This is a genomic window from Cellulosilyticum sp. I15G10I2, from assembly GCF_900095725.1.
Lineage (GTDB): Bacteria > Bacillota > Clostridia > Lachnospirales > Cellulosilyticaceae > FMMP01.
Window position 1 is genome coordinate 576,714 of the sequence record NZ_FMMP01000009.1, and the last position, 57,671, is coordinate 634,384.

44 protein-coding genes (2 of these 44 cut by a window edge) are annotated in these 57,671 nt (G+C 36.1%); 8 read left to right on the plus strand and 36 right to left on the minus strand.

All coding sequences use genetic code 11. The features are described from left to right. The 3 genes from BN3326_RS11220 to BN3326_RS11230 all read right to left on the minus strand — a co-directional run. Positions 1-1,306, minus strand: the 5' portion of a protein-coding gene (locus BN3326_RS11220) for a TRAP transporter large permease (protein WP_069999318.1). 2 nt of this gene lie to the left of the window's left edge; only the first 1,306 of its 1,308 coding nucleotides appear in the window; its start codon is at positions 1,304-1,306; its stop codon straddles the left edge of the window (only 1 of its three bases is visible, at position 1). 34 nt (positions 1,307-1,340) lie between these two features. After that, positions 1,341-1,886: a TRAP transporter small permease gene (locus BN3326_RS11225; RefSeq protein WP_069999319.1), complete on the minus strand. Its 546-nt coding sequence runs from the start codon at positions 1,884-1,886 to the stop codon at positions 1,341-1,343. Between the two features lie 85 nt (positions 1,887-1,971). Further along, positions 1,972-3,060: a TRAP transporter substrate-binding protein gene (locus tag BN3326_RS11230; RefSeq protein ID WP_069999320.1), complete on the minus strand. Its 1,089-nt coding sequence runs from the start codon at positions 3,058-3,060 to the stop codon at positions 1,972-1,974. Positions 3,061-3,410: 350 nt separating this feature from the next. On the opposite strand from BN3326_RS11230, the gene BN3326_RS11235 reads away from it, so the two are divergent. Continuing rightward, the gene (locus BN3326_RS11235) at positions 3,411-4,127 is read left to right on the plus strand and encodes a response regulator transcription factor (protein WP_083258651.1); all 717 of its coding nucleotides are present in this window, start codon (positions 3,411-3,413) and stop codon (positions 4,125-4,127) included. Continuing rightward, the gene (locus BN3326_RS11240) at positions 4,124-5,629 is read left to right on the plus strand and encodes a sensor histidine kinase (protein ID WP_069999321.1); all 1,506 of its coding nucleotides are present in this window, start codon (positions 4,124-4,126) and stop codon (positions 5,627-5,629) included. Before BN3326_RS11235 ends, BN3326_RS11240 begins: the two co-directional genes overlap by 4 nt. Before the next feature lie 227 nt (positions 5,630-5,856). On the opposite strand, the gene BN3326_RS11245 is transcribed toward BN3326_RS11240, so the two are convergent. The 7 genes from BN3326_RS11245 to spoIIR all read right to left on the minus strand — a co-directional run bounded on the left by BN3326_RS11245 (position 5,857) and on the right by spoIIR (position 13,766). Further along, on the minus strand, positions 5,857-7,383 hold the full coding sequence (locus tag BN3326_RS11245) for an S-layer homology domain-containing protein (RefSeq protein WP_069999322.1): 1,527 nt from the start codon (positions 7,381-7,383) through the stop codon (positions 5,857-5,859). A 10-nt stretch (positions 7,384-7,393) separates the two neighbouring features. Next, positions 7,394-9,136 carry a hypothetical protein gene (locus BN3326_RS11250; RefSeq protein ID WP_069999323.1) on the minus strand — a complete coding sequence of 581 codons (1,743 nt, stop codon included), beginning with the start codon at positions 9,134-9,136 and terminating at the stop codon, positions 7,394-7,396. 435 nt (positions 9,137-9,571) lie between these two features. Beyond that, positions 9,572-10,444: a UTP--glucose-1-phosphate uridylyltransferase GalU gene (gene galU, locus BN3326_RS11255; RefSeq protein ID WP_069999324.1), complete on the minus strand. Its 873-nt coding sequence runs from the start codon at positions 10,442-10,444 to the stop codon at positions 9,572-9,574. Positions 10,445-10,490: 46 nt separating this feature from the next. After that, the gene (locus BN3326_RS11260; protein WP_069999325.1) at positions 10,491-10,889 is read right to left on the minus strand and encodes a YwiB family protein; all 399 of its coding nucleotides are present in this window, start codon (positions 10,887-10,889) and stop codon (positions 10,491-10,493) included. A 140-nt stretch (positions 10,890-11,029) separates the two neighbouring features. Further along, positions 11,030-11,836: a glutamate racemase gene (gene murI / locus BN3326_RS11265; RefSeq protein ID WP_069999326.1), complete on the minus strand. Its 807-nt coding sequence runs from the start codon at positions 11,834-11,836 to the stop codon at positions 11,030-11,032. Between the two features lie 11 nt (positions 11,837-11,847). Further along, entirely contained in the window at positions 11,848-12,900 is a 1,053-nt protein-coding gene (locus tag BN3326_RS11270; RefSeq protein ID WP_083258652.1) for a D-alanine--D-alanine ligase family protein, read from the minus strand. Between the two features lie 158 nt (positions 12,901-13,058). After that, positions 13,059-13,766, minus strand: a complete 708-nt coding sequence (spoIIR, locus tag BN3326_RS11275; protein ID WP_069999328.1) for a stage II sporulation protein R — start codon at positions 13,764-13,766, stop codon at positions 13,059-13,061. 204 nt (positions 13,767-13,970) lie between these two features. Between spoIIR and BN3326_RS11280 the strand changes: the two genes are divergently transcribed. Further along, positions 13,971-16,310: an ATP-dependent DNA helicase gene (locus BN3326_RS11280; protein WP_069999329.1), complete on the plus strand. Its 2,340-nt coding sequence runs from the start codon at positions 13,971-13,973 to the stop codon at positions 16,308-16,310. A 335-nt stretch (positions 16,311-16,645) separates the two neighbouring features. Here the strand turns inward: BN3326_RS11280 and BN3326_RS11285 are convergent, their stop codons facing one another. The 5 genes from BN3326_RS11285 to BN3326_RS11305 form a co-directional block, all read right to left on the minus strand. Continuing rightward, the gene (locus BN3326_RS11285; RefSeq protein WP_069999330.1) at positions 16,646-17,551 is read right to left on the minus strand and encodes a transposase; all 906 of its coding nucleotides are present in this window, start codon (positions 17,549-17,551) and stop codon (positions 16,646-16,648) included. Positions 17,552-17,767: 216 nt separating this feature from the next. Continuing rightward, the gene (locus BN3326_RS11290) at positions 17,768-18,919 is read right to left on the minus strand and encodes a Ger(x)C family spore germination protein (RefSeq protein ID WP_069999331.1); all 1,152 of its coding nucleotides are present in this window, start codon (positions 18,917-18,919) and stop codon (positions 17,768-17,770) included. After that, positions 18,912-20,012 carry a GerAB/ArcD/ProY family transporter gene (locus BN3326_RS11295; protein WP_069999332.1) on the minus strand — a complete coding sequence of 367 codons (1,101 nt, stop codon included), beginning with the start codon at positions 20,010-20,012 and terminating at the stop codon, positions 18,912-18,914. The genes BN3326_RS11290 and BN3326_RS11295 overlap by 8 nt, the downstream gene beginning before the upstream one ends. Next, a complete protein-coding gene (locus BN3326_RS11300; protein ID WP_069999333.1) occupies positions 20,013-21,650 on the minus strand; it encodes a spore germination protein in 1,638 nt (545 codons plus the stop codon). Positions 21,651-21,676: 26 nt separating this feature from the next. Next, positions 21,677-21,871: a CLC_0170 family protein gene (locus BN3326_RS11305; RefSeq protein ID WP_069999334.1), complete on the minus strand. Its 195-nt coding sequence runs from the start codon at positions 21,869-21,871 to the stop codon at positions 21,677-21,679. 335 nt (positions 21,872-22,206) lie between these two features. On the opposite strand from BN3326_RS11305, the gene BN3326_RS11310 reads away from it, so the two are divergent. Beyond that, positions 22,207-25,659, plus strand: a complete 3,453-nt coding sequence (locus BN3326_RS11310; protein ID WP_069999335.1) for an S-layer homology domain-containing protein — start codon at positions 22,207-22,209, stop codon at positions 25,657-25,659. Positions 25,660-26,004: 345 nt separating this feature from the next. On the opposite strand, the gene malQ (BN3326_RS11315) is transcribed toward BN3326_RS11310, so the two are convergent. The 8 genes from malQ (BN3326_RS11315) to malQ (BN3326_RS11345) all read right to left on the minus strand — a co-directional run bounded on the left by malQ (BN3326_RS11315) (position 26,005) and on the right by malQ (BN3326_RS11345) (position 36,697). Next, entirely contained in the window at positions 26,005-27,492 is a 1,488-nt protein-coding gene (gene malQ, locus BN3326_RS11315) for a 4-alpha-glucanotransferase (RefSeq protein ID WP_069999336.1), read from the minus strand. 51 nt (positions 27,493-27,543) lie between these two features. Continuing rightward, on the minus strand, positions 27,544-28,548 hold the full coding sequence (locus BN3326_RS11320; protein ID WP_069999337.1) for a LacI family DNA-binding transcriptional regulator: 1,005 nt from the start codon (positions 28,546-28,548) through the stop codon (positions 27,544-27,546). A gap of 511 nt (positions 28,549-29,059) precedes the next feature. After that, complete coding sequence (locus tag BN3326_RS11325) at positions 29,060-29,884, minus strand: carbohydrate ABC transporter permease (protein WP_069999338.1); 825 nt, start codon at positions 29,882-29,884, stop codon at positions 29,060-29,062. After that, positions 29,884-30,750, minus strand: a complete 867-nt coding sequence (locus BN3326_RS11330) for a carbohydrate ABC transporter permease (protein ID WP_069999339.1) — start codon at positions 30,748-30,750, stop codon at positions 29,884-29,886. The genes BN3326_RS11325 and BN3326_RS11330 overlap by 1 nt, the downstream gene beginning before the upstream one ends. 77 nt (positions 30,751-30,827) lie before the next feature. Continuing rightward, positions 30,828-32,195: an ABC transporter substrate-binding protein gene (locus tag BN3326_RS11335; protein ID WP_069999340.1), complete on the minus strand. Its 1,368-nt coding sequence runs from the start codon at positions 32,193-32,195 to the stop codon at positions 30,828-30,830. A gap of 488 nt (positions 32,196-32,683) precedes the next feature. Next, positions 32,684-32,827, minus strand: coding sequence for a hypothetical protein (locus BN3326_RS22005; protein WP_207646336.1), 144 nt, complete (start codon positions 32,825-32,827; stop codon positions 32,684-32,686). Positions 32,828-32,847: 20 nt separating this feature from the next. Next, the gene (locus BN3326_RS11340) at positions 32,848-35,211 is read right to left on the minus strand and encodes a glycogen/starch/alpha-glucan phosphorylase (RefSeq protein WP_141722899.1); all 2,364 of its coding nucleotides are present in this window, start codon (positions 35,209-35,211) and stop codon (positions 32,848-32,850) included. Further along, complete coding sequence (malQ, locus tag BN3326_RS11345) at positions 35,201-36,697, minus strand: 4-alpha-glucanotransferase (protein ID WP_069999341.1); 1,497 nt, start codon at positions 36,695-36,697, stop codon at positions 35,201-35,203. The genes BN3326_RS11340 and malQ (BN3326_RS11345) overlap by 11 nt, the downstream gene beginning before the upstream one ends. Positions 36,698-36,990: 293 nt before the next feature. Here malQ (BN3326_RS11345) and pfkB point away from each other — a divergent pair, with 293 nt between their 5' ends. Together pfkB and argC are read left to right on the plus strand one after the other, a co-directional pair. Beyond that, positions 36,991-37,902, plus strand: a complete 912-nt coding sequence (pfkB, locus tag BN3326_RS11350; protein WP_069999342.1) for a 1-phosphofructokinase — start codon at positions 36,991-36,993, stop codon at positions 37,900-37,902. A gap of 158 nt (positions 37,903-38,060) precedes the next feature. Beyond that, complete coding sequence (gene argC, locus BN3326_RS11355; RefSeq protein WP_069999343.1) at positions 38,061-39,029, plus strand: N-acetyl-gamma-glutamyl-phosphate reductase; 969 nt, start codon at positions 38,061-38,063, stop codon at positions 39,027-39,029. Between the two features lie 127 nt (positions 39,030-39,156). On the opposite strand, the gene BN3326_RS11360 is transcribed toward argC, so the two are convergent. Beyond that, positions 39,157-39,462, minus strand: coding sequence for a hypothetical protein (locus tag BN3326_RS11360; protein WP_069999344.1), 306 nt, complete (start codon positions 39,460-39,462; stop codon positions 39,157-39,159). Between the two features lie 306 nt (positions 39,463-39,768). Between BN3326_RS11360 and BN3326_RS11365 the strand changes: the two genes are divergently transcribed. Then, positions 39,769-41,037: an HD-GYP domain-containing protein gene (locus tag BN3326_RS11365; RefSeq protein WP_069999345.1), complete on the plus strand. Its 1,269-nt coding sequence runs from the start codon at positions 39,769-39,771 to the stop codon at positions 41,035-41,037. 39 nt (positions 41,038-41,076) lie between these two features. Here BN3326_RS11365 and BN3326_RS11370 read toward each other — a convergent pair whose 3' ends face one another. From BN3326_RS11370 to BN3326_RS11385, 4 genes are all read right to left on the minus strand, one after another. Further along, the gene (locus BN3326_RS11370) at positions 41,077-41,352 is read right to left on the minus strand and encodes a DUF1294 domain-containing protein (protein ID WP_330389708.1); all 276 of its coding nucleotides are present in this window, start codon (positions 41,350-41,352) and stop codon (positions 41,077-41,079) included. 252 nt (positions 41,353-41,604) lie between these two features. Further along, positions 41,605-42,546: a sugar kinase gene (locus BN3326_RS11375; protein WP_069999346.1), complete on the minus strand. Its 942-nt coding sequence runs from the start codon at positions 42,544-42,546 to the stop codon at positions 41,605-41,607. 188 nt (positions 42,547-42,734) lie between these two features. Continuing rightward, on the minus strand, positions 42,735-43,757 hold the full coding sequence (locus tag BN3326_RS11380; RefSeq protein WP_069999347.1) for a PfkB family carbohydrate kinase: 1,023 nt from the start codon (positions 43,755-43,757) through the stop codon (positions 42,735-42,737). 11 nt (positions 43,758-43,768) lie between these two features. After that, positions 43,769-44,734: a bifunctional 4-hydroxy-2-oxoglutarate aldolase/2-dehydro-3-deoxy-phosphogluconate aldolase gene (locus BN3326_RS11385; RefSeq protein ID WP_069999348.1), complete on the minus strand. Its 966-nt coding sequence runs from the start codon at positions 44,732-44,734 to the stop codon at positions 43,769-43,771. A 284-nt stretch (positions 44,735-45,018) separates the two neighbouring features. On the opposite strand from BN3326_RS11385, the gene BN3326_RS11390 reads away from it, so the two are divergent. Next, a complete protein-coding gene (locus BN3326_RS11390; protein WP_069999349.1) occupies positions 45,019-45,660 on the plus strand; it encodes a helix-turn-helix transcriptional regulator in 642 nt (213 codons plus the stop codon). A gap of 229 nt (positions 45,661-45,889) precedes the next feature. On the opposite strand, the gene BN3326_RS11395 is transcribed toward BN3326_RS11390, so the two are convergent. The 8 genes from BN3326_RS11395 to BN3326_RS11430 form a co-directional block, all read right to left on the minus strand. Further along, positions 45,890-48,616, minus strand: coding sequence for a GH36-type glycosyl hydrolase domain-containing protein (locus BN3326_RS11395; protein WP_069999350.1), 2,727 nt, complete (start codon positions 48,614-48,616; stop codon positions 45,890-45,892). 16 nt (positions 48,617-48,632) lie between these two features. Further along, positions 48,633-49,955 (minus strand): FAD-dependent oxidoreductase, encoded by a 1,323-nt coding sequence (locus tag BN3326_RS11400; protein ID WP_069999351.1) that lies wholly within the window; start codon positions 49,953-49,955, stop codon positions 48,633-48,635. Positions 49,956-50,000: 45 nt separating this feature from the next. Then, complete coding sequence (locus BN3326_RS11405; protein ID WP_069999352.1) at positions 50,001-50,828, minus strand: carbohydrate ABC transporter permease; 828 nt, start codon at positions 50,826-50,828, stop codon at positions 50,001-50,003. A 1-nt stretch (position 50,829) separates the two neighbouring features. After that, complete coding sequence (locus BN3326_RS11410) at positions 50,830-51,729, minus strand: carbohydrate ABC transporter permease (protein ID WP_069999353.1); 900 nt, start codon at positions 51,727-51,729, stop codon at positions 50,830-50,832. Between the two features lie 60 nt (positions 51,730-51,789). Further along, complete coding sequence (locus BN3326_RS11415; protein ID WP_069999354.1) at positions 51,790-53,097, minus strand: ABC transporter substrate-binding protein; 1,308 nt, start codon at positions 53,095-53,097, stop codon at positions 51,790-51,792. Positions 53,098-53,261: 164 nt separating this feature from the next. After that, complete coding sequence (locus BN3326_RS11420) at positions 53,262-54,485, minus strand: response regulator transcription factor (protein WP_069999355.1); 1,224 nt, start codon at positions 54,483-54,485, stop codon at positions 53,262-53,264. Then, positions 54,457-56,199, minus strand: a complete 1,743-nt coding sequence (locus tag BN3326_RS11425) for a sensor histidine kinase (protein WP_069999356.1) — start codon at positions 56,197-56,199, stop codon at positions 54,457-54,459. The genes BN3326_RS11420 and BN3326_RS11425 overlap by 29 nt, the downstream gene beginning before the upstream one ends. Before the next feature lie 238 nt (positions 56,200-56,437). Further along, positions 56,438-57,671, minus strand: the 3' portion of a protein-coding gene (locus BN3326_RS11430) for an InlB B-repeat-containing protein (RefSeq protein WP_069999357.1). Its footprint extends 1,172 nt past the window's final position; 1,234 of the gene's 2,406 nt are visible here — the last part of the coding sequence; its start codon lies off the right edge, out of view; it ends in the stop codon at positions 56,438-56,440.

Consider the following 57,671-nt stretch of genomic DNA (forward strand, 5'->3'; position numbering starts at 1 on the left):
AAGGCACCATATTTGGTACAAGCAGTCTTGGCAGGAATAACGCCACATCTGGGAAGTATGCCAGGATTAAAACAAGCGCAAGCATCGTACCAAACATTGGAATTAAAGGTTTGATTGCATCTGTAAGCTTTACTTTACCAATTGCACAGCTGATCAGTGTACATAGTCCATAAGGCGGTGTTAAAAGACCAAGTGCTATTGTAAGACATACTATAAGACCAAGGTGTACAGGGTGAAAACCAGCAATCTGTCCAAGCTTTTGGGTAATAGGAAGCATAACGATAATCGCTGGCGTCCCATCCATAAATGTCCCGATCACTAAGAAAGAGATAATGATAAAGGTCATAATCACATTTGGATTCGTTGTAAATGCAGCAACTGCATCGCCTACCATATCTGGTACTTTGTAGTAAGCTAATAAGTAACCGTAGATCCCTGCACAAGAGAGACAGAAAAGAGGTATTGCAGAGGCCAGTGCATTTTCTTTAACGATATCGATAAGATCTCTTGGCTTAAGTGTTTTGTAGATAAATAAGATAATAATAAGTGTATAGACAACTGTTACGATAGAAGCTTCTGTAGGGGTAAATATCCCGGCTACCATCCCGCCGATCAGAAGAACGGGTACACCTAAAGGCCAAATTCCTTTTTTAACAGCTTCAAACATTTCTCTTGGCTTTGCGATATGCTCCATTTCTTTTGGGTAATCATACTTTTTAGCATAATAAGCAGATATCGCAATAAGGCTGAGTCCGATTAATGTCCCTGGCAGAATGCCAGCTATAAACAGTGCAACAACCGAAACATTTCCAAAAGAACCATATATAATCATGAAGGTGCTTGGTGGAATAATGATCCCTATAACGGATGCACATGCTACAAGTACAACTGCGAATGCCTTGTCATAACCTTTTTTAACAAGGTTTGGTATAAAAATAGAGCCGATAGCTGCTGACTCAGCAGCTGAACTACCTGTTGTTCCTGCAAAGATCATTGCTACGATTACTGTGAAGTAAGCAAGCGCACCTCGTATCCATCCTACAAAAACGAGGCAGACACGTATGAGATATTCGGACACCCGCCCCCGGTTCATCAAGTCTCCGGCAACGAAAAATATAGGGATTGCAAGTATTGGGAAGGAATCGATTCCTTTTTGCATCTGCTGCATAATAAGTACCGAAGGCAGATCACTTGCTACGATCATTGCGAGTGCAGAGGATAAAAAGAGTGAATAAGCAAGTGGTATGCCCATGATAACGAGTATTACAAAGCTTACAAACAGCCAGATTAAAAATGATGTTTGCATACTACACCTCCTGAATAGATTTTTTTAAGTTTATTTAAGCCTGCACATCATTACCAAGGTCTAGGTCTTGGTTTCTAAGTTCTTCTTCAAAACTTATGTCATGTGAATAATCCTCAAATACAATATTGTATACGGCAAACAGCAGCATAAAAACACCGGTGATTGGAATGGATATAAATACGCCTGTCATAGGAATCAAAAAGGTAGGTGATACCCTTGTTGTACCATAGTTGATTGCAAAGTCCCATCCGTAAAATAGGATAAATAGTGCACATGCCGCTATAATCAGGTTAACAGCGTATTTCATATAGATATCTCTGGCCTTGCCTTTTAATCTATCCGTAAAAAGTGTCATGCCAAAGTGAGAACTTTTTCTTACCCCTACTGCTGCACCGAACATCGCCATATACATAAAGGAGTACCTTGCCACTTCCTCTGTCCAGATGGATGGTGCTTTTACAACAAATCTTGTAAATACCTGCCACGCGATTGACATCATCATGATGAACGCACATAACCCCGTAAGATGCTCAAGTATGTTTACAATCTTATTAATAAGTCTCGTCATGCTTCCTTTCATCAATATCCCTCCTTTTATAAGATTTCCGAGAACCTTAGGGCCGCTGATCTATGCCGCCATCTAAGATTCTCGGATTTTAAAAGTTTTAGTAGTCTTTGCCTATTTCTCTTATTTTTGCTAAGTCATCTTTCATCTGAATTCTTTCAGCATTTTCATTTTGGGCTGCATTACAAAGTTCAAGTGCTCTTTCGTGGTCTTCTTTTGTCATTTCAACAATAGTAACACCATGTTCTTTGACTAATGTTTCCTGAGCTTTTTTGTCACTTTCTATTGCCCAACTGATTTGCTCTTTACAAGTATCCATACCTGCTTGAATAACAACGTCTCTAAGATCTGCTGGTATCTTTTCTACAGCCTTTGCACTGATAAAGAAAGGAAGTGTTAAGTAGTTGTGCTGTGTTCTATAAACATATTTACAGCTTTCATAGAATTTCATGTTAAGAATAGCTGCCATTGAGTTCTCAGCCCCGTCAACAACACCACTTTCAAGTGCTGCATAAAGTTCTGTATACGCTAGTGGTGTTGGATTTGCGCCAAGTGCTTTCCATGAGTTTGTTTCATTAGGACCAGTCATTGTTCTTAACTTTAGTCCTTTAATATCATCGAGGTTATTAACAGGTTTTTTAGTAAATACATTACGTACACCATCTGTGAAAACCCCAAGATAAATATCGCCGCGTCTTTCTTTAACTGCTTTTGCAATCTTGTCATTAACATCACTGTCTACAACGGCCAGCATGTGATCCCAGCTTTTAAAAGTATATGGCGGACTGTAGATATCCATTTCCGGAACGAAGTTTGCATATTTAGCAGAGGCCGCCATCATAACGTCTACTGTACCCATCTGCATCCCTTCTGCCATTTGTTCTTCATCGCCAAGTACTGCATCACTATAGAGTTCAACCTGTACTACCCCGTCAGTTCTTTCTTCAACGAGTGCTTTAAAAATCTCAAGCCCTTTGTAATGTCCGCTTGTTTTTGGATTATTTGTTGCAGCATTTAATACGACAGTTTTTACGGCTTTCGTCTCTGATTTTGCTTCAGATTTGGTTTCAGCCTTTGTTTCAGTTTGCGCAGATTTTGTTTCTGCTGTTTTTTGTGGTGCTGCGCTGCAACCTGCTAGAATTGAGCTTCCCGTTACTAGAATAGATAAAATCAATGCTAATTTTTTCATTCTATACCCTCCCAAATTTTAATGTTTTTGTGCAATTTGTTATGTTTTAATTATAATACTGGCCCTTCTATTGTGTAAGGTGTGTTTTTTATAAGCCCTTACATAAGTCCAACTGTCTTATGTATCTGTTGCTAAAATTATCTACCCCATAGACCTTAGCCTCATTAATGGTACTCTATAGTAAATATGACTAATCTCACAGCGACTAGATTTTCTCCACCCTTTGTACATTTTGATGCTATATATTGTATTTTATAAGCTATATTTATACTAGTTGACAATAAATTTTATCTAGAGTAGGATAATCTTATAAGTTTAAAATAAATTTAATTTATTTTGGGGTGATTATTTTGGCAGATACTAAAACGCGCATCAAAGTCCTAGTAGTCGATGATATGGAATCTTTTCGTGCAAGATTTCGAAATGTCTTGTCCAAAGATGAAAATATTGAGCTGATCGGACTCGCCAAGAACGGTTATGAAGCTATCGTTGTTACTGCACTCCAAAAGCCGGATGTGATTATTATGGATGTCCGTATGGAGCATGACACTGCAGGTATTGAGGCTTCTAAAGAAATTATTAAAATGCTGCCAGATACAAAGATTATCATATCTTCTGTTATTGACGATGATGAAGTGATCTTTAAGGCGTACGAAACAGGAGTCGCAGACTATATTATCAAAAAAAATGCTAAGGCTTCAGATGTTTTAGAGGCAGTCTACGCAGCATATAACAATCAATCTCCCATTCGACCAGAAATAGCGGAAAAGCTCCGCAAAGAGTTTCAAAAGATGCGTACGTCTAAGGATAGTATGCTCATGACCTTACATATCCTCTCTAAGCTTACGCCTGTTGAAGTAGATATTTTAATCCTTCTTAGTGAGGGTTATTCAAGAGAACAAATTTCCAAGATGCGCTACAGCGCCTTTTCTACGACCAAAACACATATAAATAATATCCTTGGCAAATTCAATAAAGAGTCCTCTAAGGAACTTATACAAATGCTGACTGAAACTAATATTATAGAAATGCTTGTCCAAATCAAGTCAGGTCAGGTGAGTCTATGATTTATGCTATTATTTCAATGCTTATATTTGGCATTTTAATTATTGTAAAAGAAAAAGGTACGACAAGGTACTTTCTTTTCTTAATGATACTAGGCTGGGCTGCTTCTATCTTAGGCTTCACCTCTTATTTACTTTATCTTCAAGAAAGAGAACTCTACCTTTTTATGTTTGCAAAAGTATTTAGTCCTGCTCTTTTACTTTGGGGGAATCTTGACTTTCTGCATATCGATGTAATCCCCGCTATCTCTCAAATGAGTTTTGGTACACTGTGTTTTATCTATGCTTCTTTATGTTTTGCGATCTCTATTACCAATTTAAATAAATATGGTTATAAACTCTATCTGGCACTTGCCATTTTACCAGTATTACAATTTATTATTTACAATCCCTATACGTATTCAGCTTTCTATAATTGGTATTTTGGAGATAAGAGTCTTGATTCCCCTCATTTTCAAGCTTTACTAAATATAGAGCCTCATATTTATCATATTACACTTACGATTAACTACATCTATCTTGTGGCCTCTATTGCACTTATTGTGTATTACTATGTCAAGACACCCGCAATGAAATACTTCAATACTTATATTTTGACTATTCTTATAGGTTTCTCTACCACTATCATCACCTTTGCAACAGCGTTTTGGTGGGCGCCTAAGCGGCTTATTAGTGTATCAGTTTTTACAGGCTATACCCATGTTTTGCCTGTTTCCCTTTTTTGGGAGGGTAAAATTCTTTTTATTTTTCCTTATGTCTCTTTTATTTCTTGCGTAATACTGCTCATTGCATTATTTAAGTATAATAAGGATCATTTGACGATGAAGCAAACAAGCCGCCTTATTGTTACAGGGTTTGAAACTGCTGGGCTTGGAACCCGGATGATCTCACATAACTTTAAAAATTATATTATGGCGACACTCCTTGATGCTGAATTCCTAGAGGAAAAGTATGCGGATGATGCTGAATCTATGGAATATATTAATCGCATTTTATCTTTAAATAACGAGCTTATGGAGAGTCTCAACTATCTGAATAATAAATTCAAAACCTTGTCTCTTTACATAGAGCCTTTTGATCTAAAAGTGGTCCTTCACAATGTGCTTAAAAAATATAACCTGTCTGAGGTAGAACTGGAAGTTTACGAACCACCCGTGCCTGTACTGGCCCTTATAGATCCCAGCCAGATCACTGAAGTTCTATGTAATATTATTAAAAACGCCGTGGAGGCCATGCAGCAGAGTGATGAGAAAAACTTATCTATCGAGCTGTTTACTGAAAATAACTGGGCCATTATCACGCTGTCTGATTCTGGATGCGGGATGAATGATGAACAGCTGGAAAAGTTATTCACACCTTTTTATAGCACTAAGTCAAGTATCAAAAACTGGGGCATAGGCCTTAACTACTGCTATAAGATCATTCATTTGCATAAGGGTAAGATTATGGTGGACAGCAAACCCGATATGGGAACATCTTTTAAAATATTATTGCCTAGAGCATAAGTTATACTTATGTTCTAGGCAATATGACTTCTTGGGGACATCTTTTGGGGAGCATCTTTTGGGGACCAACTTTTGGGGACAGTTCTCTAATATTGAGGTCATACCTCTTGGGGGACGCTTCTCCAAAACTTTGGGGACAGTTATTCAATATTGAGGGTTTGAGCATATGACTGAGAAAATAAAAACCGTCCAGTTCAATCTTGGACAGTTTTTATTTTCTCGTATTTTTAGTTCATAAGCATCTTTTCAGTGTAGTCTTTTTGCAGATCATATCTTAAGTAGTCAATAAGCTGGCCAAAGAAAGCTGCTGCTTCGGCTTTAGTTACAACTTTCTTTGGAAATACATAGCCGTTACTTGGTGTAATTATGCCTAATTTACTGGATGCATAAATAGCCCCTTTAGCAGAGTTTGCAATCTGCTTATCATCTATAAATGGTGTGTAGACACCACCTGTCCCTATCCCTAATCTTTCAAGACCTATAGCTCTCATATTAAGTACATACATCTCTTCCCTTGTAAGGTTTCTCTTGGGGCTAATCGTACCTCCACCAATGAGTCCTGCATTATAAGCTGCCCTCGCATAAGGATAAAAAGCATTGGTAGTGCTGACATCATTAAAGGGGGACGTTTCTCCATTATTGGCGTTTGCGCCGCCAAAGGCTGTATTAGTCTTCTTAGGCGGATCCGGTAGTGGCATCTGAAGTGCGCGCACAAGCATTTCTACATACTCTTGTCTGGTAACTGCTTGACCTGGTGAAAAGGTGGCTGCAGATTCTGTAAAAATTTTCATGCTGTACATTTTTTTGATATCGCTTTCTGCTGGATGCCCTTTGAGTTTTGGTAAACTTGGGATAGAAAGCTGTTCTATTCTTGGTGAATCAGTAATGTTCAGCGTTCCTGTGAGTTCATCATCATAAAGTTCCGGACTTCCAATAAGTATATTATACCCCAGCACCCCTTCACTTCTTATAAGTTCTTTATAATTGCCTTCAAGGCTAAAAGCATCTGGCTCGTTGGCGCCGTACTGTATATCTTTATGTACTGTAAAGGTTGGTGTTTCCTCTATATAGTATTGATCTCCACCTAGATCAATGGCAATACTTCTTCGTTGTGTCTCTGTTTTAGCAAAGGCCTGTTCATAACCATATATAGGACCATGTACTGAAACGGTGATAGGGATACCATTTTGTGCTGTTATTTGATTATAAACTGCATCATATTGAATATCTCCTCTATAGTAAGTTACTCCCGGAGTATAGTCCTCTAGGATACTTTTGGTATATCTTGACTGCTTGGAGTCGAGCTGATAGGTTTGTCCTGCTGCCACGACTATTTCAGTCCACTTTGTAACTTTTGAGGTTTTGGTCGTCTGTCTTCTTGATGCTTCATATATATATTGCGTTTCAAAAGTAATATTTCTTGTAACTTTGGTCGTGCCATCTGCACTTTCAGCTTTAATCGTGTAGACCTCGTTGTATTTACCGCTACCTTTAGTTTTATCTATCCCTTTTCCGGGTCTGATTTCTATGGTGCCTTCAACTGTTTCTGGCTTGCCTGCGAGATAGACGTTTTCTTTGTAGGGTAATGTATATCTTGTTGTTGCACTTGCTTTTTTAGCTTGAGATAATTCTACGATAGTCGGAAGCTTTACCCCTGTACTGATGCCGCCAAAATACCCCATTTCTCCCTCTAGTGCACTGAGTGAACTAACTGCTAGTATAAAACTTATGCCTATAGTAAGTATTTTTTTCATGCTAAGCCTCCTATCCTTCTACTATGATGATGTAACTTTCTGCGCTGCCATCTGTCTCTTTTAAGTTAACTTCAAGCATAGCTTTAACTTTATCGCCTTTTTCAAGACTTGTGGCAGGTATTACTTTACCATTTTTTATAATCACTGTATTTGGTGTAACCGTAAGCGTTGCACCAGTATTTCTGCGGCTATACTCCATCCATTTCTTTTGACTGATATGATAATAATAAACATCCTTCACTTTAATGCTATCGGCACTCACTTCATAAACTTCACCTTTAAGGGATTCTCTTGTATACGGCATATTTATAACAGCATAGGCTTTCTCACCCACTGCAACTACTGTATAGACTTCTCCTACTTGAGAATTCTCGCCGTAGCTTAGGAATGTTTCTATCCCTCCAGCCACAAAGCCTTCTGCTGTGTAGAACTTGGTTTGTTTATCAATACTAAATGTTTGAGGCGTTGGGTGGAAATACCATGTATTGCCCTCGAGTTTAGAGAAGCTTTCAACTTCAAAATCTTCACGGTCATTGATTTTCTTAATACGTCCTCTGAATATTTGTAACGAACCTGTTGTGAGATCAGTTGTAATACTTGCGATAGCTAACTTATTTTCACCTGTTATGACAGCCTGCATCACATCGCCGACCATGATATTATGGGATTCTATAAGTCTCTTGTCTCTTACTATAATCGCATCTTTTGCTATATGAATCGTCTCCCCTGAAAGCAGTCTGACCACGCCTGGTGAGGAATAAGTTACAGTTGTAGGAGGAAGTGTTCTTTGGAGTTTGCTTTGAAAATTTAATTTCACAGCATTCTCTTTGCCCATATGGTTTTCTGCTGCCACATAAACATAGTTGTCTCCGTTTCTTAAATATCTCGCAACATAGTCTAGTGAAACAGGATTTCCAATTAAGTAAGATTCTGCTTTTTTAGGATCTACACTTATTGCTTTAAGAGAAGTATAAGCACTCCATCCAGCTTTAACGAACGTACGTGTATCTTTGAGATTAAGCAGGTTTTTGAAGGTATTGATCCCAGCTATTTGACCTCTGTAGATATTAGATATGTATCTTGAATCATTATCTATTACAATTTCTTTGAGCTCTTCGTCAACAACACCTTCACCCAATATTTTTTGAGCTACAAGCACTTTAATCCAGTCTCCAGGTCTTATTTTGCTTATCGTATATAGGGTACCGCCTTTTGTCACAGGGGTATTAAGCTGCACATCATAAGAATATATCCGTCCTTTATCGTCTTCTAACAAAAGATTTGCTGTTTCTGCAGTATTAAAAGTAAAGGCGTTTACCTTGCCATAGCGCATAATATAGTCGTTGTAAGCACTGATATAGGTTACATAATCATCTTTATTCGTTCTAATATAGATATTATCTCCTGCTTTTATAGCGTCGATCGTTGTATCTCTTGGATCAAATCTAAAGTTTGGAAAGAGCTCATCTAAGTAGCCAAGTCTATCTTCAGATTCATAATAAGGTTGTTTTTCTACTGTTATTTCTTCTCTGAAGTAGTTTTTTGTAACCGTTCGACCGCTGTTATTTTTGTACACGATATAACCTAACTGCGGGTCATTTTCTACGACAATCCCTTGATCTTCATTAAAATTATCTCTTAGTATATCATTATACTCGTCTTCATTAAGATACGGGGATAAGTTAGCAAAAGTAGTAGTACCTAAGCTTAATGATAAACAGATGATGCCGGCAATTTTATATAGTCTCTTCACTGTATCTGTCCTCCTTAATATTTTTTCGTTATACTTTATATCGGCTTAATTTACCAATCCATTTAGAACTTTTTGGTATTTACTGCAGAAAACCTAAGAAATCCACCTGGTAAATTATGGATTTAAGATTCCACAATTAGACAAAGATTGATGACCATAGATTGGGGACAGTTATTTAAAATTACTTGACCATAGTTGGGGACGTTTCTCCAATATTGCTGGTTTAGTCTGTTCTAAACCTCATTATTTGAGAAACGTCCCCATCAGCTTACATCTGCTTAAAAGGTTTGTAGAACTTTTTAGGGACGCTTCTCCAATGTTACTGGTTTAGTTTGTTCTAAACCTCAACTTTGGAGAAGCGTCCCTCTATCTTTTTGCCCTTCTAAACCTCAACTTTGGAGAAGTGTCCCCATCGGCTTACCCATCGGCTTATGCTTAAAAGGTTTGTGTAATATTTATTAGATATTCTTTGAATTCTTCTCTTAGTTCATCTCGTTTGAGCGCAAATTCTACTGTGGCTTGCAAAAATCCCATTTTATTCCCTACGTCATAGCGTTTGCCTATAAAATCGTAAGCATACATTGGTTCTTCTTTTGCAAGTTTATTGAGTGCATCTGTAAGCTGTATCTCTCCGCCTGCACCTATTTCTTGTTTTTCCAGGTATTTAAAAATTGCTGGTGTAATAATGTATCTGCCAAGAACAGCTACATTTGAAGGTGCTTTGTCAACTGGTGGTTTTTCAACCATGTCATTAACTTTATATACCTTATCTTCTATTTGTATGCCGTCTACAATACCATATTTGTTGACATCTTTTTTATCTACAGTTTGAACACCGAGTACAGATGCATTGTATTTTTCATAGACCTCTATCATTTGTTTAAGTGCAGGTTTTTCAGAATCAATAACGTCATCTCCAAGAAGCACTGCAAAAGGTTCTTCTCCTATAAAGGTCTTTGCAGTAAGCACTGCATGTCCAAGGCCTTTGGGCTCTTTTTGTCTTATGTAGTAGATATTGGCTATTTGCGAAACAGACTTCGCTATTTCAAGGAGTTCTTTGTCCTGTTTTTTCTCAAGTTCCATCTCAAGTTCTACTGATTTGTCAAAGTGATCTTCGATCGCTTTTTTTGTACGTCCTGTAACGATAATAATATCTTGTATCCCTGAGGCCACTGCTTCTTCTACTATATATTGAATAGTCGGTTTGTCTACAATAGGCAACATCTCTTTGGGTTGCGCTTTGGTTGCAGGCAAAAACCTCGTACCTAAGCCTGCTGCTGGTATTATTGCTTTTTTAATAGTACTCATAACATGCCCCCTTAATTTATCTGTATGATCTACTCCTAGGTTGTTGTTAATTTGCAACAATCATATATATATTATCACTTATAAGCTTTCCTTGCATTAAAATTTTATACTCGATGTATATTTTTATGCCTTTTTCCAAAATATACACTTCACACTTTTTAGTAATAATCTGTATTTCCATTTCACCATAAGGCGTGTAATAGATAGTTGTATGCGGTTTTTCAGTATCAAATTCCAAGTTGCCTTTTAAAGCCCCTTGTCTCTTAACAGAAACGATGCCATTTTTTGTTTTAATAATTGTAGAAACGCTCATTTCATCATCTTTATAAGTAATATAGACACTTTCATTTCTAAAAGCTAATTGCCCCTGAAATTCAGTTTCTTTAGTATCATCATGAGTTTCATACGTTTGTTTATCATATACTTTAATGTTTATATCTTTCATTTGATTCTCCTTATAGAACAAGTTAGGAACATCACTTCTTTTCACAAGCCTTGCAAGCAAGACGAACTTTCCTATTTCAAAATAAAAGGGTAGGCCTAAAAAACCTACCACGCTCTTATTATGTTTTACATAGTTATCTTTTAATATTCTTCTATTGGAACTGTAGCTATATGCTCTATAGGTTTATTTAAAAATATTTGTGCCATTTTTTTAAACTGCTCTTCTGAGTCGCTGACATAGAATTTATATTCTGGGTTTATGCTGTTTGACGACATATTATTTTTACTCAGTATATCCCCCATTTGTTTTGCAGCTTCTTCTGCTGGGTTAATGAGTTCTACTTGAGTGCCTACAATCTCTTTAATGGTATGTGTAAGCATCGGATAATGTGTACAACCTAGAATAAGCGAATCTATATTCTTTTCAAGCAGAGGTTTTAAATACTCTTTTACCACTTGATACGCTACATCATGGTCTGCCCATCCATCTTCAACGAGTGGTACAAAAAGCGGACAAGCCTTGCCGTATACTTTTAAAGCTGCATCCTGGGCAAGCAGCAACTCCGGGTATTTATTACTCGCTATAGTCGCCTGAGTCCCAACTACCCCTATTACGCCTGTTTTGGTTGTATGCAGTGCCATGTGCACTCCCGGCCCTACCACCTCTACAATAGGGATATTAGGAAACATATCTCTTAATTCTTCAATACTGTTTGAGCTGACTGTGTTACACGCTATTATGATAGCTTTTACATCTTGTGTGAGAAGGAATCTTATGATTTGGGCAGAAAATTTGGTTACTGTTTGTTTTGATTTGCTCCCATAAGGAACTCTTGCAGTGTCTCCAAAATAGACAACGGATTCTCCTACAAGACTATGCATCACTTCTTTAACAACAGTAAGCCCCCCAACACCCGAATCAAAAATTCCTATTGGTCTAGAGTCCATATACTTTCTCCTTATAATGCAGCAAGTTCTATTAATTTTGTGATAAGCTCTTGAATAGGAGTACCTGCTGCGTCAAATAACATCGGATACATGCTAATAGACGTAAAGCCTGGCAAAGTATTTATTTCATTAAATATAATACTCCCGTCTTCTTTAACAAAAAAGTCTACTCTTGATAACCCTTTACCTTCTACAGCGTCGAATACTTCTCTTGCATAGGCTCTGATTTTTTCCTTTGTAGATTGCGGCAAATCTGCATCTACTACAGTTTTAGATTCTGCATTGTTATATTTAGCATCAAAGTCATAAAACTCTGCTGCTGCCAGAATCTCACCAACACCTGATACCTCTACCTCTTCGTTACCAAGTACAGCAGTCTCAACTTCTCGGCCAACAATGGTTTCTTCTACTAATATCCTTGAATCATGTTTGGCCGCTTCATTCAAGCCTGCTATAAGCTCTTCTTTATTTTTAGCCTTAGAGATTCCTACCGAAGAACCCGCATTGGCTGGTTTAATAAAATAAGGATATGCAAAAGCTTCTTCTATTTTGTTCACAACTTGATCCATCTGCTTAAGTTCTCTTTCTTTTACAAGAACAAACTTAGCTTGCGGAACCCCTTTTGCCTCAACAACTATTTTTGTGAAACCTTTGTCCATAGCTACTGCTGATGCTAAAACACCACAACCAACGTATGGTATTTGTGCAAGCTTACATAGACCTTGTATCGTTCCGTCCTCTCCATTTTTGCCGTGCAGAACTGGAAATACGATATCTATGTTTACATAGATCGGTTCTTGTCCTTCTCCTCTAAGGATACAGAGTCCTTTATGTGTAGGATCTGGACTTAATATAGCCGGAATACCACTTGTCACCCAGTTATTTGTCGAAAGATCAAAATCATTGCCTTTATATAACAACCATCTACCTTCTTTTGTGATACCAACTAAGTGTACCTCATATTTTGATTTATCGATATTGTTTATGATTGTAGTCGCCGATTTGAGTGACACTTCATGTTCTGATGAACATCCACCAAATAACAATAATATATCTTGTTTCATTATGTTCCTCCTATTTACAGAACCTACATTTATATTCTATTCTTAATCATACTTGATGCTTACTATATTTTATTACTTTATTTAATAATATTCAACTACAAAAAGGGAAGATCGGAGACAATTCCCCTATTTTCCCTTTATTTGAAGCAATTGGCTAATTATTTCTTTTTTGGAATTTGGTTATAATTAGGCTTATCTAGGTATGAATTGATTGTATCAACTATTTTAAATCTTACTTGATAAGGACTTCCTTTTTTATGAGCAATAAGATTATATTGTTCTTCATTGAGTTCTTTTTTAAGCTGATCCTTGCCTTCTAGGGGAACTACACCGCTTGCTGCATCAATATAGCATAGGGGCGGAAACATAACACACCACCAATTTTGTCCTTTTCCTTCTCCAATAATAATTCTGCAAGCCTCATATTCTCCTGCCGGCAGCACCACATCGCCATAAGCTTTTGTAGGAAAATTAGCATAATCAAGTGCCACATAAACTTTATATTGTTTGTCCCACTTTTTAACTACCTTCTTCGCAATCTCTTCTATATTGAATAAATTTTTCTTAACAAGCATTCTTGTCTCATCTATACTTGTTGACTCCTTAAGCATAGGCTCCATGTACGCAATAACTTCATCTCTTACTTGTTGCTTAAGCAGTTGATCTGCTGTTGTATCACTATTTGCAACCACATGAAATCTAATGACCTTATCAGAAATAGCCTCTGTAACCGAATGTGTATATGTACCTATAGTGACTTTACAAATAGTGAGTAAACATACTACAATGAATACAATGTATAAAAACTTTTTATAATTTTTTGTTTGAAATACTTGAAACAAATACTGTCTGATAATATTTTTCATAAGATGTCCCCCATATTAATTAACGTTTAGTGTAATTATTGACTCATATTTATTTTTTATACACCTTCCTCAAAATTTTTTCGAACATATTTCGGGGACGCTTCTTTAATCTTCCTTTTTGGCGGTACGTCTTTTAGAACTGCTCTTTGGGGACAGTTATTTAATTTTGATGTTTATAAATTTCTTGTTTGTGTGGTGAATAGCATGCGTATAAATAATAATACTGTTTCTGTTTCCGTTCGTGATTTAATTGAATTTATATTAAAACATGGTAATTTAGACGCTTCAACTATTGTCAGTTCTTCAAGAGCAGTATTGGGCACTAGAGCTCATAAGAAGATCCAGAAATCTATGGGAGATAATTATACGAGCGAGGTCATTTTAAAACATACTTGTACCTATGATGATATAAGCTTTATAATAGAAGGCCGCGCCGATGGGATTATAGAGAATATAGATGTTTTGATTATAGATGAGATTAAGTCAACTACCGTTTCGCTTGATATGATAGAAGAAGACTATAACCCCCTTCACTTAGCGCAGGTTAAATGTTATGCCTTTATGTACGCTGCTGATAAGAACCTGTCTAAAATAGGTGGGCAATTAACCTATTATAACTTAGATACAAAGGAAACTAAGCGCTTTTTAAAATTTTATAATTATGCTGAACTCAAAACATTTTTTGAGGATCTGACAGATCAATATATCATTTGGATTAGATTTTATATCAACTGGTGTGCTTTAAGGGACGCTTCTTTAAAACTGCTGGTTTTCCCCTTTGAAAAATATAGGGCCGGTCAGAGAGAACTTGCAGTTCATGTCTATAAAAGCATTGTTAACTCTTCTAAGCTTTTTGTTAACGCACCAACAGGCATTGGAAAAACTATTTCTACCCTATTTCCTTCTTTAAAAGCTATGGGCGAGGGACAGATCTCCAAAATTTTCTATATCACAGCGAAAACCATTACCAGATCAGTTGCAGAAAGTGCTCTAAATATTATTCAACTTGGAGGGACACGCGTTAAAAGTATTACGCTTACTGCTAAAGATAAAATTTGTTTTTGTGAAACAACACATTGTACACCTTCTCATTGTATGTATGCCGAGGGACACTTTGATAGAGTAAATACTGCTATTTGGGATGCCCTAAATACTAGTGATTTATTTACGCGAGATGTTATTGAAACACTTGCTAAGAAGCATCGTGTATGCCCTTTTGAACTAAGTCTTGACCTTGCACTCTGGATGGATGTCATTATCTGTGACTATAATTATATTTTTGATCCAACCGTTGCGCTTAAACGTTTTTTGGATGCCCGTGATTATGTACTTTTAATAGATGAAGCACATAATTTAGTAGATAGAGCACGCGATATGTTTTCAGCCAGCCTTTCTAAGAAAAACATATTATCTGCAAAAAAAGTTCTTCCCAAATCTTATAATTCTATAAAAACAGCTCTTTCAAAAATTAACACTTACCTTTTAGATATAAAAAAGGATTATTTTGCACAAGGCTTGCCTTTTATAAAAAAAGAAGCACCAAATAGTATTTATCCTCTCCTTCGGCAATTTATTAACTTATGCGATAAACAGTTTCAAAAGTCCTCTAGATCTTCTCTTGAGAGTTCTTTGATAGATATGTATTTTGAAATATATAATTTTCTCAAGCTATTTGAGCTCTATGATGATAAATATATTACTTATGCGAGTAGTGAAAATGGGGATATTACGCTTAAACTATTTTGTATCGATCCCTCTTTTTTATTAGGTGAAACAATGGCCAAATTTAAGAGTATTATTTTATTCTCTGCAACATTTTTGCCTATAGATTATTATAAATATTTACTTTGTGGTGAAGATGATACAGCGATCAGGTTGGCTTCTCCTTTTGACTCATCCAAATACCTTCGGCTCATTGCTACAGATATATCCACAAGGTATCAAGATAGAGCGCATAGTTATGCACATATTTGCAGTTACATTAAACAAATTGTTGATAACAAGGCGGGAAACTATTTTGTTTTTTTTCCTTCATATAAGTATCTTATTGATGTTTATAATGCTTTTTCAACAATATACGGTTCGTCTTATACCCTCCATGTTCAATCTTCTAATATGAGTGAGGTTGAAAGAGAATCTTTTTTAGAGCAGTTTAAAGCAAACCCTGTTGATACTCATATTGGCTTTTGTGTTCTAGGAGGAATCTATTCCGAAGGTATTGATTTAAAATACGATAGATTAATTGGTGTAATCATAGTGGGGGTAGGCCTTCCTCAACTCTGCTTAGAACGTACACTTATCGAGAATTATTTTAATGAAAATGGCAAAAATGGTTATCACTATGCCTATACTTACCCTGGCATAAATAAAGTCTTTCAAGCAGCTGGGCGCCTTATACGAACTGAAGAAGATAGCGGCATAATACTTTTAATAGATGATAGATTTACGAGTTCTCTCTATAGAGCACTATTTCCGCCCGAATGGTCACCTTACTATCCCGTTACATTAAGTTCTATCTCCGATTACTTAACTTTTAAGAAATGAGTAATTGCGAGTAATTGGGGACGTTTCTTTATTTTTCCTGGCGACGGATAGTTGGGGACGTTTCTTTATTCTTCCGGTTTAGATTGCCGATATTTGGATGTTTGGGGATATTGTGACGATATTTGGGGACAGTCTTTTATTTATCTTTTATTTATCTTGTTTACAATACTTTTATACGCATGAAAAGGCAACGTAATAGTTTAACTACGTTGCCTTTATGTATTTGTCTTCTATTTCATTTTCCACTTACTAACTTCTTTATGATTCGCTCCTTAAATAAAAATATATTTACACAACACAAATAAGCCTTTAATCTATAAGTATTATTAAAGACTTTATGCTATTTGTTTTAATACCTTATTTACTTCTTCTTGAATACTCTGGTCTTCTATCATTAAGTTAATAGCTCTTTTTATGCTTTCTCCAATAGCTGGTGGTTTTACATAAAATATTTCTGCTAGTTGTTTATAAGTCATTTTTCCTATAAGCGCCATAATATATATCGAAAGATCTCTTTGCTTCTGATGAATTTTATTATTTCTTTTTAACAATTGTAGTTTGTGGACATTAAAATGCTTTGATACTACGGCCAGAATCTGGTCTTCATTCATTTCTTTAGACGCTCCTGTAGCAGCTACTTCAGCCCTTATCCCTTTATGTCCCGATTCAATGGCCACAGCCACTTCTTCCTCAATCTCCTTATTATACATATACTCAGCATACAACTTCATACTGCCTTTATAATCTTTTGAAAAGTATGCTAGTATACGCCTATTATCTATTATTTCATAAGAATCACGCTCTCCCAAGTACATTTTCAAACTGCTCCACTTGTAATCTTCTGGTGCTCCAACCATACCTGCTTCCGCTGGATTTAAATGTATATATTTAGATACTTCAATAAAATAAGAATCTCTCTTAACCATGACACTATTAAATCTCCCTTGAAACAAATGCCCGCAACGATTATATCTTTTATTAAAGTATCTGACATAGCTTAGGTTAAGACCTTTCATTACCTTTGAAATATCTTGTCCATTATCATATATAAGAAGATGTACATGATTTGTCATAAGACAGTATGCATATACTTCTATCTTAAACTTTTCTTTATATCTTTTTAGTCTCTTCAAATATTGAATTCTATCTTCTTCATCTTCGAAAATATCTTGTTTGTTGTTACCCCTAACCATAATATGATACGTACTATACTCACACTTTTCTCTAGGTCCTCTTGGCATATATTCATTCACCCTTTTTATTTTAGAGCATAGCCAAAAACATATTTTTAATACAGTTTGCCTTTATTTTTTTACCTTTTGAAGAAATTTCAACTTCATCTACCCACTATTTTAAAGAACTGTCCCCAAATTCACAAATTCAAAGAACTGTTCCCAATTCAGTGCATTGCTAGTGCAACTGGAAAATTGGAGAAACGTCCCCTCTCGTTACCCTCGTTATTGCAATACACCTGTGTTTTGGATATTCACTGTAGCGCTTACGTGTATCGGTAGATTTTTATATGCTCCTTTATCCCATGTATCTTTGTAGTTTTTCCACTGCTTTGGATGTTTGCGGTACATTTCTAGGCCTATCTCAAGAAAATCTACTTCTAATTCTTTAGATTTATTGACTGCTACATTGACTTGTTTTTCTATTTCTTGTTTAAGAATCTCTGTTATCTTTGATATACTTTGCTCATTAAGTATATTTTTATCATCAGTTGATACATATTCTTTTATATCTCCAGTCGTTGTTATATTAATATAACATTCCCATGAGCCATTATTTTCTTTAAAAGCAATTTTGCTTTCTTGTTCCTTAATCATATAGGTTAAATACTGATTTTCATAATCAACAACTACTGGTGCTCTTCGCACTTCTCCTTCAACAAACAGTTCGCCTCTTACTTCTTCTTCATCTAGCCACGTTACTAGTTCATAATCCTTAATAAGTGCAGCCCCACGTATGTGAATAATCCCTTCTTCATTGCTACTTATGATAGGAATAGTGGCTACCCCTGTATCATCTATCTCTTTTATAAAATTTCCTAACAGCTGCTCTTTTGCACGACTTGCGCCTCGCTCTCTATTATTATAATACTCCATGACATACATCCCTATAATAGGATTTTGAGGGTTTTCGGCTCGCGCAAAATCTCCCGCAAGACCTTTTACAGCAAGAAGTGTAACACTTCTTCCCATTTTCATGTCCCTAAGGAGTGCATCTATAGCCGCTCTTAATAAACCCTTATCTTTTAAGAGCTCTTCTCCAATAATCAGTGCCTTTGTATGATTAAGTGTCACTGTATCTTGTGTCTTTTTTTCAACCTCATCTATACTTGTTGTTATTGAAACACTATTTGTTGTTATATTGGTTTTTACCTTTTCTGCAAGACTCTCTTTACCTGATAATAGCCCTATGTCTGGTACACCATATGTTATGCGATAGGATTGCTGCTCATTAATAGGCTGGCTTAAATCCAGGTCAGGATTTTTATCTAATGCAATATCCAATATGATATGTCTTTCATCCAGTTCTACACTATCCCAGCATCCAGTTAATACAAGAGGGAATATGAGTAGAAATAACCATTTAAACTTATTCATTTGTATTCCCTGCCTTTCTCATCTTAGCTATACCAAGAAGAATTATTGGAATCGGAAATAAGAACCATATACCAAAACGGTATTGGAACATAATGTAATATTTATAGGCATCTACTAAGCTTTTAGGAAATATAGCTATAAAATAAACAACAGGGATAATAGGCAGCAGAAATATATTTTCTCTCTTAAACTTAAAACTCCTGCTTCCCATAAGTGAAGTAAAATATAGGCCTGAACTAATGTACATATATATACTAAATACCCAGCTTGTCATCATAAAAACTTCTTGATTTTCTATCCACGAACCTGGAAATTGTACACTCTGCATTAATGTTAAGACCGGCCATATTTGCTTATTTGTTTCATTGACACCTATCCCTATATAAGTTGAAACAATAACTATTGCTTCTATGATTGCAATAATAATAAGTGCTAATAACATAGCTCTCCTTGATTTTTCTTGCTTTTTCATAAGTCCTGCTAAAATAAGCATAAACTCTATCGGCATAAATGAAAGACTTATAAAGAATGCCCCTCTTCCGATACTCACCATATCTGTTTCAAAAAAAGGCATAAGCTGCTTGTAATCTGCTTTAGCGATTATAAACACAAGCACTATGGCCAGAGGAAAAAATATAAAATACATAAGAACCTCCGCCATACGGGCTGTTGCCTCAATCCCTGATTTTACCAGATATGCTGTTGTAAGGAGTAACGATAAGATAATAACCGGCAGGGGCGTTGTAGGAAGCATAACCTGAGAAACCATCTCACCAAACATTCTCATTTCAAGTCCTGTAGTAATGAGAATTTTAAGTGCAAATAGACCAATAACACAGTAACCAATAGCCTTAGGAAGTATTTTAGGCATAAACTCGACAATAGTATCTCCCTTAAATCTATTCGTAAGGCTCGTTATAGCGTAAAGATACAGCATTCCGAAAATAAGAGCGACAATAGGAAGAATATATCCATTTCTCCCTACATGGTTAGCAGCAATTCTTGGAAGCAATAGTATACTCGTATTAAACATCTGAAGTATAAGTAGTATTTCAACCTGTCTTACTGATACTTTGCTATTATGAGAAAACATCTACTCACCTCTTTTATTTGAATTATTGTTATTACCATTCTCAGTGCCTGGTTCTAAATCTTGATCAAGTCTGTCTTCTTTTAGCCGAATACGTATACGCTGGTTTTCTTTTGCAAAAATTGGCCGTGTAACCTGCATAAACGTCGGAAATCTGAGTATCGTATCTTTCAAATCTTTAAATTCATTACGATCAGAGGCACAATATGGTGCAAGATAAGGTACTCTGAAACTTTCTAGAGAAGAAAGATGTGCAAGTACAAAAAGCATTGCTAGTAAGAATCCATATAATCCAAATAAAGCAGATGCTATAATAAAGAAAAATCTAATGAGTCTAAAAGCTGATGTAAGATTATAATCTGGTATTGCAAAAGTACATATTGCTGTAAACGCAACTATGATGATAATCATTGGGCTTATGATTCTCGCCTCTACTGCTGCTTGTCCTATAACGATACCGCCTACAAGACCTATGACATGGCCGATCGCTCCTGGTATACGTATCCCAGCTTCCCGAAATAGTTCAAAAGTGAGCTCCATGACAAGTATTTCTAATACGGAAGGAAAGGTAATACCCGCCCGTGCAGCAGCTATAGCTATTGCAAATGGCGTTGGAATCATGCCTGCCTGAAAATTAAGTAGCGCTATATAAAACCCCGGAAGTGTAAAAGAAAGAAAAGATACTAAATATCTTAATACTCTCGTAAAACTCATAATCTGCCATCTTTGATAATAGTCTTCTGAAGCTTGAAAAAACGCATTAAGTGTTGTAGGGACTATAATAACAAAAGGTGAATTATCTACTACGATAGCTACTTTACCCTCTAAGAGGCTGGACGCTACCTTATCCGGCCTTTCTGTTGCTTGCGTCTGTGGGAAAGGACTTTTCCAGCTTTCTTCTATAAGCTGTTCTATATAGCCACTGTCAAAAATGGCATCTACTTCATATTTATCAAGCCTTTCCATAACTTCGTCTATAAGTTCAGGCTTTGCAATATCTTCCATGTACATAACGGCAACATCTGTTCTGCTTCGTATACCATAACTTAATGATTTAACCTTAAGCTTCGTGTCTCTAATTCGCCTTCTAATAAGGACTGTATTAAATCTGACACTCTCAGTAAATCCGTCTCTGGCCCCTCTGACTACATTCTCCGTCGCAGGCTCTCCGACCCCTCTATTAGGCCATCCTCTTGTTGCTATAACCAGTGCCTTTTTAGAATCATCAACAAATATAGCACTATCCCCAGATAATATTGATCTAACAATATCATCCATTTTATCCACTTCTTTAATATCAAAAGTAGCAGAAAAATGCTCCATAATAATCTGCGTCGGTGTTTTATCGCTTTCAAAAATACTACCATTTAAATTTTTATAGTCAATAATTCTGCTTAAGAAAAAATGATCTAATAGTTCTCTATTGATCATTCCGTCAATATATACACCTAAAACTCTAAAGGGTATTTGTTTACTTATATCCACTTCCCTTTTAACAACATCTACGCAGTCCTTAAATAAAATATCCAAATTCTTAATGTTTTCCTCTAAACTTGTAGACAACTCCATATTTATTTTGTTTTCTTTATCATGATATATGCCCTCAACACTTATTTTAGTTGGACCTTGCTGTTTTGCCATACACCTTCTCCTTCCCTCTGTCTATCTCATAATGTTATAATTACAACCCCTATTATTGAAACGGCTATATAAAACCACCCAACTATCTTAGCAAATGAACCTTCTCTTTTTAACTTCACTACATGTATTAAGTCTCTGCTTTGAATAAATACCATATATGCCCCTATCCCCATCATAACTACCACTATATAAATAGAAAACATGTCTCTTAGCATTTCCATATCTTATTCCTCTTTTCTTTCTTCTAAACCACATACTTATAACATTATTTGTAATTACCCAAAAAATATACATTGCGAACACCATGAGACTATATAGTGGAGTAGTGGAGTATTTGGGGACGGTTCTCCAATTTTACTGTTATAAAATATATATAACTGCAAAATTGGAGAACCGTCCCCCTCTCTTTAGTTCTCTCTTTTTATCCACTCATAATATTTTTTACTTTTTTTGGTATTTTATCTTTTTTTAAATTAATGATTGGTTTATTATATTTATGTGAATACTTAAAATAAATAGAATTCTACAACATATTTTATGAGAAAAGGGTGTTTTAATGAAAAGGACAAGCTATATAACAATTATCTTAGCTATTCTATTTGCACTATTAATTACCTCTTCGTTTCCTGCATTTGCTAACACTACCGAGTTATCTGCTAAAACAAATAGTATGGCTTCAAATTGGATAAATAAAGGCATTATTTTAGGCTATCCTGATAGCACCTACCGACTTAACCAACCCATGACCCGTGCAGAACTTGCAGCAGCTATCTGCCGTCTTTTTGGTCTTAGCCATACCGAACCCACACTAGTACTTTCAGATATTTCTCCTACAAACTGGTATGCTCCTTCTGTCTACCCTATAGTGTCAAAAAATATAATGAGTCTTCGCTCAATTAGCTCAATGCATACTTTTAATCCGGCTTCACCTCTAACTTACAAAGAAGCTCTAGAAAGCTTATCACAGGCCTACAACACAAGTATTGAAGATATAATAACACCCCAAAATATAGCCCCCAACGCCTTATTTACTCGATTAGATTTCATTACGTTAATCGATCAGCTTACCCAAGAACTTATTTATGCTCCCTGTACCTATTCCAATGATGTACTTGGTAATCTTATTATTAATACGCCTAATGTAGTGCTTCAAAATATGACTATATCAGGCAATCTATATTTGGCTGAAGGCATAGATAAAGGTTCCATAACCCTTGACGGCGTTCATGTTCAAGGAAATCTATATGTAAATGGCTGTGGTGATCATTCTTTAATCATTAAAAATAATACCATTATTGAATCTATGATAGTTGAAAATAAAATAAGCACCGTCCGGCTCGTTACCACTCCAGAAAGCGCTATAAAAAAACTTATTCTCCTTACCCCAACTATTTTAGACAGTCCTATATCTTTATATGACGCAGCCTCCAAAAAGTATGCTATTTATCCCTATACGCTTACCCCTATACCTAATAATAATACATCTCCTTCAACTAATAATAATTCCACTATAGAAATACCTATTATAAATGACCCACCTGTTGATCCGCCTATTTCAGATGACACTTCCTCACCAAATGCTCCTACAGATGAAACACCTTCCGAAGATGATAATACACCTCCAAGCGGACCTATAGTTGAATCCCCCGCAGATCAGCCTCCTATTGATGACGACAATCCATCTCAAAATGATCCTGAGAACGAACCTCCTGCCGAAGACGATAACATCCCTCCGGGTAATCCTTCTGACGAGCCTGATCAGGATACCCCTCCTCTAGATGATGATTCTCCTGACACCCCTATCCCCGACCTTGATGCACCATCAAATATTTCAATAAATCTTACAAATTACCCAGAGCTTAACTTCAACTGGGATACTGTCCCTTTGGCATCCCTTTATGACTTTAAAATAACTAATCTACAGAATTCCTTTGATTATTTTTCAGTGCAAACAACAGCCCCGATCATTACGCTCTCCCCTATTGATTATCAGCTAACCCTAGATAATCAATATGTTGTTTCTATCACTGCTATTGCAGATGATATTAGTGCAACGGCCACAGCAACTCTATCTATGCCCGTATTTGATTTACAAGAGTCTAGCAACGGTCTCTTGCAGGTAAAGGCATACTCTGATCCTGTAAATAATATGACTATACAAAATCTTAATCTTGCTATCTACGAAGAAAATCCAAGTGATACCATATCGCCTCCAAGCAGTCTACAGCATACCTTTACTTTTAATAACACTCAAGATGCTTATCTTATACCTATACTTCTAAACAATGACTCTATCTATACTTTAAAAATAGTAGCTCCCCTTCTCGCGGGCGACTCTCCATACCCCCTTAGTCAGTATACTGCAACTTACTTTGCGAATATTAGTTACAATAATATTACCACTCACCCAAATTCTATTGGTAACAGTGCAGCGACTCCCATAACGATCTCTTCTGTAAGGCATCTTAAGAATTTAAGTTCATTTGTGGCAGATGGACAACTTACAAAAAATAAATATTTTAAAATAATAAATAATCTCGATTTTGCAAATCCTTTTGATGATCACACATCTTCTGAGCGCAGCAACTTTACGCCCATAGGCATAAAAACTGATAGATTCTCATCAGGCGTTATAAGTAAACCTGCCAAAGACAGTAAGCCTTTTGAAGGTGATTTTGATGGTGGCGGATACACTATTTCTAATCTAAAGATCTCTATAGGACCAAATGACAATATACCATCTACTTCTTATGTGTATGCAGGCTTATTTGCAGTCACAGCAGGCAGTATCCGTAATATTACGCTTGATGCTACCTGCGAGATAACTGCCGATCATGACGACAAGTGTCTCGCTGCAGGCATTGCAGCTTTTGTGAACTTTGCTGGTACTACTAAAAGTATCTCAAACTGCTACAATTATGCATCTATTAGCAGCTCCTATTACGCCGGCGGTATTGTTGGACATATGTATTCTGAAAATAACTCCTCCAGCATTGTAAATAACTGTTATAACTATGGTTCAATAAAAGGCATATACGGTGCTTCTGGAATAGCTAATCTGTTAAATCTATCCTCTTCAAGTAAAATTAATATTAATGATTGCTATAACCATGGCTCTGTTAAAGCCATAATTTATTCTGGTGGTATAGTTGGTGAATCTATAGGTAATGGTATAAGTAATATAACTAAATGCAGTAACTTTGGTTTAATTGAAACTGAAAAGCCAACAAAATTAACTACTGATATGGCTTCTGCCGGAATAATAGCCTATGCAATGAATAAGACAAATATAAGCTATTGTCTAAATGGCGGAACCATCCAAACCGATGCCAGCGCAGCCCCCCCTGCTCAGACTGTCACCCTCTATGCGGGAGGTATTATTGGGCGATTAAGTTATAATGGCTATACACTACTTTCAAACTATAATTATGGCAGTGTATCAAACATATCATCACACTCAAGTACAAATTACACAGGTGGTATTTTACCTACGTACAATCCTTCATGTACTCTATCACCTAGCTATATAAATACCTGTTCTATTGTTCACTATGGGGCTAATGCATACCAGCCTGAAAACGTTGTTTCTTTAACTTGTACTGCTTTTATCACTCACCTCGAGGAAAACTTATGCCATCTTTCACATACTCTTTTAGATTTTATCAAACAGCAAATATACACCGACTGTGATATCTGCTACGAAATCGAAGATACAATTATTGGGGATTTAGAATACTCCCCTGAAGAAATGGGAGATGTATCCAAAGATAGTGATTTAGAAGATACTCATTTAGAGGATCGCAATTTAGAAGACAGTAATTTGGAAAACAACTTATCCAATGATATAACGCATGACATAGAAGATACTTCATCTTTTGGTTCCCAAGATAATATACCTTCTGCTGAATCAGAAAATATATCGGATGATCTTCCTGATAACTTCACTGATGATATTACGAATAATACTGCAGATGATTTTCTAAATACTCTATCTGATGATCTATCTTAAAAATTATTCTGGGACTTCTCATATAACTTTGAAAGATCCCTGCCTCTTTTGCCTTGTGATTTTGATAAGCGCGCTCCAAAGGGCTGTCCTTTAAGTCCTTTAATAAACTTTTCCAATTGACTATATTTATTATTTTCTAGATATTACTTTTCAGACATTATTATAAAAGGGATGAGATTTTACAAATCTCATCCCTTTTATAACCTCAATTTTAAAGAACCGTCCCCTGTTACTCTATTTTAGAGAACTGTCCCCCTATTACCTTAGAGAACTGTCCCCTGTTACTCTGCTTTAACCCTCAGTCTTAAAGAAGCGTCCCCCATTATTCTCCCCATTATTCTATTCCTAATATTCTACTCTTTTATAGCACGCTGTAAGCTCGTATATTCTATCTGCCAATCCTTGAGTCAGGACATCTTTTTTCATTCTCCATTTCCAGTTAATGCCGAGGGTGGAGGGTCTATTCATACGGGCTTCGTTGCCTAAGCCTAAAAAATCTTGCATAGGCGCTATAGCCGTTTCTGCTGTGCTGCTCCACGCCCCCCTTATAACTCCCCAGTGGCAACCTTCTTTATCATCAAGCTTGAGATACTTTTTGGCATACGCTACATCTTTTTTATCGCCCGTTGTATCTATCCAACCGACTGTTGTGTCATTATCATGGGTACCTGTATAAACGATACAGTTTTTATTATAATTATGGGGCAAATAGCTGCTTTCTTCTGTCGTGCTAAATGCAAACTGAAGTATTTTCATACCAGGATAACCAGTTACATCTCTAAAGTCTATGACTTCCTGCGTAAGGTATCCTAAATCCTCAGCAATAATAGCCACTTCTCCAAGTTTTGCATAAATGGCATCAAAGAGCTTCATAGCAGGGCCTTTTACCCATTTACCGTTTTCGGCTGTTTCATCTCCAAAAGGGATTTCCCAATAAGCTTCAAAGCCTCTAAAATGATCTATCCTTACCACGTCATAGAGCTTAAAACTTTCTTTAATCCTATCTATCCACCAACTGAACCCTGTTTGCTCTAAGTACTCCCAGTCATAGATAGGATTACCCCATAGCTGCCCTGTATCTGAAAAAGCATCTGGCGGACATCCCGCTACAACAGTTGGATTTTTATGAGTGTCCAGCTTAAACAGTTCTGCATTCGCCCAAGTATCAGCGCTGTCTATCGCTACATAAATCGGAATATCTCCTATAATTTTTATACCTAAGTCATTAACATAAGCTTTTAGAGCTCTCCATTGTTTAAAAAACTGATACTGCACAAAAATCCAATACTCAATCTCATCTTTTAATGCTATTTTGTAGGCTTCTAGTGCCTCTTTCTCTCTTAACTTAATAGCGTCATCCCACTCTTGCCAGCTTAAAAGACCCATTTTATTTTTGATCGCCATATACATTGCATAATCCTCAAGCCAAAGCTTATTTTCTGCTTTAAATAGGGCTATTTCTTGCTTTAACATATCTTTGCCATTATGATAAGCTATCCTTAGAATATCAAACCTCTTTTCAAATAACCTGCCATAATCTACTTCCGTTTCATCTATCCCAAAATCTATATTTTCAAAGTCTTCTTCTTTAAGAAGGCCTTCTTTTTCGAGTAGTTTAAAATCTATAAAATAGGGGTTGCCTGCATACGCCGAAAAAGCTTGGTAGGGTGAATCTCCATAACCTGTATGTCCTAATGGAAGTATCTGCCAATAGCTTTGACCTGATGCTTTAAGAAAATCTGCAAATTTATAGGCCTGTTCCCCAAATGTTCCTATCCCATAGTCTTCTGGCAAAGAAGATATATGCATCAAAATCCCACTCGCTCTACTCATTATCAGACTCACCTTCTCTCCTCAAATATTATTCCTTAGTGCTAATTTATATTAAATCTTTTTTGTGCTATTGCCCTCTAGAAGCTCCACATCTAATACGATATGTTTATTTTGTGATTCACCACTAAGGAGCTCAAATAGCAAATCAACGCTCATCTTCGAGAGTTCATCTTTTGGTTGTTTAACAGTTGTAAGCGTTGGCTCGTAATACTTGGCAACGTCCATGCCATCAAAGCCAACGATAGAAATATCATCTCTGATTCTTAGACCCAAGTTTACAACCGCCTTAGCTACCCCTATAGCCATCATATCCGATATAGCAAAAATGGCTGTTACTTCTTTATTTTCCTTCAAAAAAGCAGTTGCTCTCTCATAGGCTTTATTGATTTCATATTCTCCATATATTAAGTAATGATCTTTTGTCTCAAGCCCATTATCCTCAAGGGCCTTTTTATATCCTTCATATCTTATGACCCCAACACCCAAGTCATCCTTGTCACCTAACATAATACATATATTGCGATGTCCATTTTGTATAAGATAATTTGTGGCTTCATAGGCCGCATTATCATCTGCAATACCTATTGTAGAAAAACTATTCCATGCTTTTTGTGTTTTCATATTCACACATAATAAAACAATAGCTACCTCAAGATCGTCAAAACTCTCTTCTTTTATATCTATAAAGTTGCCTCCCAAGCAGATAACGCCCTGAAGCTTTTTTTCTTTAATAAATCCAACAAGTGTATCTAAATCATTGGGGTTATTATGATGTTGCAAAATCATCGTATAGCCTGCCCCTTCTACACTGGTACTGATATTTTTTAGTATAGCTGAAAAAAACGGATTGAATACCCCTTTTACTAAAATGCCTATGTTTTTCGTATTGGATTGTTTGAGTATTCTAGCACTATTATTGGGTACATAGTTGTATTCTTTAATAATCCCGAGTACCTTTTCTCTTGTTTCAGCTTTTACATCTGGATGGTTATTTATAACTCTGGATACAGTACTTACCCCTACCCCTGAAATTTTTGCAATATCTGTAATAGTCATTTTATCCCCCCTTATCATTTGTTTACATGAATTATTTACATGAATTATTAGCCTATTTAATAAGCATCATTCTATCATATAATCTATAAGTAAGATTTCATTTGTTAATACGTCTTAATTTATTTAAATGTATGATCTATAAATATAGTTTTCATTTCTGATTCTATTATGATTATTTTAAAAAGTCAATTTATAGCTCGTCTTTAATCATTATAATTTTTTTCCTATGCATTTTATATTATTTTTTTATATATAGATTTCACATCTTTAAATTTTAGTTATTCACGATAATAGTGATGTGAAATCATTCTGTGAAACAACATTATAGTGATGAATAACTCAAGTTTATATGTTATTTCTCTATAATTAAACAAAGATGACTTCCACTTTACATAGAAATCATCTCTATTATTTTCTATTTATCACTTTTTTATTATATTCCTTTATATTTGATATGATACTCAGTGTTATATTTATACGCTTATGAAGCTTATCCTATGTATAACATAGATTACTTGATTGACCCTTGCATAACGCCTTTAATAATATGCTTTTGCATTGCCAAATAAAATATAATAATAGGTAGCATGGCTATGATTAATCCAGCAAGACCTAAATCCCATCTCTTTGAAAACTGACCAAAAAAGTAAAACATTTTAAGTGGTATTGTCTGCCACTCTGGTTTATTAATAACAAGTTGTGGAAGAAGAAAATCATTCCATATCCACATAGCATTTAATATAGAAACTGTTACTGTGATTGGCTTAAGAAGCGGAAATACTACCCTCCAAAAAATCTGAAATTTATTACAGCCATCTATAACAGCCGCTTCTTCTATTTCTACGGGTACACTTTTTACAAATCCATGATAAAGTACAACTGAAAGTGGTGCCCCAAATCCTAAATACATAAATATAATGCCCCCAGGATTTAACAAATTAAGCTGGCCCATAATTCTTATAAGGGGCAGCATAACTGCTTGAAAAGGAATAAGCAGTGCTGAAGAAAGCAGTAAAAATATAAATGTACTTCCCTTTGTTTTAGTTCTAACAAGCATCCAAGCTGCCATGGAGGCAAATACTATAATAAGCAGTATTGAAATAACCGTTATAAGCAAAGAATTCATGGCGGATCTTAAAAAGTTTAGTTTTATAAAAGCTTCTACATAATTATTGAGTGTAAAGTATTTACCCGGCAGCCCTATGACATCAATCAAAAAACCTTTTTGCGTTTTTAGAGAATTGATAACGGCAAGATAAAATGGAGCTAGAAATAGTGCTGCTGAAAAAATTCCGATAATACCTAATCCAAGTTTACTTGTCTTTTTTTCTACCATTACATTTCTACCTCCCTCTTCTTACTCAAATACATTTGTGTTAATGCAACCATCGCCAGTACAATCAAAAAGATAACAGCCTTCGCCTGAGCGAGCCCAAACGTATTAAATTTAAATGCTGTATTATAGATATTCATAGCTACCATTTGTGTAGCATTACCCGGTCCTCCGCCTGTTAGTGATAAGTTTTGATCATATAACTTAAATGAATTGGATAAGGTCAAGAAGATACCTACTGTAAAAGCTGGTGCTACAAGTGGTATGGTAATACCCTTTAGTACTTGCCAATTAGTGGCGCCATCTATAGCCGCTGCTTCTAAGACGCTGTCAGGGATGTTTTGTATGCCCGATATGTAAATAACCATCATATACCCTGCCATCTGCCATGTCATAAGAATAACGAGTCCCCAGAACCCTGTCGCCTCAGTTGAGAGCCATCCTCTTAAGAATTCTATACCAAACTTTGCACCTATTGCATCAAACCCTTTTGTAAATATAAATTGCCATATAAATCCTAGTACTAATCCTCCTATGAGGTTAGGTATAAAGAATGCCCCTCTTAAAAAGTTGCTCCCTTTTAATCCTGAAGTTACAAGAAGCGCTAGTAAAAAGCCTACTAAGTTGATACTTATGATAGAAACTACCGCAAACTTGGCAGTGAACCAAAAGGTTGTAAAAAATTCTATGTCTTTAAATACTTTTATGTAGTTTTCAAACCCTACATATTCAATTTTACTAGCTATCCCATTCCAAGATGTAAATGAGTAAGCGATTCCCATTAGCGTAGGTATTACCAGCACTACTGTAAAAGCAAATAATATAGGCCCTACAAATATCCAAAACCATTTTTTTGAACCTTTCTGCATATTACCACCACCTTTATTTTAATAGAGTGCATAGAGAAATCCTCTATGCACTTTTAATCATATTCTTTCTATTTTTTCTATTTTCTAGCTTCTGCCCATTTCGCCTTAGACTCAGCTATTACTTCATCCCATGACACCTGTCCCGCTAAGTATTTTTGAAGGTTTACACCTAATACATCCATACCCCAAGCTGTTGGATAACCCATAAATACCCATGAAGTTGTTTTGCCTTCTGCTTGATATCTCATAATGTCTCTTCCTAGAGAGTCTTTTGCTGGATAATTATCATATCCTGTGAATGGTGGAATGAAGAAAAATTTATTAACCACAATGTCTTTACCTTCATCTGATGTATACAGCCAGCTTAAGAAATCTTTAGCTGCTTGTTTTTCAGAATCTGATTTATCTTTATTAACTGCCCAGTACATTGGTACGCCAAGAGGTATTGAATCTCCGCCTACTGGAAGGAACCCAAGATTTTCAGCTACTTCCGGATCAATATTATTGATATCTCCGAATACCCAGTTACCTTGTTGAATAGCTGCTACGCGCTCTATTCCAAGACCTTGACCTACTTGGGTTGAATAGTCTACCGCATTAAGCTTTTGTGGAGACGCCGCATTTGGTGAGTATTTAATCATAAGATCAATATATGCTTGAAAATCAGTGTTATTTTCAAACTTAATCTCTTTTGCATTAAATGCATCAACACCTGTTGGGAATTCTTGATTAATAAATATATTTGATGCATGAAGTCCTGTTACCCATGTTTCTTTTCCAGGCAGTTCTACTACGGCTTCTAGTAATGGGAATTTATCTTTTAATTCGCCTGATTTAATTTTTGCATCTAAACTTGCAAATGCTGTATCCATTGAAGCTGTATCTTTAATTGTAGATACGTCAATGCCAGCTGCTTCAAAGATCGCTTTGTTATAAACAACACCGTAGCCTTCTACTGCTAAAGGCATACCATATGGTTTACCATCTACTGTAACAGCACCAAGTGTCCCGCCCGCTGTACTAACCCATTCTTGATCTCCTAAGTCTTCTAACTTTTCCATCCAGTCTTCTACATCTTGTGGGCCGCCAACATTATAAATAGTTGGTTCTTGACCCGATTGGAATTTTGCTTTAAGCGCAGCGCCGTAATCATCTCCGCCGCCAACAGTTGTTAGATTAATTTTAACATTTGGATTGTTTGATGTATAGAGGTCAATTGCTTTTTGTAGTTCTTCTGCAATTTCTACTTTGAATTGGAATATGTCTAAGGTTACAGATTCACTCGCTTGTGCCTTCGCATCGTCTTTCTTCTCTTCTTTGTTCCCAGCAGCTGGTGCAGCTTGGCCACCCTCATTTTTTTGTCCTGCACAGCCTGTCATTCCTAGTACCATTGAAGTTGCAAGTGTTACTGTTAATACACCTTTAATCGCTTTGTTTAGTTTCATATTATATAACCCCCTCTATTTTATTTCTCTTTAATGAATTTATATATTAAATTTGGTACAGGTTTTTAGACCTGCCAAATCAATATTTAATGCACACCTTAAATTATGTAGTATTCTTAATCGTTCTTGAAATGATAAGTCTATTTTTAGTTAATATGTCCAAAATTATACTTATTCACATTCCCGGTAACCTTATCGGTATCGTTTCCAATTTCATTCTAATATAACTTTACTAAAAAGTCAACTATATTTTTGCCATTCGAAGTATTTTTTTATTCATTTTATATACTCTTTGTATAATAACTCTTCACCCTTTAGGGGCAGATATTTTGGATATTTTGGGACAGTTCTCTAATAATCCATATGCTAAAAACCCAAATTAAAGAACCGTCCCTTATATGTGCCTTATATCTAACCTATATTTCTACTACCCTGATTTTTTATCCTTATATTAGAAAATTACCCTCAATCACTTAGCTCTACCGTCATTATGGAGAACTGTCCCCATCTCTTTGCTTTGCCGCCATTATTGGAGAAACGTCCCCTTCTCTTTGCTCTGCCGCCATTATTGGAGAACTGTCCCCATCTCTTTGCTTTGGAGAAACGTCCCCATCATTTTGCTCTACCACCATCATTGGAGAAACGTCCCCAATTATTGTTTCGTTGCCTTTTGGATGCCCCAGATTTCTTGTGCGTATTGCATAATGGTTCTGTCACTTGAGAAGATGCCTGAATTTGCGATATTCATGAGGCTCATTTTTGCCCACTCTTTTTGATTTTTATATGATGCAAAAACTTTGTCCTGCGCTTCTTTAAAGGCTTTAAAGTCAGCAAGCAAGAAATAGGTATCACCTTCTCTAAGGAGCGATTTATAGAGATCTTCAAATTCTCCTGTATCACCATCATCAAACGTATCATCTATTAAGCTGTCTATAACACGTTTAAGTTCTGGATCCTCTTCGTAGTATCCCTTGGCATCATAGGTATCTCCTATTTTCTCAATGTCTTCTACACGAAGTCCAAAAATAAAGTTGTTTTCTTCTTTGCCTTCTCTTACAATCTCTACATTAGCCCCATCATAAGTTCCAAATGTAAGCGCCCCATTAACCATAAACTTCATATTGCCTGTTCCTGATGCTTCTTTGCCCGCTGTTGAGATTTGTTTAGAAATTTCTGCTGCGGGGAATAGCTTTTCTCCGTAGGATACTCTATAGTTCTCTACAAAGATTACTTTGATTTTACCGTCAATCGTTTTATCATTATTAACGAGCTTTGCTATCTGTCCTATATATTTAACAATCGCTTTAGCTCTTACATAGCCTGGAAATGCCTTAGCACCAAAAATAAACGTAACTTTAGGCATATCCATACTCGGATTTTCTTTTAATCTATAATATAGATCTAAAATATAGAATGCATTAAGTAGCTGACGTTTGTATTCATGCAACCGCTTAATTTGAATATCAAATAATGAATTTGGATCAATATCTATGCCTTCATTTTCCTTGATGTAGGCTGCAAGCTGCTCTTTTTTTACCCTTTTGATCTCACTCAGTCTACCCAGTACACCCTCATCATTTACAAACTTTTCAAGTTCCTTGATTTTAGATAAATCAGTTACCCACTCTTCACTACCTAAGAGCTCCGTAATATAGCCGGATAATTCTTTATTTGCAAGCTTGAGCCATCTCCTTGGCGTAATCCCATTCGTTTTATTCTGAAATTTATTTGGATAGAGTTCGTACCAATTACGCAGTTCTGTATCTTTAAGAATATCTGTATGCAGCTGCGCGACACCATTAACCGCAAAACCAATATAGATTGCAAGATTAGCCATACGTACCTGCCTATTATAAACGATCTTAAAGGCATTGACTTGATCTTGTGTATAACGTTTAACTTTAAGTTCTCTCATAAACATCTTATCAATTTCTTTAATAATCACAAGAATTCTAGGAAATAATCTGTCGATAAGTTTAATATCCCATTTTTCCAAGGCTTCTGCTAAAATAGTATGATTTGTATAGGCAAATACTGATTTGCTGATAGTCACAGCTTCATCAAAGCTTACATTTTCTTCATCAACTAAAAGCCTAATAAACTCTGGTATCGCAAGGACTGGATGGGTGTCATTTAGCTGCACTGCATGCAGACTGCTAAAGTTATTAAAGTCTGTACCATGAAGTAACTTATGGGTCCTAATCATATCTTTTAAGCTTGCACTTACCATAAAATATTGCTGACGCAGTCTAAGAAGCTTCCCTTCTGTCTTTGAATCATTAGGGTAAAGTACTCTTGAAATATCCTCAGCTCTATTTTTTACTTTAACTGCCTTATCATATTCTTGTTTATTAAAAAGATCAAAGTCAAAACTTATCAAAGACTCACATTGCCATAATCTAAGGGTATTAATGTTTTTTGAGCCATAACTAATGATTGGGATATCATAAGGAACAGCCTTTACACTATAATCTTTAAACTCTACGGTTACTGCCTCGTCTTCGCGACGTATACTCCATGGATCGCCATATTTAAGCCAATTATCAATTTCTTCTACCTGAGCACCATCTACTATCTTTTGATTAAAAAGCCCATTTGAATAACGAATCCCATACCCTTGAAGCGGTAGATTCATTGTAGCTCCTGAATCCATAAAGCAGGCAGCAAGACGTCCAAGTCCGCCATTTCCAAGCCCTGCATCTTCTTCGATTTCTTCGATCTTGTTAATGTTTAAGTTGAACTCTTCAAGTAATCCTTTAACTTCATCATAGGCACCCATACTTATTAAGTTATTGCCTAGGGCACGCCCCATAAGGTATTCGGCAGATAGATAATACGCCTTTTTCCCTTGATTATAAAGGTTTTTGGTATCATACCAGTCATCTGCTACTTGTTCTAAAAGCGCAAGTGATAAGGCATTAAAAACTTCATATTCACGAGCCTCACCAAGGGGTTTACCATACTTCACTTTACAATGTTTAATCATACTGTTTTTTAAGTCTTCCCTATTTATCATACTCTTTTAGCCTCCCATATCTCTTAGTTAGTTCATATATTCTTGTATGCAGTTTTTCTGTCAGCGCGTCTTTTTTCATACGCCACCTCCAGTTAATACCTAAAGTTGAAGGCAGGTTCATACGCGCTTCATTACCTAACCCCAAAAAATCTTGCATAGGCGCTATGGCAGTCTTTCCAGTGCTGCTCCATGCACCTCTTATAAAGCCCCAGTGATAGCCTTCTTTTTTATCAAGCTTAAGATATCTTTTGGCATGTTCTACGTCCTTTTTATTCCCTGTTGTATGCATCCAGCCAAGGGCCGTGTCATTATCATGTGTTCCTGTATAGACTATACAGTTTTTATTATAATTATGTGGTAAATAGTCACTTTCTTCTCGCGTATCAAAGGCAAACTGAAGGATCTTCATGCCCGGATACCCTGTTACATCTCTAAAATCTATGACTTCTTGTGTAAGATAACCTAAATCCTCAGCAATAATTGCCACCTCTCCAAGCTTTTTATAAATAGCATCAAAGAGCTTCATAGCTGGGCCTTTAACCCATTTACCCTTTTCGGCTGTTTCATCTCCAAAAGGTATTTCCCAATAAGCTTCAAAGCCTCTAAAATGATCTATTCTCACCACATCATACAGTTTAAGACTTTCTTTAATCCTATCTATCCACCAACTGAACCCTGTTTGCTCTAAGTATTCCCAGTCATAAATAGGATTACCCCATAGCTGTCCTGTATCTGAAAAAGCATCTGGCGGACATCCCGCTACAACAGTTGGTTTCTTATGTACATCCAGTTTAAATAATTCTGTATTTGCCCAAGTATCAGCACTGTCTATAGCTACATAGATTGGAATGTCTCCTATTATCTTTATGCCTAAGCTATTAACATAGGCTTTTAGCGCTCTCCATTGTTTAAAAAACTGATACTGTACAAAAATCCAATACTCAATCTCCTCTTTTAAGGCTATCTTATAGGCTTCAAGCGTCTTTTTATCTCTTAGTTTAATAGCTTCATCCCACTCTTGCCAACTTAAAAGCTTCATTTTATTTTTGATAGCCATATACACTGCATAGTCTTCAAGCCATGCCTTATTTGTTTCTTTAAAATCAGCTATTTCCCCTTTTAACTTATCTTTTCCATTATTATAAGCAACTTTTAGGACTTTAAACCTATTTTCAAACAACTTACCATAGTCTATCTCAGTCTCATCTGTCCCAAAATCTACATTTTCAAAGTCTTCTTTTTTTAGAAGGCCTTCTTTTTCAAGTAATTTAAAATCTATAAAATAAGGATTACCTGCATAAGCTGAAAAAGCCTGATAGGGTGAATCTCCATAACCTGTATGCCCTAAGGGCAGTATCTGCCAATAACTTTGACCTGATGCTTTAAGAAAATCTGCAAACTTAAAGGCCTGTTCCCCAAATGTCCCTATCCCATAGTCTTCTGGCAAAGAAGATATGTGCATCAAAATGCCACTTGCTCTACTCATCAAAATCACCCACTTTATCATTTATCTAAAATCCTGGTATCCTTTTCGGTACCGTTTCCATTATTAATTTTATTATGGTTTCTATTAAATGTCAATATGTATATTTAACTCGTAGTTGCAAAATAAACCATTTAACTGTTTTTATTTTGCATAAACCTATATTTTTTTATATAATGGGAATTATAATCCATATCTTTATATATAGATTTCACATCTTTTAATTTGAGTTAGTTAAAATAATTTTATGGCATGTAACCTACTATTTGATAAAATAAATATTTGGAGGTAGAAAAATGATATACACTGTTACAATTAACCCATCTTTAGATTATGTTATGCATTTAGATGCACTTAATATAAACCAAACAAACCGCAGCACTAAAGAAGAAGTCTATCCCGGTGGTAAAGGCATCAATGTTTCCATTGTACTTAAAAATCTTAACATAAGAAATAAAGCTTTAGGTTTTATTGCGGGCTTTACTGGACATGAAATAGAACGTTTAGTTAATCACTACGGCGTAGTAAGTGACTTTATCAATCTTGATAGGGGTAATTCCAGAATTAACGTCAACCTTAATAAAATAAATAACGCGCGTAAAACAGTGATTAACGGCATTGGCCCAAAAGTTACGCCACAGGACATCCGTGATCTTAATGAAAAGCTTGCAGCCTTAAAAGACGGAGACTTCCTAATATTAGCAGGAAGCATTCCAAATGGTGTTTCTGATGATATTTATAAAAAAATCTTAAAAAGTTTACCAGATAAGCAAATCAATTTAGTTATAGATGCAACGGGCGAACTCCTTTTAAGCACGCTAAAATACAAACCTTTTCTTATTAAACCTAACCATCATGAGCTTGCTGAAACTTTTGGTGTCGAGATAAAAAACGAGGATGATATTGTCATTTATGGCAGAAAGCTTCAAGAAATGGGGGCTCAGAATGTCCTTGTTTCTTTAGGTGAAAATGGTGCTATTTTACTTACTCATAATGGTGATATCATCAATGCACCTATACTAGAAGGAAACGTTGTAAATACAGTAGGCGCTGGTGACTCCATGGTAGCAGGGTTTGTTGCAGGCTACTTAAAAACAAATGATTTAAAACAAGCACTTAGATGGGGTGTAGCTGCCGGCAGTGCAACTGCTTTTGCACCTTGGCTGGCTACCAAAGACGATATAGATGAACTGCTTACGAGGTCATGAGGTCATGAGGTCATAACCCTCACTTTTGAATAACCGTCCCCTAAAATGGTCCCTAAAATGAGCGCCAAATACCACCTAAGTACTTGACTAATTCTATTTTAATGTTAAAATGTATAATTATAAGTTTTTATTAATTTTTATTCAAAGGAGCCTGCTTTATGGGAGATAAAAAATTTAATGTTTATGTAGACGGCCAAGCTGGTACTACTGGACTTAAAATAAACGAAAGATTAGTTAGTCACCCTTATATTAATATCTTAACAATAGCCGAGGACAAACGTAAGGATTATAACGCCCGCAAAGAAATGATCAACTCTGCTGACATTGTCTTTTTGTGTTTACCAGATGATGCTTCACGTGAAGCTGTATCTATGGTTGAACCCGCTAATGTTCATACTAAAATTATTGATGCAAGCACTGCGCATCGTACACATCCTGACTGGACATACGGTATCCCAGAACTTAGCCCAGAAGCTAGAGAGCAAATAGCTGCTTCAAGCCGCACCTCCGTTCCTGGATGCTATGCAAGTGCTTTTATATTACCTGTTTATCCTTTAGTTAAAGCTGGTATTATTCCTGCTGACTATCCTGTTACATGCCACGGCATATCTGGGTACAGTGGTGCCGGCAAACCTATGATTGCAGAATATAACCACGAAGACCGTGACACTTTATACCCGTATCATGGCAGTCCCCGCCACTATGGCCTTGGACTAACCCATAAGCACATACCAGAAATGAAACAAAAAACAGGCCTTAAATACGCGCCAATCTTTTCACCCATTATTGCTGATTATTACAAAGGGCTTGCTGTTTCACTTCAATTTCATACCCGCTTACTCGGTAAGTCTGTAACGTCGCTGGATGTACATGCATATCTTGCCGATTATTACTCTGGGCAGAACTTTGTTAAAGTAATGGACTTTAACCCTACTTCATGTAATGGCGAGCCTTTCTTTAACCCTCTTGCTTGCAATGATACAAACATGGCTGAGATCTTTGTATTTGGTAACAATGATCAGATAATGATTATGACTCGCCTTGATAATCTTGGAAAAGGTGCTTCTGGCGCAGCTGTTCAAAATATGAATATTATGCTCGGTTTAGATGAAACGATTAGTTTATAATCATGGCTAACACGAAAATAAAGAGGCATTCCTATTGGTAGGAATGCCTCTTTATTTTCGTGTTGTTCTTTAATTTCTTGAATTATATTTCATTTTGTGGAGGGTATGAATTTATCTTTCTCAATAACTATTTATGTCTCATTTTATCTTGTAAATTTTGAACTTGTTCTATTGTTTTATCAGCTAATCTCTCAGCGCCTTGTTTAAGGTTGTGAATACCCTCTGCCGCTTTATGACTGAGATTTTCACTTCCTGCAATAGCTTTGTGCCCAAGATCTTCAACCTGATTTAACGCCTTATGACCAAGATCTTCCATTTGGTTTAATGCCTTATGTCCCATAACCTCTGCATTATTTTTTACTTTATCAGTAAAATGTTCCACTTTGCTTTGTTGCTTATCTACTATATTAATCATATCGTTTTTATCATGCATTACAGTCACCCCTTTTAATATTATTATTAGCGACTTTTAATTTTGTATGCATGAACAATAGCTTTTCCTAATTATTCCTCTACAAAACTCAAATTTTAAATAACTGTCCCCAAATTCTGTCTCCAAGTTCTCCCAAGCGCTTCAAACGCCGCCATCAACGCTAAATAATAGGAATAATTATGAATCAATAACATATTTATATTTTATATATAAATTTACAATAAGTGGTATGATAATATGTTATAATAGCTATATACTTGTCGTTTGTTGTCTTATTTCTATAAAGACTGATTCGGAGGATTAATGATGCAGTCAATCACTTTAAAGCATATTTTAAAAATTATTCAAAATTCATTTAATACGCTAGATACACGACTTTCAGGGCATGGCAATCAAGCTGCTTATATTCTGTGGAAAATACTCGAGAGTAAAGGCGGTTATAGCCAGAAACAAATGTTAGAATTCTGTGCACTTGCTGTTTTCCATGATATTGGCGCTTATAAGACTGAAGAACTTAATGAGATCTTAAAATTTGAGGTCATTTCTCCCCATAGTCATTCAATCTACGGCTCTTTATTCATTAAATACTTTTCTCCATTAGCTGATAAATCTGATATCATTTTGTATCACCATTTGGACTATATCAATAAAGATAAAGTTTCTTCAAATCATTTAGATGAGGCACTGCTTCTGCACCTTGCAGATCGTATTACAATTATGCTGAAAAAAAGTGGTCTCATTGACTATACAAGTCTTTATCAGTTAGCTGATGTTAAATTTTCTAAAGAGGATATTCTTTTATTTGCGAGGGCTGATAAAGAGCATGCTATAAGCAAAAAAATTCTCAATGATACATATGCCGATGAATTATATACATTCTTTGAATCTCAAATACTTACGCACGAAGAACTTTTAGCTTATTCACGTATGTTTGCATACTCTATTGACTTTAGAAGCGAACATACCGTCTATCATACCATTATGGTTACTGAACTTAGTCGTCTTCTTTGTTTGAAACTAGGTGTGGATGAAACAACCACAAGAAACGTTGCCTTCGGCGCTCTCATGCATGATATCGGCAAATTCTCTACGCCAGTTTCTATTCTTGAAAAGCCCGGTAAGCTTACCTATGAAGAGATGAAAATTATGAAAAATCATGTAGTTGTAACCTTTGAAATTCTCAAAGATCTTGGATTTAAAGAAATAATCGATATTGCATCTTACCATCACGAGAAATTAGATGGTACAGGCTATCCTTTTGGCCTTCAAGGAGACGAGCTGTCTTTTCCGGCGCGGATTGTTATGATTACTGATATTTTCAGTGCCTTACTCGGTAAACGCAGCTATAAGGAGCCTTTTCCTAAGGAACGTATTATTAGTATTCTCAACGATCTGGCTTACCGCGGTAAAATTGATGATTATATTATAGAAGTTGTGGTGTCAAACTATGATGAGCTCGTTGAAGAACTTCATTTAAGTTGTCAAAATACTTTTGAACAATATAAAAATATCAAAAAAGAATACACTTCGATAACCGCTTACTTTGATAAAAGCTATGATCATATTTCTTGTTAATTAAAATAAATCCTCTAAATACATCTAAGCCGTATCTTACTAAAAAAGATACGGCTTTAAAAGTATCCAAAAGACTACTACTTGCACAATAAGTATAAAAGGGATTCCGAGCTTAAAATACCAATGTTTTGTTTTGTGCCTGCAGATACGCATTCCTATCAAGCTTCCTATACTGCCACCTATCAAAGCTATTACAAAAAGCGTGCGTTCTGATAATCTGTATCGTTTCTTAACAGCCCGCCTCTTATCTTCCCACATGCTCCAAAAACCAATGATACTCATGACTATAATGTAATATCCAAAATATATTCCCACTTAGGCTCCCCCTTGTTCTTTTACCAACATTTTTGGCAAATATGTATGCAGCAAGATTAGCAGGGTTCTCATGATCTTTAATTTTTTTATTTAATCCTAGAATACCCGAACGCGCTATACATTAAAAGTATAGCATAAATTTTGAGAGACTAGCAATTATCTGCTGCACGGTAAAAATAAGTATTATAAAAAGGCCATAACACATTCAATAACTGTAGATGTTATAGCCCTCTATATTTATAAATTAATCATCTATTTTCTTAAATTTATAAAATCACTTAGCTTCTCCCTCGTCGGCAAGCCTTCGTTATCCCCTTGATGCATAACCTGCAGTGCGCCTATGGCATTTGCTCTGTTGATACACTCCTCAATGGTGAGCCCTTCTAAGAGCGCACTCATATAGCCCACTGCAAAACCATCTCCAGCGCCTACAGTATCCACTACCTTTTCTACTCTATAGCCTTCAAAGTAGTTTTCTTCTTTTCGGGTTCTCACATAAGCCCCTTTTGGACCTAGTTTTATGACTACCGTTTTTACGCCCTTATCTAGATAGAACTGTGCAATGTCTCTCTCATGCTCGTAGCCTGTTAAGATTTTACCTTCCGAAATGCCTGGAAGTACTGTGTCACAGCGAAATGCAATTTTATTAATCGTAGCAACCATATCTGCCGAATCCTTCCATAAGCTTAATCTAAGATTAGGATCAAACGAGGTACTTAGTTTGCTGTTTTTAGCCTTTTCGATAAGATATAACAAGGTTGCTCTTGATTTATCTGATAACGCGGGAAAGATTCCTGTTAAATGAAAGTGATTGAATCCCTTCATATCAATATCATCCACATCATCAACCCTTAAGTTAGATGCTGCCGAACCATTACGATAATAAGCTACATCAGGATCGCCAACAGAAGTTTTGCCTTTTAACTGAAAGGCTGTTGGAAAATGATCATCATAACAAATGAGACTAGTATCTATATTTTCTTTTTCAAGAAAATCTATTAGGTATTTTCCAAAGGGGTCTCTTCCTAGTTTTGTGATGTAACACACTTCATGTTCTAGTCTCTTAAGCCCTATTGCAACATTCATTTCAGCACCGGCTGCTGACTTTTTAAAATTTGTTACTCTGTCTAAAGTACCTTCTTCTTCTGCAATGAATAACGCCATGGGTTCTCCAACTAAGATTACTTTCGCCATAGTACTTCCTCCTCTATAATTTCTTACTTAGTCTATATTATATAACACTAAAGTTCTGACTGTTAGAATTTATAAATTGATATACGTATAGTTATAAAAAAACGATTAAAGAATAGGGTCTTTAATCGTTTTTTTATAATAAATTAGGAAAGGTCATGTTACCTTGGTCTATATGTTTAGCTAATTACTTATCTTTGTACGCGTCCTGAACCGTCGCCACCAGCTAAGGATTGTACTTCTGCTACCGATACGCGGTTGTAATCGCCTTCGATAGAGTGTTTTAAACATGATGCCGCTACTGCAAATTCAATAGCATCTTGCGCCTTATAGTTGTTTAATAAACTATAGATAAGGCCTGCGCCAAATGAGTCACCGCCGCCAACGCGATCCACAATACGCACAAGATATTCTTTAGAGAAATAATAATCATTGCCATCATACAGCATAGCAGCCCAATTATTGTCGCTCGCTGAGATAGACCCTCTTAAAGTGATTGCTACATGTTTAAAGCCAAATTTATTTGCAAGTTTTTTAGCTACGTCTTTATAACCTTCATGGCTAAGTGCTCCACCAGTGATGTCGGTACCTTCTGCTTTGATACCAAATACTTTCTCTGCATCTTCTTCATTGGCAATACATACATCTACGTATTCCATAAGTGTTCCCATCACTTGGCCAGCCTTTTCGGTTGTCCATAATTTCTTTCTAAAGTTAAGGTCACAGCTTACTGTAATCCCTTTCGCTTTAGCTGCTTTACACGCTTCAAGACAGATAGCTGTTACATTATCGCCTAAAGCTGGTGTGATTCCTGTAAAGTGGAACCATTCTGTATCTTCGAAAATCTCATCCCAGTTAAAATCTGCTGTAGTTGCATCTGCAATTGCTGAATGTGCTCTATCATAAATAACTGATGATGCTCTTTGAGAAGCACCTTTTTCTAAGAAGTAGATCCCTACTCTTTCTCCGCCTCTAGTGATTTTTGATGTATCCACACCATATCTGCGAAGGTCATTCACTGCTGCTTGCCCTATATCATGTTTTGGAAGTTTAGTTACAAATCTAGCATCTAATCCAAAATTAGCAAGTGATACTGCAACGTTAGCTTCTCCGCCGCCATAAGTTGCTTGAAAATCATCTACTTGTGTAAATCTTAAATACCCATGTGGTGCAAGTCTTAACATTATTTCTCCGAAAGTTACTATTCTACCCATTATCTGGCCTCCTATTTTTTCTGTAATAAGTGGAATGCAAACCCACCTTTATCACCTTTTATATAAATTGCAACCATATTGCCTTTTTCATCATACTTCGCTGAGTCTTCATCAAACTCTATGTTTCTTGCTTTTAAATAATTAACCGCTCTTTTTAAATAGTTTGTTTTGTAAGCAACATGTCCGTTTTGTCCGAGGTAAGGTGCTTTAAGTACTTCTACGCCTGTTCCTACAAATATTGAACTATTGCCTTCTTTAACAGGATGATTAAATAAATCTGCAATATCGCCTGCAACTGATTGTGCTTGGGCTTCTGATGGTGCATTGATTCCTATATGTGCAAGTTCAAAGCCTAACATTTGTGATACAGCTTCTTTTGTAAGCTCTGTAATTTTATCAAATTGTCCGTTGTTAATAAGGCTTGCATCTACCATCCAGCTGCCGCCGCATGCAATAATTTTGTCAAAAGATAAGTAATCATTAAGGTTTTTAGCAGTGATTCCGCCAGTAGGCATAAATCTCATTTTTGTATAAGGTGCTGCCATAGCCTTAATCATTTTGATGCCGCCAGCTGCTTCTGCTGGGAAGAATTTAACAACCTCTAAACCTAGTTCGATAGCTTGTTCTACGTCAGATGGATTTGTACAGCCTGGCGTAATAGGTATCCCCTTATCAACACAGTATTTAACAACTTTAGGGTTAAGTCCAGGACTAACTATAAATGCTGCGCCCGCTTCTACTGCCTCATCTACCTGCTCTGTTGTAAGTACTGTACCTGCACCAACTAACATTTCTGGCAAATTCTCTGTAATCGTTTTGATAGCTTCTTTAGCACATGCTGTTCTAAAAGTAACCTCTGCTACTGGAAGACCTCCGGCGCACAACGCTTTTGCAAGTGGGAGTGCATCTTCTACTCTGTCGATTTTAATAACTGGAACAATCCCAAATGCTTCAAGTTTATCTAAGACATATTGCATACTTGTACCTCCTGTTATTCTACTACCTTATTTTTTTATTAATTATTTTTATATTATATATTATTTTTTTTTAGATGTATAGCTTTTTTATGATTTTTTTTTATATTTTTGCTTATAATATATAATAATTTGTTATAATTATGTCATACCCTTAAAATATTATTATTTTTACTAAAAATATTTCTGCTTTTTTATAATTCTTTTTTATATCTCTATCTTTTATTTACAGTTTTTTGATATACTATAACCATCTAACCGGAAACTTATACCACAAGGAGGTACATATGAATAGCATTTATGATAATTTAGATATATTCACCAATCTATTAGATCTACTTGAAAATCATTTTGGCAGCAACTGTGAAATTGTTTTACATGATAATACTAAAGAATACGAACATACAATTGTAGATATACGCAATGGTCATGTAACTGGGAGAAAGGTGGGTGACTGCGGCGGTGTCTGGGGGCTTGAAGTGATGAGTAATACTTCCAGTGATACACATATTTATAATAAAATCGTTCACACAAGAAATGGTAAGATTATTAGAGGGTCCTCTATGTTTCTTAAAGATGAGAAAGGTAGTAATATTGGTTCTGTTTGTATTAATATGGATATAACTGATTCTTTAAAATGCGAAGAGTTTCTTAAGCAGTTTAATAACTATTCTTCTCCTACGCCTTCTTCCAATGAATTATTTACTACAGATGTCAATCAGCTTATGGATAATCTGATTCTGCAGTGTGAAAATATGTTCGATAAAGCACCATCAAACCTTACCAAAGAAGAGAAATTAGAAATCGTTAAGTTTTTAGATGCCAAAGGCGCTTTTCTTATCACTAAATCCGGTGATAAGGTTTGTGATTTTCTTAATATTTCAAAATTTACCTTGTACAATTATCTGGAAACTATTAGACAGTCCTAGGCTTAAAATATATTTAACACCCTAATAGATAAAGTATTTTAAAACAACATAAGAAGGTGATAATAAACAAGTAGTCTATGCGTTGTTTATCATCACCTGCAGCTATTGTGTATTCTCCTGATAGGATCTGGAATACTTTATATTTCTCATTTTTAGTATACTTTTCTATTTTTGGATTTCCCCTGCCTGCCAGGGTGTTTTCCAAGCGTCTTTATCTTTAATCTCTTTATTAAACGGCTAATCTACTATCAAGATTGACCCTAATTTCGATTTCTGTCTCGTTGCATTCTGATATCACCTGTCTTGATATAAGTGCTGCCTCTTCTGTCCCTCCATTGAAGCACTTGTTACCATTAATAAAAATTTCTTTTATAACATATTCACCATACTCTAAATCTTTGTGATTACTATATTTAATTGTGATGCCCTTGTTCGCAAATACAGTCCTAATAGTAATAATCCCCTCTTTATCGAACTGCATTTTAAGAAGCTTAGGTTCTATTTTCAAATCACCTAAACTTCCTTTTATCCCAAACATTTCTGTAAGAGCAGTGAGAATAAACCAGCTGGCAGCACCTGTGAGGTAAGGATACATCCCTCTTCCTTTTTCATTAATATACTCAGGTATTCCTGGATAAATCCTACTTTTCTCAAAGCTACTACAGTGCTTATATAATGTACTGAGTACCTTATAGCCATCTCTCACATAGCCCCTCATATAAAGTGCATTAGCATACATGACTGCCATGTGACTAAAAACTGCTCCATTTTCCTTATGTCCATAGCCAAATCCAAATAGTCTGCCCATATCAGTTTTAAGCTCTCTAAAAGGTGTATTTAGCCTGTAACCACCAATCTTTTTATCATATAAATAATGGTTTGCCGACCTAATAATCTCCTCTACCTGATCATTTTCCGCAATGCCTCCCATAATAGTAAAAACTTGGCTAGTGAGCATCATACGAATACCCTTTTCATGGTCCCCCTCAACTTTTTGCCCTTTATTATCGTAATATCCATTAAACCATCTATAACCTTCTTTACTTTGAATCCACTCATTTTTCCTTAAATGATTAGTGAGCCACGCTGCCTTTTGCTCTAAGTTTTCGATAAGTGCATCACTCTGTATTTCTGCTGTTGCGCCACTGATATTATGCTCACAGGTTTTAAGATAGGCTGCAAGCACCTTTCTCTTTTCTTCTATATCTTCGTAATTGCAGCTTACTAAAAGAAGAGTAAGTTCTTTGGCAAGTAAAATGGTAGTTTGTGCTTTTTGTTCTTTAAGTATTTGAATAAGTCTTGCTATTTCTTTTAAATTATACGCATAAAGAGCTGTAAAAGCTGCACTTTCTCCTTGTTCCACAGCCATATCCAGTCCATCATTCCAGTCTGCTCCATGAAGGCACATAGTGTTATGCTGCCCGACATCATAAAAAGCTGTCAGATGCTGCACCAAAAGATGTTCTAGAATACTACCCTTATAGACACTGAGCTTTTCATCAAGCTGACTCCTTCCATAGCTACTATTCCAACAACTATCCTTTTTTTGCCCTCTTGCTATCTGCGGATCTTTAAAATAAGAGGTTTTTTCAAGCAAAAACATCACATCTCCACTTTGCTCTATGTATAGTTTGGTAGTAAGAAACGGCCATGCACCGTGGTCCATCCATACCCTTGTAATATTATTTCTATCAGCTATAAATTCCCCTTGCCCACTACCTATAATAGTGGCATTGGTGCCATCAAAGCGTACACCTCCAAAGTTGCTTATCAGCATATCTTTAACCTTTTGGGGTTCCATAATCAAAAGAGCCAGGCAGTCCTGCCATAAGTCTCTCCAACCTCTACCCCCTCTTCCATAATCATGGTGCGGTAGAAATGAACAACCATAAATTCTTCTTAAAATAGGCTCTAAAGAAACCCATTTCATCCATCCGTCAAGCTGTCTGTCTCCAGTCTCAAAAGTAAGATTAAGCTTTTGATTCCAATACTTAATGGTTTCTTGAAAATGCTTGTCAAACTTCTTCTCACTTAGGTACTCTGAAGCTATATCCTCAAAATATGCCCCTTTTGCATCTATACCTATAGCCACAACATACGTCTTGCTTTTCCCTGGTGAAATCATCTCTGTAGCAAATCGAAGACCTCCCATAGCCTCATAGGCTTCAAAACACTCACCTTCCTTAGTTATAGAAGGCTTGTTTCTTATAATAGCTTCAGGGTTTTCAAGGTTTCCTCCTTGTCCTATAAACTCCTCAAGGATAGGAAAGAAAGCTATAGGACTATTACCTTCATCATCTCTTCCAAGGACGCCATAGGTCATTTCATTAAGCTTATGTCCTCTCTCATCAAAGGTAAGTGTAGGCTTTACAACAACCCCGTCTCTCGTTGTATAAATGCGGTGCAAAAGAGAGGTCACATGGCGGTGGTCCCTTAAATTGTCTGCTGATCTTGCGTAAATAGGAACTGCAGCAGTAGGTGTTACCCTCATTATACTTCCACTCATATTGGTAATAGTTATTTTAGTAAGTTCAACTTGATGCGGGCCAGCAGGAACAAAAGAAGTAATCTCTGCCTTAAGGCCAAGATTCTTAGAACTTCTCTCAAGTTTATGCCATAATATGCCTGCTGTAAGCTTAGTCTCTTCTTTATCTTCATTAAAAAGACCAGCTTGCTGCACAGCAGATAGCCCTGCTACAGACCAAGCTCCTTTTCCCTCTATGTAGACCCAAAAGTTTCTTGCCATTCTTGAATTATGTAAGTCTTCACCGCTTACCGGAAGTAGTGCAAAGGTATTTTGGCCTGTTTTTGCATCACCATTTAAGGTAGGTGTTATACTGCTCATCATTCCCGCCTCATTAGTAAGGGGAAAATAAAGATAGCTGCTAAGTTCAGGTGAATCTAATTGAAAAGTGCCTTTATCATCAATAAAAATCCATTGGCTGTTGTTATTCATTCTTTATCACCTTTCTTTATAAATAGGCTCCTTGTTTCCTTAAAGTATTTTGAAGCAATAAGATATCAATCTCTTTGGGCAAAATCTCTTTTTGGCTGCAAATAGCAGCAGCCGTTCCCGCTGCCTGCCCCATGGCAAAGCAAGCTGGCGTAACTCTTAGTGAGCCTTGCATTGCCCTGTCCGCAGCAATAGTTCTGCCTGCAACAATAATATTTTTTAGTTCTTTAGGAAGCAGTGCCCTATAAGGAATACCATAAGATTCTCCTGCCTTATACTTCATATTTTTAAACTGATTGTGACTCCTATCCAGCGCATCATCTGATGGAATAGAAGCGTGTATATCAATTGGATAGGCATATCTTGCTATGTTATCTTCAAACAGTTGCCTATTCATATAATCTTCTTTCGTTAGTTTATATTCGCCAATGATTCTTCTTGACTCCCGTACCCCAATAAAAGGTCCTGTTGATGCGAGTTCTGCATGCTCTGCCCCTGGAACATATTTTTTAATAAACTTAAGCAGCTCCGGAATTAACTTTCTAGATTCAATCTCCGCTCTTGTTAAGTCTTCTGTTTTTAATGGATTAACTTCATATACGTGACCAAAGTTGACCCCCGCCATATGCCAACTTTGAAGAACAAAGGTTGCAACAGACTTTTCGTTAAAAGGAAATTCTCCATTTTCTCTAGCACATCTTACCGCAAGATCTAGATTACCTGTCTCTTTTGATTCTTTCTGATAAGCTATAAACTTCTCACCATCAATACCCGCAAGTCTAAAACACAGTGTCACTGCTTGAACTAATCCATCAGCATCACCATACTCAAACGCTCCATCTGATAATGCAACTAAATCCGCATCCCCTGTACAGTCAATAAATATCTTCGCCTGTATTTTCTTCAGCCCTTCTTTGCTATGAAGCAAAATAGTCTTCACTTCACCATTCTCCGTTTCTGTACCAACCACATTGGTATGAAAAAGCATTTCAGCTCCACTCTCTAACACAATATCATCAAGAACACGTTTCAACACTTCTGGATCAGTATTCACCCAATCTAATCCTTGTATGCCATTATCTTCTTCTTTAAATGGATTCTTCCACGCTTCTTTTTTTAATCCTTCAAGTATTTCAAGCCCTACGCCTTGAATGACAGGTTTTTCACCGTCACTGAAAGGACAAAAAACAGGAACGGATGCATTCGTTAGCATCCCGCCTAAAAAACCGTATCTTTCTATTAAAAGTACCTTTGCATTATTTCTAGCTGCCGAAACCGCTGCTGCTACTCCTGCTGGGCCTCCTCCTGCAATAACAACTTCATAGCTTTCGTTATAAGACATTTTATCTGTCTCCTTTCCTACAAATTCGCTAAATCTACTTAAAAGTTACCCTTTTACTGCGCCACTCGTCAGTCCTTTGATAAACTGCTTTTGCATTAATAAAAATACAATAATGATAGGTATAGCTACTAACATAATACTTGCAAACAGTGGCGTCCAGTTAACAGACGTTTCACCTCTAAACTTAAGAAGCCCCATAGGTAAAGTATATTTATTCTGATCCATATTAATAATCATTTGTATAAAAAAATCATTCCAAACATTCATTCCTGAAATAATAATGACAGTTGCAAATACAGGCTTGCTCACTGGTATTAAGATGTCAGTAAAAAGTTTCAATTCTGGACATCCATCAATTTCTGGTGCTTCAAGTAAATCTTTAGGAATTGTCTTGAAAAATCCTGCAAAAATGAGGATAGCAAAAGGCAAGTTTAATGCCGAGTAAGTCAACACCATGCCAACATACGAACTTATCATATTGATGCTCTTAAGAAAAGAAAAGAGGGAAATGATAAAAGATTGTGTTGGTATGGACATCCCTGCCAAAAAATATAAATATATGTATTTACTTCCCTTAAAATCTCTGCTAATTTTATATCCTGCCATAGCCCCTGTAATTGAAATACATAAAACACTTATGCCAGTTATAAGTAAACTGTTTAAAGTATATTTGCTAAAATTCATTTTGCTCCATGCATAAATATAGTTATCTATAGTAAAACTCTTTGGCATTCCAAGAGGGTTAGCCATAAAATCCGGCATCGTTTTAAAAGATGAGAAAAATATCGCTGATAAAGGATAGAGTATAATTACTGTAGTGAGTATAAGAATAATATAGGTAATGACCTTGGGCATTATTTCTCCTTTTTTCATATCAGAATGCCGTCTCCCTTCCCTTTAATACTTTTAATTGAATGGCACTTATTACGCTAATAGCAATGAGGAGTACTGTAGACACAGCTATTCCATATCCAAATTGCTGTGTGTCATTAAAGGCCACTTTATATATGGCAGTACCTATAACTTGAGAAGCATTCCCAGGGCCTCCATTTGTCAAAACAAAGACATGTTCAAATTGCTTGAGCGTACCTACTGTTGTGAGAATAACATTAATTGTAATAGATGGTGCAATAAGCGGTAATGTAACATGCTTAAATTTATAGAATCGTCCACACCCATCCACTTCTGCTGCTTCATACAACTCTTTAGGAACAGATTGAAGCCCCGCTAAATAAATAATCATTGAATAACCCATAAACTGCCATATATTCACTGCTGCAACATAATAAAGCGCTGTTCTTCCACTGCCTAATGGGTCAGCTCCCAATAGGCCGCCAATACCCAGTGCCTCAACCATTGGTTTCCAAATCCCAATTACAGGACTCAAGATAATTGCCCAAACAAAGCATATCGCAGAAGTATTAAGCACCGACGGCAAAAAAAGTACCGTTCTAAAAAAATTATTTCCTTTGATCGCCTTATTATCCACCATGATTGCAAAAAACAATCCCAATAGATTCTGAAAAAAGGTCACTATTATGCAATAAACAATTGTGTTTTTTATGGATAATAAAATAAAATTGTCTTTGAACATATCGATATAATTTTTAAAACCTACAAAATTAAATGTTTTTGAAAGTCCATTCCAGTCAGTAAATCCGTAAAGTAAAGATGATACTGCTGGAAACAACCTAAATATGGAATAAATCAAAAGTGCAGGCAAGAGAAATAGGGCAGTACTTACTGATGCTCTTGACTTTCTTGTTAGTTTCATAAGAACTCCTCTTTTCTTTATCAGGAAAGGGAGTATTAAACTCCCTTTTCATAGGTTTTATTATTTTACAACGTCTTTATCTTGCTCTAACTGAATAGCTGCTGCAACTGACTCTGCCGTTGCTCCTGTCTCCGCTTTTTCTATAAGTTTTTGGAATTCAATATAGACTACTTTTTTAGCATTTGGTGATAGAAAAGCATGAAACATAGGTGTCTTTGGCAGTGCATAGATAGGTGCTACTAACTTAGCTGTTGGATGAAAATCTGATGTAACTCCCTTTACTGTTCCAAATTGCTTTGCTTCATTACACCAAAGCTGAGCGTTCTCAGGTTGTGAAATCCAATTAAGGAATGTGCTGGCTGACTTTGCATTTTTTGATTGTGCAGCTACAGTCATAATTGTTCCATTTACATAAGGTGCTTTATTAGCTGTCCCCTCATTTGATACATAGGCAAACGCACCCACTTCAAATGGCGGTTCGGCTTCTGCAAACTTGTCAATAGACCATGCCCCGTTTGGAATCATCGCAGCCTTACCTTGGCTAAATGCCTGATAAGCCTGTGTATCATCAAGTGACAGGGAGCCATCTAAGATATATCCTTTATCAACCCACTCTTCGAATTTTTTAATTGCCTTAATAGAAGCTTCATCTGTCCATTTCGCCTCTCCAGTTGTAAGCTTATTGAGCCATTCTGTATTATTAGATAATAAGTCATTGTATAATAACCCAATAAATACATGAAGCTGATCACTCTTGCCGTATGTAACAAAAGGAATTTCATTATTGCTCTTTAGCACTTCACATACTTTATCCATTTCACTCATAGTAGTAGGTTCAGATAAACCATATTTAGTAAATATATCTTTGTTATACCAGACAACATAAGACTGAGCTGTCATAGGAATACCATATACTTTGTCATTAACTTTTGCTGAGTCTATTACGCCGTCCGTGAAGTTATTAAGATACTCTTCCCCTGTTATCTCAAAGAGCTGGTCACTTTGAGCAAGAACCGGATAATCAGCTCTTCCTGGTGTGAACACGTCTATCCCGTCTGCCCCAGCTACAAGTCTTGTTTTATATACATCTGCATAATTGCTTCCTGATTGCTGGTCCCAAACAAGGGTAATATCAGGATAATCCTTTTTAAATTTATCTATTACTGCTTGATATTGTGGCCCGTTTGTTACCATTACAACTTTTCCACCAGATGCAGTTTCTTTTGCTGATGGTTTGTCTGAGCTTTCTGACACAGCCACAGTCTCTTGCCCTTGACTATTTTCTTTTTGGCCACAGCCACTCATACTGACTGCCAGCATCAGTGAGAGTATGAAAAAAACTGTCATCTTTTTAAAATTTTTACTCATAGTATATACCTCCCATTAATTTGATGATATGCAAATATAATAACTTAGCATATCTAAAATAGTATTTTTTAGTGCAAATTAATTATAATATATTTTAGAAAACAAAAAAGGAGATAATAATAACTAATATAGTCTCCTTTTATTACTTCTTTTCAAACAGTATCCTATCTTGACTTTATGGGTGCAGTTTTATTACTCATTCTGAATTCTCCCGGAGTAAGCCGAGTATATTTCTTGAACAATTTCATAAAATACTTTTCGTTGCCATACCCAACTTTCTCAGCGATCTTCACAATTGTTAAACCAGTCTCTTTTAAAAGCAGTTTAGCATGACTCATTCTAACTTCCGTAAGATAATCAATAAATGATTTACCTGTTTCTTTCAAGAAAACCCTGCTTAAATACGAGGCATTGATATGAATCTTGTTGGCTAACGACTCTAAAGATAGGCTTTCACAATAATTCTCATTAATATAGGCTACTGCAAAACTAACGATTGTACTTAATCCTGCCATCCAATGTTTCTCGTCATAAATCTTATCATTTTTTGATTTGAGTGCCTCAAGTGCTACAGGTACTTCATTCAACATATATCCTCTTTCACTAGACAAATAAATAAGTTCTACATCCTCCGGCTCCTCAAACAGTTTATCTATACCTGCACAAAGCTCCCTTGGCATTTCATCGGCCCACAACGAAACCCAATAGTCATCTTGCTTGAAAGCACAGCCACTATTGCTACTTTTCAAAGCTTCAAATAGCTCTCTTAACGCTGCATCTGATTTTAATTTAACTATTTCTTCTGCCCCCCCTTTTACCTTCGAAAGAGGTCTAACGACAAAAATGACGTATTTCAAACTTAGTAAACTGCTATCATTTTCATGCCACTCTTGCTCAAATGCGTCTGTTCCCTTTTCAATCATTTGTTTAATTGTCTTTTCTAGCAAAAAAGCATTAGCTTCATCTATCGTCTGCCCAATGATTTTTTGATAACTTTCTGATAAATGTTTTTTAGAAATCTCCTTTTGAACACGCTTTAACGTCTCAACAATTTCCTCTGGCATCATTGTAGGTTTATGAATATAATCCTTGACTCCTAAAACCATCGCCCTTTTGATATACTCAAATTCATCATAGCTGCTCAGTACCACTACTTCACATTGATAACCCTCTTCTCGTATTCTTTCAACGAGCATTAGCCCATCCATCTTAGGCATACGAATATCCGTAATTACAATATCAATATCCTTCTTAGCAAGAAGCTGTAAGGCCTCCTCCCCATTAGTTGCCTCAGCCACCAGACAAAATCCATTTTCTTCCCAGGTTATAAGGGTTCTTAATCCTGTTCTAACTAATACTTCATCCTCTACAATCATGATGTTGGTCATTCATTTCCCTCCCCCTCAAAGCAGGCCATGTAAGTTCTATAGTAGTTCCTAGATTTTTTTCACTGTAGATTGTCATCGCAGCCTTATCCTCAAAATTTAATTTCAATCTGTCATAAACATTTTTCACCCCAAGACTACTGAAAGTATCTTTGTTTTCTCCCTCTTCAATAAGCAGTTTTGCTACTGTTTTCTCATCCATTCCATCCCCATTATCTCTAACTATTGCTTTTACGCTCTCCTCTTCTTGTTTAAAAATAATTTCGATCAGCCCTTCTTTTTTCTCAAGGGGAATACCGTGAAAAATAGCGTTTTCAACTAGAGGTTGCAAAATAAATGGAATGGTAAAATAAGACCTTATTTCTTCCTCACAGACAATTTGTAAAGTGAAATGATCGTAGCGATGCTTCATTAATTCGCAATACGCCTCCAATATTTTCAAATCCTCCTCAATGCTTATTAATGCGCCCTGACACTTAGCCGCAGATCTCAGAAGATAAACAAAAGATGTCAGAAGCTTTGTCATCTTCTTATTACCTTCCATCATAGCAGTCAAACGAATACTATTAAGCGTATTATATAAAAAATGTGGATTAATTTGTGCTTGAAGGGCATCTATTTCCGTTTTTAATCTTTGATATTCTTTTCTATGTATTTCTTCAATCAGTTCTTTAACTTTGTAAGTCATATGATTAAACCTATCTATCAGCTCGCCCATTTCATCCTGTTTGTCATACTCAATTTTAGTTTCAAAATCACCACTTGAAACTAATTTCATTCTTTCTAGGATCTTTTTGATCGGCTTTGCAATGCTATAAGAAATAAAATTAGCAAATACAACAGCTACCATAATAATAATAATAGTTACCATCATCATTATATTTCTTGTTTGTTTTATTTCTTTTAACAGCTCATGTTTAGGGGCGTAATAAACGGTTTGCCAATGGGTTAAAGAAGAAATGTTTGATATTTCGATAAACTCTTCAGCTTTCTCTATTGCACTATCTGTGATAAGCTTTCCTTGAGCATCATAAATTGCTACATAACCTTCCTTAACAGAACTTAGACCTATTTTACTAAGATGGTCTACACTGATATTGATTTGAAGCACGCCAAGAGGCAAATAGGTCACATCATCTTTAATAACTCTGCCAAAAGTAACAAACTCTTCTTTTGTTCCACCTATTTTTAGCAGCTGATTGTCTATTCTTTTTCCAGTAAGCACCCATCTTCCGTCTGCGGCCACCGTATCTTTAAACCATTTTTCCTCCGAAGAATCAAAGTCCATATTCCAAGAATAACCCGTACTATAGTAATAATTCAGACCATTACATCCATGTAATAAAATAGCTGATATGCCAGACTTTCTATTGCATATTCCCATAAAATAATCAGATATTTCTCTTTGCAACGTTACATTCATAAATTTTTCATTCGTGACATTCTCACTGCTTCTTTTTAAAATCTCTTGAACATAGGTGTTTCTTGTAATGTCATTTGAAATATCATTGATATCCATAAAATAGTTATTGTATTGCTCATTAATGGCATTCCCCGCTATTCCCAGCTGCTTTTTTGTCTTGCTTTCTAGTACCTTCACACTACTGAAATAGTTAACCGCAGTTACAATGGCTAGGGGAATAGTAATAAGGACTATATAACCTAGCAGGATTTTCTTTTTTAAGTTCATTCGACTTATACTTTTATAAAATTCCATTTATTTACCCCTATATTCCCTCCAGCATTTTAATATCATTAATGCGTATTAACTTAATTATAAAGACTTCTTTTGGTATAATCAAATTTTTTAATAAACTGAATTAACATTGTTTAGTTCCCTTTTTATACTTTAAATACAATAAAGTAAGCGGGAGAAAAAGTGATTTTTCTCTCCGCTTTACGATTGTAGCGACTATTTTACGTTTCAACTTCGCCTTCTTTTACACTCCACCTAGCTACTGAACTTCTCCTTCTTCTACTGTATCCAAGGGTACTGTTATATAAATAGGTGTCGTATTTATTATAAGATTATCAAAGTTTGCTTCGGAAGAAGCAGTTCTCACCCCAATTTTACCCGCGCTAAGCTGTGAATTATTTACGCCTTTTTCTATAACTGGCTCTATATTCCCATTCCAATAGGTTTTTATGATATTGTTTTCTATATTTATTTTAAGTAGATACTGGGTATTTATATTGATATTTGTTGAATAGGCAGCTAGTTGAGTCATGGTTCCCCCGAGCTTTTGATATAACTCAACTCTGTCATTACTATCATTAATACGTATCATATAATAATTGTTTGCATCAACATATCTGAATAATAACCCCGCATTTCCATTACTTGTCAAGAGCTTTATGTGTCCCTTAAAGTCCATATCAGTCCACGCATCTCCAGTTACCGCAATGCTGTCTGCATGACTTGTAGTATGAAGCACTTGAGAATCTCCATCTGTTATCACTCTCCATACACCTCCCCGAGTCTCCCAGCCTGCCGTACTGCCATCCTCAAAATCAAAAGTGTATTGCGCTGGATAAGAACTTGGCGGTGGAGTGTATAACGTCCATTTTGCATATACGGTTGTGTCATCAGTTATTCTCATTGTAATAAAATCAAAAGTTGTGCTATACGTACTATCTGTATACCAACCCTCAAAGGTATGCTCTGCTAAGGTTGGTACAACTAGTGGTTTATTAGCATAACTTCCATCAACAACATTCTGGCTAGCCACTAGACTTCCTAAACCTGTATCAAAAGTTACAGTGTAATAGTCAGGAACTTGTGGCTCGCCGTGGTATTCATACGCACCAATATCTGGCGCGCCATAAGGAAATGTATTTCCAAAAAAATCAACGCCTGTATTATATAAATTAATGGATGTTCCCATATTCAAACATGGCGAGCTGGCTCGTAACTGATAAGCTGTTGCTGATGCCCAGCTGGTGCCTGCCCCTCCGGCATTTACGAATAAAGGATCCTTGATAATCTTCCCAGGATCATTGGGTACCGAAGCATTGTCCCCATAAAAACAGTTATTACTGTATGTCACGGAGCTGTTATTGGTGTATGTACTGCCAGACCTATTATAGAATATATTATTGGAAAAATTTGTTTTGCCTACTCCCGATGAAGCTGAGGTCAAACTCCTTTGTTGTGCTACACCTGGCCCTCTGTAAAATACATTGTTATAA

Coding starts and splice junctions, on each gene's coding strand:
- BN3326_RS11280 (WP_069999329.1), top strand. CDS start 13,971: ATGCGTATAAATAATAATACTGTTTCTGTTTCCGTTCGTGATTTAATT.
- BN3326_RS11420 (WP_069999355.1), bottom strand. CDS start 54,485: ATGACCAACATCATGATTGTAGAGGATGAAGTATTAGTTAGAACAGGA.
- BN3326_RS11260 (WP_069999325.1), bottom strand. CDS start 10,889: ATGAAAGATATAAACATTAAAGTATATGATAAACAAACGTATGAAACT.
- BN3326_RS11325 (WP_069999338.1), bottom strand. CDS start 29,884: ATGGTAGAAAAAAAGACAAGTAAACTTGGATTAGGTATTATCGGAATT.
- BN3326_RS11240 (WP_069999321.1), top strand. CDS start 4,124: ATGATTTATGCTATTATTTCAATGCTTATATTTGGCATTTTAATTATT.
- BN3326_RS11230 (WP_069999320.1), bottom strand. CDS start 3,060: ATGAAAAAATTAGCATTGATTTTATCTATTCTAGTAACGGGAAGCTCA.
- BN3326_RS11415 (WP_069999354.1), bottom strand. CDS start 53,097: ATGAGTAAAAATTTTAAAAAGATGACAGTTTTTTTCATACTCTCACTG.
- BN3326_RS11395 (WP_069999350.1), bottom strand. CDS start 48,616: ATGAATAACAACAGCCAATGGATTTTTATTGATGATAAAGGCACTTTT.
- BN3326_RS11245 (WP_069999322.1), bottom strand. CDS start 7,383: ATGAAAAAAATACTTACTATAGGCATAAGTTTTATACTAGCAGTTAGT.
- pfkB (WP_069999342.1), top strand. CDS start 36,991: ATGATATACACTGTTACAATTAACCCATCTTTAGATTATGTTATGCAT.
- BN3326_RS11365 (WP_069999345.1), top strand. CDS start 39,769: ATGCAGTCAATCACTTTAAAGCATATTTTAAAAATTATTCAAAATTCA.
- BN3326_RS11270 (WP_083258652.1), bottom strand. CDS start 12,900: ATGAAACAAGATATATTATTGTTATTTGGTGGATGTTCATCAGAACAT.
- BN3326_RS11330 (WP_069999339.1), bottom strand. CDS start 30,750: ATGCAGAAAGGTTCAAAAAAATGGTTTTGGATATTTGTAGGGCCTATA.
- BN3326_RS11410 (WP_069999353.1), bottom strand. CDS start 51,729: ATGAAACTAACAAGAAAGTCAAGAGCATCAGTAAGTACTGCCCTATTT.
- BN3326_RS11390 (WP_069999349.1), top strand. CDS start 45,019: ATGAATAGCATTTATGATAATTTAGATATATTCACCAATCTATTAGAT.
- BN3326_RS11285 (WP_069999330.1), bottom strand. CDS start 17,551: ATGCCAAGAGGACCTAGAGAAAAGTGTGAGTATAGTACGTATCATATT.
- BN3326_RS11310 (WP_069999335.1), top strand. CDS start 22,207: ATGAAAAGGACAAGCTATATAACAATTATCTTAGCTATTCTATTTGCA.
- BN3326_RS11385 (WP_069999348.1), bottom strand. CDS start 44,734: ATGCAATATGTCTTAGATAAACTTGAAGCATTTGGGATTGTTCCAGTT.
- BN3326_RS11425 (WP_069999356.1), bottom strand. CDS start 56,199: ATGGAATTTTATAAAAGTATAAGTCGAATGAACTTAAAAAAGAAAATC.
- galU (WP_069999324.1), bottom strand. CDS start 10,444: ATGAGTACTATTAAAAAAGCAATAATACCAGCAGCAGGCTTAGGTACG.
- BN3326_RS11375 (WP_069999346.1), bottom strand. CDS start 42,546: ATGGCGAAAGTAATCTTAGTTGGAGAACCCATGGCGTTATTCATTGCA.
- BN3326_RS11380 (WP_069999347.1), bottom strand. CDS start 43,757: ATGGGTAGAATAGTAACTTTCGGAGAAATAATGTTAAGACTTGCACCA.
- BN3326_RS11405 (WP_069999352.1), bottom strand. CDS start 50,828: ATGAAAAAAGGAGAAATAATGCCCAAGGTCATTACCTATATTATTCTT.
- malQ (WP_069999336.1), bottom strand. CDS start 27,492: ATGAGTAGAGCGAGTGGGATTTTGATGCATATATCTTCTTTGCCAGAA.
- BN3326_RS11290 (WP_069999331.1), bottom strand. CDS start 18,919: ATGAATAAGTTTAAATGGTTATTTCTACTCATATTCCCTCTTGTATTA.
- BN3326_RS22005 (WP_207646336.1), bottom strand. CDS start 32,827: ATGGTGGTAGAGCAAAATGATGGGGACGTTTCTCCAAAGCAAAGAGAT.
- BN3326_RS11400 (WP_069999351.1), bottom strand. CDS start 49,955: ATGTCTTATAACGAAAGCTATGAAGTTGTTATTGCAGGAGGAGGCCCA.
- BN3326_RS11340 (WP_141722899.1), bottom strand. CDS start 35,211: ATGATAAATAGGGAAGACTTAAAAAACAGTATGATTAAACATTGTAAA.
- argC (WP_069999343.1), top strand. CDS start 38,061: ATGGGAGATAAAAAATTTAATGTTTATGTAGACGGCCAAGCTGGTACT.
- spoIIR (WP_069999328.1), bottom strand. CDS start 13,766: ATGAAAAATATTATCAGACAGTATTTGTTTCAAGTATTTCAAACAAAA.
- BN3326_RS11225 (WP_069999319.1), bottom strand. CDS start 1,886: ATGAAAGGAAGCATGACGAGACTTATTAATAAGATTGTAAACATACTT.
- BN3326_RS11305 (WP_069999334.1), bottom strand. CDS start 21,871: ATGGAAATGCTAAGAGACATGTTTTCTATTTATATAGTGGTAGTTATG.
- BN3326_RS11295 (WP_069999332.1), bottom strand. CDS start 20,012: ATGTTTTCTCATAATAGCAAAGTATCAGTAAGACAGGTTGAAATACTA.
- murI (WP_069999326.1), bottom strand. CDS start 11,836: ATGGACTCTAGACCAATAGGAATTTTTGATTCGGGTGTTGGGGGGCTT.
- malQ (WP_069999341.1), bottom strand. CDS start 36,697: ATGAGTAGAGCAAGTGGCATTTTGATGCACATATCTTCTTTGCCAGAA.
- BN3326_RS11320 (WP_069999337.1), bottom strand. CDS start 28,548: ATGACTATTACAGATATTGCAAAAATTTCAGGGGTAGGGGTAAGTACT.
- BN3326_RS11360 (WP_069999344.1), bottom strand. CDS start 39,462: ATGCATGATAAAAACGATATGATTAATATAGTAGATAAGCAACAAAGC.
- BN3326_RS11335 (WP_069999340.1), bottom strand. CDS start 32,195: ATGAAACTAAACAAAGCGATTAAAGGTGTATTAACAGTAACACTTGCA.
- BN3326_RS11300 (WP_069999333.1), bottom strand. CDS start 21,650: ATGGCAAAACAGCAAGGTCCAACTAAAATAAGTGTTGAGGGCATATAT.